We start from the raw sequence: 57,671 nt of genomic DNA, 5'->3' as shown, positions 1-57,671 counted from the left end.
ACCTTTCACCCGCCCGGTTACGGACGGTACATCAAACCAGTTGAATACGCTGATCGCGGAGCCGTCAGCGGTGGAAATGAGGTAGCCGCTGACCATGGCGACGAACAGCAGCACATACAAAAGCCCGTGGGTAACGTGCGCCGCGAGCACTTCCCAACGCTGGTGGCTCGGCAACGGGCGGGGCGTCGGATTCATCAGGCGCCAGACCACCCGCAACACCACAGCGATGAACAGCAGGATCCCGATGCTTCGGTGAACGTCCGGACCAAGCCGGTACCACTCGTCGTAATACGAAAGACCCACCATGTAATAGCCAAGGCCGAACAGACCAAATACGGCGATCGCCACCAGCCAGTGCGCCACGATACTGACCACGCCAAACTGGCTGGACGAATTGCGGATTTGCATGAAGAGAAAAACCTCGCTCCCTGATTGATTTACATTCTCGATGATCAAGTCTAGAAAGGCAGGCGGCCAAAACCAACCAAAATGTTTTGGATACCAACATCAGAATTTCTGACCGAACCCCACCCGGAAAGTTCAGATTTCCCATTATGGGCGCTTCCACCGGACCAGCCCTGCCGACCTTCACTTCGGTTAACCGCTATATCAAAGGTCTGATACGGGTAATACGGATTGTTGGAAATGATCAATGCGATAGACTTTACCCATACTTGAAACCCGGTTGGGTGACTCATTGACCGAGAGGCTTGAAGATGGAAATTGAATTCGACGAAAGCGTTGTCGTACCCAGCAACAACTGATGCTCTGGCGGCCTGAACAGGGCCGCTGCATTGTCCGCCCCGGCGGCATCGATCACACTCACCTCACTCTTTTCCCGGTTTTTTACATTAACGGGTGGCAATACCGCGTAGTTTTTGGCAATCTTTCGCAACTGCATTGCTGACACCTCGTCCCTGAACAGGCATCTGCAATATTTATCTACAGTTCGACCGGCCCGCGCTGATGTCGATGTCTTCGTCTTTAGACCCTGAAGAGCCTATGTCGCGAACCCTTCCTGATACGATGGCAGCACCGGATATTGATCTGCTGTCCCCCATGCTCAACAAGGAAGGTGATTCATGGACAGCAGACTACCAGGGCCTGACCCTTCGAACGGCACTGCAACCGATTTACAGCATCTCCCATAAACGGGTGGTGGGGTATGAGGCACTGATTCGCGCCTTCGACACGGATAATTCGGCGGTATTGCCGATCCACCTTTTCGGACTGCCAGCCTCCAACGCAGAGAACCTGCTGCTCGACCGGCTGTGCCGATACCTGCACATTCGCAATTACTCCGGCTTCCACGATCAACTCAACTGGCTGTTCCTGAACGTATCGCCGCAAGTGGTCACCAGCGGCAGCCGGGCAGACGCGTTTTTCGGCCAATTGCTGGAGAAAACCGGGCTGCCCCCACATCGAATCGTCATGGAAATCGTGGAACAGCCCACGGACGATGCCGACCGGCTGCGGGAAACGGTTGCCTATTACCAGAAACTGGGCTGCCTGACAGCGATCGATGATTTCGGCGCGGGCCACTCCAATTTCGAGCGTATCTGGAACCTGTCTCCGGACATCGTAAAGCTGGATCGCAAATTGCTGACCCGGGCCACTGACGACCACAAGGCCAGACAGATACTCAACGGGATCGTGTCCCTGCTCCACCAGTCCGGCTGCCTGGTGTTGCTGGAGGGTGTGGAGACACGGGACCAGGCGCTGATAGCGATCGACGCCGGTGTGGACTTTGTCCAGGGTTTTTATTTCAGAAAGCCCAGTATCCTGTTGGCCGACATACCAACCGAAGCCGCCGACTTCGATCATCTGCTCAACGAGTACAAAAGCCAGAGTTTGGTCACCCGGGACCCGACCCAGCAACTGATCCGTTTTTTCTCGGGGTATTTCCAGAACACCGTGGAAAAACTCAATAGCGGCGCCAGTCTGTCACAGGCGTGCGCCCTCCTGCTGGGGCACCCGGCGGTGTCGCGGTGTTATCTGGTGGATGATCGGGGAGTTCAGATCGGCGACACACTGGTGTCGGACGCCATGGCAGGCAGCCTGGACCCCCGCTTCCGACCACTGGAGAGCACCACCGAGGCGGATTGGTACCGGCAGCAATACCTGAGGCAGGCGCTGGCTCAGCCCGAACGGCTGCAGGTGACAGCGCCCTACCTGTGCATCACCGGCGCCTACATGTGCGTGACGCTATCACTGGGCTATTATCACCAGAACCCGCGGCAGGACGAGCTGAGGATATTGTGCTGTGACATTCTCGCCAATCCCACGGACGGCATCAGGCGACTGGACTGATACCGTAGACCACGCTGATGACCGCCACGGTCAGCAGGCCGATGAACAGATTCATCGGCACCCCTACCTTGACGAAATCCGAGAACCGGTAACCGCCGGGGCCAAACACCATCATGTTGGTCTGGTACCCCAATGGCGTGGCGAAACTGGCCGATGCCGCCATCATGACCGCAATCACGAACGGCTCCGCCGGCACACCAAGAGATGTGGTCATGGACAGCACCACCGGGATTACCAGCACAGCGGCGGCATTGTTGGTGATCACTTCCGTGAGCACCGACACCGCGAAATAAACCAGCAGAATGGTCAGTAACGGATGGCCGCTACTGATCCCGAGGATGCCTTCCGCCACGTACCCGGCCGCTCCGGTTTGCTCGAGCGCGGCGCCAAGGGCGAAGGCGGCGGCTATGGTCAGCATCACGGGCACGTCAACGGCCTTCTGGGCCTGTCCCACCGAGCAGCAACCACTGAGAATCATCAGCGCAGCGCCCATCAGTGCAGCGTTCAGCATGCTCAGCAGACCACCGGCGGCGGCTCCCACCAGTACCAGCAGGATCGCCCATGACAACCAGGCACGGTCATGCCGGGGCGTCTCGGTTTCCAGATCGTTGATCAGCAGGAAATCCTTGTTGTAGCGCTGGCGCGTCACGAACGCCGGGCGGGCTTCCAGCAGCAGCACGTCGCCCGGCTTCAGGCGGATGTTGCCGAGATTGCCGGAGACCCGCTCACCGCCCCTGGCTACGGCCAACACAACGGCACCGTAGCGGTCACGGAAACGGGCATCGCGGATGGTCAGCCCCAGCACTTCCGACTGCGGCGACAGCGCCGCCTCAACCAGCCGGCGCTCCGCCCGGTCTTTGCTCAGGCTGGGCTCATCATCGTGTACCGACGGCACGATGCCGTTAATGCGCAGCAGATCGGAAATGGCCTGGGTATCGCCGGCAAACACCAGCCGATCGCCGCCTTGCAGCCGCTCCTCGGAGGGCACCGCGGTGACCACGCTGCCGTCCCGCTCGATCTCCACCAGGTACAGTCGTTCGAGCTCTCGCAGGCCGGCCTCACCCACGCTCTTGCCCACCAGTGGGCCATCAAAGGCAACTGCCACCTCCAGAGTGAACTCCCGCATGGAGCCGAATCTCTGCTGATCCTTACGGTCCGGCAGAAAGCGGGGCAACAGCAGCAGCATCACCGCCAGGCCGATGACCGCCACCGGCAAACCCACGGCGGTAATTGAGAAAATGGAAAACCCCGCTTCCCCCGTCAGCTGCTGATACTGGCCGTTGACCACCAGGTTGGTGCTGGTTCCGATGAGCGTCAGGGTGCCGCCGAGGATGGCGGAGTAGCTCAGGGGGATCATCAGTTTGGACGGGGCAATGCCGATTTTCCGGGACCAGGCGTGAATCGCGGGGATCATCGTGGCCACAACAGGGGTGTTGTTCAGAAAGCCGCTCAGCAGGGCCACCGGCAACGCGATACGGGCCTGGGCCGAGCGCACCGAGCGGGGGGAACGCAGCAAGTGGTTAACGATCAGGTCTACGCCACCGGAATGGTGGATGCCCGCCGCCACCACGAACATGGCCACCACGGTGATCAGCCCACTGTTACTGAAGCCCGCCAGGGCCTGATCGGCGGTGATGATACCACTGGCGCTGAGCACCACCAGCACGCCCATCATAACTAGATGGGGGCCGAATCGCCCAACGCTCATCAGTAACAACGCAACGCCCGCCAGGCTCAGCGCAAACCAGCCCTGCCAGTCCATAGATCCTGCATCCTGAGAATAAAGGACGCAGGATAACGGCTTTGACGAATACTTAGAAAGAATAAAGGATGCTTTTTAAAGCACTTTCAGCAATATCAGACTTCGATGTCCGCCATATTGCCGTAAGTTTCCAGCCACACCCGCCGATCAGACGCCCGCTTCTTGCCCAGTAGCATGTCCATGCGGCTGTCGGTGTCGTCGCCGTCCTCGATGGTAAGCATCACCAGCCGGCGGGTATCCGGGGCCATGGTGGTCTCACGGAGCTGAAGCGGATTCATCTCACCCAAGCCCTTGAAGCGGGTGGTCTGGATCTTGCCACGGCGATTTTCCGCCGCCAGGCGGTCGAGAATGCCCTGCTTCTCATGCTCGTCCAGCGCGTAAAAAGTTTCCTTGCCCAGATCCACCCGATACAAAGGAGGCATCGCCACGAACACGTGCCCGGCGGCCACCAGCGGGCGGAAATGTTTGAGGAACAGCGCACACAGCAAGGTGGCGATGTGCAAGCCATCGGAATCCGCATCCGCCAGGATGCAGATCTTGTTGTAGCGCAACCCGGCAAGATCGTCAGAGCCGGGGTCGACGCCGATGGCCACGGCAATGTCATGCACCTCCTGGGAGGCCAGGATCTCACCGGAATCCACTTCCCAGGTGTTGAGGATTTTGCCGCGCAGCGGCATCACCGCCTGGAATTCGCGATCCCGCGCCTGCTTGGCAGAACCCCCAGCGGAATCCCCCTCCACCAGAAATAGCTCGGAGCGGTTGGTATCACTGCCCGAACAATCGGCCAGCTTACCGGGCAGCGCTGGACCGGAGGTGACTTTCTTGCGGGCAACCTTCTTGGATGCCCGCAGCCGGCGTTGCGCGTTGTTGATAAACAGCTCCGCCAGAATCTCCGCCACATCGGTGTGCTGATTCAGCCACAGGCTGAAGGCGTCCTTGACCACACCGGAAATAAAGGCTGCGGCCTCGCGTGAGGACAACCGCTCCTTGGTCTGGCCGGAGAACTGTGGTTCCTGCATTTTGAACGACAACACGTAAGCACAGCGTTCCCAGATATCCTCCGGAGACAACTTGACGCCGCGGGGCATCAGATTACGGAACTCGCAGAATTCCCGCATGGCTTCCAGCAGACCGGTCCGCAATCCGTTCACGTGAGTCCCGCCCTGGGCGGTGGGAATCAGGTTCACGTAGCTTTCCATGACCGCTTCGCCCCCTTCCGGAAGCCACTGGATCGCCCAGTCCACCGCTTCCTTGTTGCCGGAGAAGCTGCCGGTAAATGGGTCCAGTGGCACCGCCTCGATATCCGCCAGCGCCGTGCGCAGATAATCCCGCAGTCCGTCCTCGTAGCACCATTCGTCCTTCTCGCCGGTTTTCTCCTGCAGAAAGGTGACCGTCAACCCTGGGCACAGCACCGCTTTGGCCCGCAGGTTATGACGCAGACGGCTGACCGAGAAATTGGGGCTGTCAAAGTAGGACGCATCCGGGGTGAACTTCAGCCGGGTACCGGTGTTGCGCTTGCCCACCGTATCGATCACCGCCAGCTCGGAGGCCTTGTCGCCGTTGGCGAAAGTCATGCGATGCAGCTGACCGTCCCGTTTGATGGTCACCTCAAGGTGGGTCGACAGTGCGTTGACCACCGACACCCCCACCCCGTGCAAACCACCGGAAAAGTTGTAGTTGCCCTGAGAGAACTTGCCGCCGGCGTGCAGCCGGGTCAGGATCAGCTCGACGCCCGGCAGACCTTCCTCTTTGTGAAGATCCACGGGCATACCGCGGCCGTCATCCTCAACGCTCAGGGATCCATCACTGTACAACACCACATCGATCCGGCGGGCGTGGCCGGCAAGCGCTTCGTCGACACTGTTATCGATGACTTCCTGCGCCAGGTGGTTGGGGCGGCTGGTGTCGGTGTACATGCCGGGGCGTTTGCGAACCGGGTCCAGGCCGCTCAGGACTTCAATGGCGTCGGCGTTATAGTCTTGCTGGCTCATAGGAAGGGACAGACTCCGCGGATTTGTTATAAAACTGGCCCATAGCTTAGGGATTCGCGGAGAAAGATCAACGGTTGTTTTCGCGTCAACGCTCGCGGGTCAGGGTATCCATGCCGGCACCGGACACTTTCAGGCGATCCCAACCCTCAGGTGTTATCGCAAGCACCGCGCAGGGGGTGGTCAGTACCTGAGCCACCAGGGTGTCTGCTGCGGGCTGCCGGACCGTCATGGTCACCTCCAGCGTACCGTCGCGGATCTCGGACTGCTCCAGCGTGACACCATAGCCCCCGGTGGGTTTCTGGCCAAGACTGACCAGAACCAGATGCTCACGCTCGAAATCCACGGCCCTCAAGGTATCCAGCGGCAGATTGCGGGTCGGCAGGCCAGACAGCCGTTCGATCTGACCGGCGCTGTCCAGATACACCAGCCCTGGAGCGGCGAGACCGCAGTGGTTTGACTGGGTTAGCTGGCGCGCCAGCGGAGCTCCTTCTGCGGTCTCCCCGCGGTTAACAGCGCACCCCACCAGCAATCCTGCGGTCACCAGCAAACTGACGTATCGGGTAGCGGGGCGGCCCTGCAATGGGTTCAACGGTTGGTCTCCACAGCTCTCACCGGCTCGTTTGGTGCCGTTTCAACAGATTTCAGACGATACCCCTCGAATCCATAGCGGGGCATGCCCATGGACGTGATGGTCGGGCGCCTGAAGCTGGTACTCAGTGTGACATCCGCCAGCGGTGACTCGCCAATGACAATTTTTTCAGGCAGTCCGTTTACCGGGTACTCGGCGCAGGCTTCGCCGTTTTCACAGATCAGCCCGTTGTTGTCCATGTCTGTGCCGGCCACCAGGAAATACTCACCGGGTGGCACATCGTCAAAGCCATAGCGATACTGCCCATCGGCCGCCTCGACCACGCTCTGGGCCATGGTGTCGCGGTCATCATCGGTGCTGACCAGCAACACATAATGACGGCCGGCGTTCAGGTCCTCCGAAGAGCCACCGAACTGCAGCGTGACCGGCACGGTTAAGGTCCTTTCAGTAGAACTGTCCGTGCTGGTGTACCTGGCTTCCAGAGTGAACCTGTAGGATTCCGTCTGATCGAGACCTTCAGTGTTCACAGATACGCTCACGGGCTCTTCCAAATTGAGAACACCGGTCTGGAGACTTGTACTAAGCCACGCTGGTGGCTCTGAAACGCTCAGAATATTGATAGCGATACCCGGATCAGAGGGGTACTTCAACAATTCCAGGCTCTGCGAGTTAACGACTCCGTTGAATTGCAGCGTCGACGGACTTGAGGCAAGCACCGTGGAAAAGTCTCCATCCAAAGCCGCATCTACCGATTTGAGCGCATCAATCATACCCGCGCCATATTCCGTAGAGTTGGGCGGAGAATTGGTCAACTCACCATTAACCAACAGGGTGAAAAACATGTCCGGTGTCATGCCGGGCTGGGCGGATTTCATTAACGCATATATTCCCGATACATGAGGCGCGGCCATGGAAGTACCCTGCAATCCCGCGTATCCCGGCACGAACACGCCGCCGTCATCACTTCCCCAGGCACTGGGGATGACATCAGCAACCCCATCCTGATTGGCGTCACGACTGGCATCGCCGCCCGGCGCCACCAGATTCACCGAAGCGCCAACATTGGAATAGGAGGCTCGGACACCTGCCCCGTCAACCGCTCCGACGCCGACTACATTGGAGAAGGCAGCCGGGAATGTGGGTTCGTCGGTGCTCTGGTTGCCCGCTGCCGCAACCACAAGCTTGCCGTTGCCGCCGGCCCAGGCCCGGTCAATGGCGTCCTGCAGGCTCTGGCTGGGCCCCAACCCGCCGAGACTGAGGTTAATCACGTCAATTTCGCTACGGGTGGCGGCCCAATTAATGGCCGCTATGAGGTCGGCCGAGTTGCCCACCCCATCCTCGCCCAACACCCGCACAGGGAGAATGTCTGCCTCCGGCGCCACACCAATCACACCCTGAGTGTTATCGACCGCACCGGCAATACCGGCCACATGAGTACCATGGAAATTACTGCTCTGGGCCTTACCATCACCGGGATCGGCCGGGTTGGTATCGCGCCCCAGGGGATCACGGAAACGGTTGTCAATGTCCAGCTCTGCGGATACATAGTCCATAATCTGGCCCGGCAGTGTCACCACGTTCGCCACCAGGTCCGGGTGCCAGGCGCCCCCGGCAGCCGGCGTGTTGCGGAACAGCCCGGTGTCCATAACAGCGATACCTACCCCGACGCCGACATCCGGGGCCACCTGCCAGGCCAGCGGCAGATTAATCAACGGATAGTTCCACTGGCGGCTGTAGAGGGGATCGTTATCCGGCTCGACCACCTGAGCGCTGTACAGGTAGTTCGGTTCCGCATGAGCAATGTCCGGGCGCTGCTGCAAATCCCGGATCCAGGCCACGGTGTCCTCGCGGGCCTGTTTCGATGCCTGTGCCGACAGGGCCGACAAGGGTTGCGCGGTGGTCCGGCGGAAATGCCAGGAATTGCCGCCCAGCCGGCGGGCATTGTTGGCCGACATAGCCTGCGCCACCGCGCCGGCATCTTCGGCTGACATCAGTGCCGGCCGCAAAGTAACAACCGCTTCATCGAGCAGGAAATCCGGCTCAACGTATCGTGTGCTCATCACACTTTGGGCGCCTTCAGTCGCAAGCGTCAGCACATAACGAAATGGCGACCCTCCAGAGGTGCTGACCTCAATCAGGTACTCACCCGCTTCAAAGTCTGACGGCAGAACGGCCGAAATCGAGCCAAATCCCGAAGAATCGGGAGGGCTAAACGGAGACTCTTGACCGGTGTCCGCATCAATAATTCTGACCTTATATCGAGGACTCAATAAAGAACTCAGGAAAAACGCATCGGGCGAGCCGAAAACCTGAAGACTGATGCGATCACCGTCAGACAGATTGGCCGCGTAGGTATCCACCCGGTCCTCGGGGTATTGGAAGGTATCGGACGTTTCCGTGTTGTAACGCCCCGAAGTCGCGCTCAGATAACCACCGATCACGGCCGTGTTCGGTAAAACCTGCGCAGATCCGCGGTCGTTGTTGGTGCCGCTGACACCCAGGCGAATATCATCAGCCGTATCCACATCCACACGGGTGCGGCTCTCCATGGCAATGACACCGGATAGATCAGGCACAGGTTGAGCGTCGGACGATGATCCGCCACCGCCTCCGCCGCACCCGGACACCACGGTGCCCGCGATCAAGAGAATACCTGCACACCATCCTGCTCTTATTGTTTGCATTTACCCGATTCCAGTCGCGGTTGCTTGGCCAGTGCTCAAGGATACAACACTGCATGACTTAGTAGTTGACGCTTTCTGTTGTGCTTACGTTCCCGAACTTTTTCCGGATGCAAAAAACCGCCGACAGGTTACCCCATCGGCGGTTTCAGATGCTTTACGCCCTTCTGATTACAGAGCGTAGAACAACATTGGCACGAACGCTGTCAGCAACAGGGTCGGACCCATCACGGCCAGCGGCAGCAGCAGGCGCTCATAGCGATGCCAGAAGGTACCGGTACGCTCCGCAGCCAACACTTCGGTTTCGCCAACAACCTGCCGGGTAAGCAGGTGGTTCAGTGCCACCGGCGGGCTCAGATAGCCCAGCTCGAAGGCCACCAGACACACGATCCAGAAGTGCAGCGGGTCGATGCCAAGCTGAATCGCCGGTTGCGCGATGGTGGCAGACACCAGGATGACCGCGCCGAACGGATCCATCACCATGCCGATCACTGTCAGCATCACTACGATCACCATCATGGCGATCCATGGGCTGGTCAGGCTCTCGGGGAACAGGGCATGGACAATGTCCGATCGCTCGAGAATACCGCCGAGACAGATCGAGAAGCCGATCAATGCCAGCAGGGCACCGATGTGAACCGCAGAATCACTGGCGGCCGCTGTGCTTCGCACCCAGAAGGCCTTTGCACGGCTTTGGCCCTCGTCCCGGCTGTCTCTGCCGGCATCCAGATAAACCAGACCCAACATCACCAGCGGCAGAATCATCGGCGCACTGTACTCGTTGAAGCCCAGCCCCAGAATAATCCAGATACCGAGAATCACGGCCAGGGCAACGGCTGCGTAAGGAGCCAGCGGCTTGAACTGTTGCAGGGATTCACGGAACGCACCCGGAGCCGGGCGCGGACGCCAGTTACCCTGGGTCTTGCAGACAATGATCGAGAACAGCGTGGCCGAGAACATGAAGACCCAGAAACCCCAGCCATACAGCTCGGTCGTGGTCACCTCCTTGTTCAGTGCCGCCACAACCACGATCAGCAGACACGGATTGAGCACCACACCCAAACTGCCTGACATGGCGGTGGTTGCCAGAGACAACTGCCGCCCGGCGCCGGCACGACGCAACTCATCGTAGACCACGCCGCCCACGGCAAGAATGAAGATACCGGAAGCCCCGGTAAATGCCGTGGGGAAGGCGGTGGCAAAGATCATCACCGACGCCAGCATGGGTGCCGGCAGCTGGTAGGGCTTGATGATATTAAGCAGCAACTCCGGAATGCGCGTCTGCTTGAGCGCCATACCCACCAGCACGTAAAGCCCGATGTTGATGAACATGGACGACAGGTTCGCCATCATTCCGAAGTAGATCGCCAGCCCCGAGGTGTACCCGTCCACGAAGAAGAAGTAACTCATGGCGATCAGGCCCATGCCGCAATACAGCGGAACCACCAGACCAGAGGAGGCGTTGAGGCTACCGGGCTTCATGCGTTCAGGGATACTGAAGAGCCGCACCAGGTTGATCACAATGAACAACCCGAATACCGCTGCCCAGGCATACTGCAACGTCATCGTGCCTTCCGATCCCGGCGACGTCGATAGCCTCCCGGCGTAGGACATCAGCGAAAACACCATCAAACCGTTCACTGCCAGTTGCGTGCCCTGGCTCAGGCGCCACTCCGCGCGGTTGCGCGGCAACCGCAACGCGATGTGGTCCGCGTCCAGTGCGGAAATCGCCGCAGCCATCGCAAACATGGCAATAAACAGGAACTTGGTCAGCTCAATGTTATCCAGCAGGAACGAGGCGAAGCCCTGCTCTACTGTTTTGAAAACGCCCAGTGCCGCCGTTGCGTGCTTCTGATTCTCCTCATACAGGCGGTGCCGCTGCTCGCAAAGCTGGACGTTGCGTTGCAGTGACTCACGGACAGCATCCGGGTTCGGAGGAGAGCTGAACAAGTCGTCGGGGTCGGGCTGGTAAGCATCCATCTGTTGCTGGACCCGCGCTTCGATATCAATCGACAAATCGCAGGTAGGCTCGGTCGCGTCCGGATCAAGCAGATAGTAGTTAGGCCAGGTCTGTTCCCCCACCCAGAGCATTCTGGAGTGGAGGGAGTTGCCCATGCCAAGCAGGAGTGTAAACAGTAGAAGCAGCAGGAGGATCACCCCGTGCGAACGATGCACGGGGTAAAGGGTTTTGGAGCCTGCCGCTGAAAGGGCTCGCCAGTTCATGAAGGATCAGCCTTGAAGTTATTATTCGCGATCGCTTGCGGTGCACTCAGACGCAGACGGGTTGCTGGTGCAGCGGATCTTGCTGAGCAGGCTCATCATCTTGGGATGGTAAACCTTGTCTGCACCGCCACTGCCATCACGAAGCTGCAGGCGGTTCTCGCGGAACATCTCCTGGTAACCTTCAATATCACTCTCTGAAATTTGGATCCATTGCTTCTCAGGAATCGCTTCCTCCTGACCACGAATCAGGTTCATTGCCTGACCGTACATGCCCCATGCCACTTCCCGGGATTTCTGTGCGGTCTCGGCGTCGACAACGCCTTCACGGGCAATCACCTGAATGGTCAATTGTGCCAGTGGGTAGTCAACGATACCGCCCTTGTCGCCCACGCCCTTGTAAAGTTCCAGGGCCTCATACGCGAAGGCCGGAGCATAAGCGGTATCCACCGAGCCGTTGTTGAACTTGCCGGCAAAGTTGGTGATGTCGGAGGGCACAACCGTGGCCTTGACGTGGTTAACCATGTGAATGGCGTCTTTCTGGTAATCCAGGGTTGCCATGCGCTTACCGGCCAACTCACCCGCCGTGTCGATGCTGCGGTCATTTACAAACAGGTATCCTGCGCCGATGGGCACGATTCCCAGCACTTCGTAGCCGCCCTGCTGCATCAGCGGCGCGGCCTTGGGCTGCGCCAAGGTGGCCAGCACGGTCTTCAGGTCGTCATAGCTCGGAATCGCCCCAACCGCGCTGATACTGCCCGCGAACTTGTTAAACGGACGGGTGCGCAAATCAGTGGCCGCAACGGCGTCACACTGGCCGGAGTTGAAGTCACCCACTGCGACGCCTTCGTCGGTATAGGGGCGCAGATCGAAATCCACGCCGTGAGCCTTCATCTCAAGGGCATAGTCCTTGACCATATTGAACATGTCACCGTTGGCACCGATGACGTCGAACACGCACATCTTGACCGATTCAGCCGCAGCAAAAGGGGCCACAGCAACCAGGGACAAGGCAGCAAGGGATTTACGGATCATAATTGACCTCCGGGTCATTCTTGTGTTTGTAAGGGTTTTCTTTCAACGCCTGTGGACGCCTGCTTACAGCAGGTCGTCCAGGTTCATGGTTTCCACATCTTCTGCCCGCTCGGGGCTCATCTTGCCGAAAAAGCTCCGCGGCGTGCGGTAACCGTAATTCGCAGTCCAGTGTTTGTCAGAAGAGAACTGGATAACGTCGCGAGCGATTTCATCAAGCAACCGATAATCGTCGCTGACGACTATGGTGTTCTCGGCCTCTGCGAACCGCGCAATAACATCTTCCAGAACGTCTGGTCGGCCAAAGGTTTCCGCGGCTACGGCCTCAAGCGCCATGGATACACGGAGGCCAGAAGCGATCCCGAGTTTGGAGCTGTTTTCAAGAACCGCCCAGGGATCGGGAGCCAGTGCCGGCCGGGTGTCTGGCAATAACAGCCACACCAGGCTCCGAACCGCATTAGGCAGCCCGCCCCACTTTTCGTTATCAATACAGGTAGCCGCCCGCTCGGCCTGTGGCGCGATGTTGCGGGGAATGCCCGCCATTGCGCCGGAGTTGGCGTCGTTGACGATCGCCTGCATGCCGGTCAGCAGGCTCACCAGGAACGTCAGTTCGTCCTGATCCGAAAACAGGAATGGGCACTCAAGCTTTTCAGCACCGGGATCAAAGTCGTACGCGGCCATGCCACGCTGGAAAGCAATATATCGACGCTGTGCGGTCTCCGCATTCAGGCGCTTTGCACGCTCCCGGGCGTCTTTGGCTGCTGGCACGTTGCCTGCGTAATCTTCACGCAGATACTCCAGCTCCGCCTCCCATGCGCGCAGCTCAGAACAGTTGCCCGCCAGCAACATGATCAACGAACCAGGGATATCAGGTGGCGCGGTCACGCGTGAGAATGAATAAATAAGCGGATCAAGACTTTCACCGAGGGCACAGGCCATTTCCGTGTCAGACATCTGCAGCACATAGGGTGTTGCCTCTCCCTCGGCGTAGTTGGAGAGTACAATGCCTGTTGTGGTGTATATGGGATTTGCCGAGCAACCAGCCAGGAGGGCCAGTGCAGCGAGGGCAAACAGCTTGTTGCGCATGGCAACCATGCACCCGACGGTTTTATCCAGTGAAGAGATCATAATTCGCCTTGTGTTCTAAGTTGTTTTTATAAGTTCGGAGTGTCGGTACACACCCCTTGCACCTTCGACACCTGAAAGAATGCGGCGATTCTTCTCTCACAAAAATGGCTCGAATGCCGACCGGGTCATGCCGATCAGGCCAATGGCCCGGCAAGATAGGAAACTTCTGGAATTATTTTGATTAAAATCAATAACTTCAGAAAGGGCGCATTCGCAGTACATTTGTACCATTAATGAAACATTTTGCCACTGTGTTCCGGGTCGACTACTCCGCCAGCCCCATCATCGCGACCACCTGGTCCGTCAGGCCATCCAGACTCAACCCGCCATCCGGGCGATACCAGGTCACGGTCCAGCTCAGGGCACCGGTCAACAACCGGCGCACCACAAACGGTTCGGCCCGAAGATAGCCTGCGGCTTTTACCGCCTCCAGTACATCCAGCCACAACTGTTCATAGATGTCCCGCAACTCCAGCACCGCGGCCTGAGCGTCCTCCGACAGGCTGCGCCACTCAAACACCAGCACCGCCATGGCCTCTCCGGTCTGCCCGTTGATCGATTCGAGCTCGGCACGAATCAGTGCCCGGAGCTTGTCCCGGGGAGCATCCACGGCGTCCATCGCGGCCTGCATCAACGCGGTGTTGAGACGGATGGTTTCCACCATCACCGCCTTGAGAATGTCTTCCTTGGTGCGGAAATGGTGAAACAGGCTGCCGGACTGAATGCCTACGGCTGCGGCCAGATCCCGCACCGTGGTGCGCTCATAGCCTTTATCCCGGAACAACCGGGCCGCTTCCTTTAACAGACGCCCGCGGGCGCCCGCAGGATCGGAGACCAGATTTTCTGCAATCAGGGAACGGAGAATGGCGTCTTGAGTCACGGGCTAATCCAGGCGGCGAAACGATTTTGTAATTCTACCCGCAATTTGACTGTTTACAAACCAAGCGCTTGCTTGGTATTGTCGTTTTTATCCTAAGCCAACCTCCGTCAGTGACGCTTGCTCTGCTCCTGAACGGCCACCGGTCACAAGGCAACAACCATGGCAGATTCTCAAAAAACCGTTCGTATCGGCTGCTCCGCAGCCTTCTGGGGCGACACCGAAACCGCAGCGGCCCAGCTCGTTCACAAAGGCAATATCGACTACCTGGTGGCCGACTACCTGGCGGAAATCACCATGTCGATCATGGCCGGCCAGAAGATGAAAGACCCCACTCAGGGCTATGCGCGGGATTTTGTTCAGACCGTGATGGCGCCGCTGCTGGGTGATATCAAGGAAAAAGGCATTCGGGTACTGGCCAATGCTGGCGGTGTGAATCCGGTGGCCTGCCGCGATGCCCTGCAGGCATTGTGTGAGAAGGCCGGCGTGGAACTGAATATCGCACTGGTGCTGGGCGATGACCTGCTGATGAAAAAGAAACCGCTGGCAGAATCGGGCATCACCGAGATGACCACCGGCCAGCGGATGCCGCCGATGATGGTCAGCCTCAACGCTTACCTGGGCGCACCCGGTCTTGTAGCCGCTCTGGAACAGGGCGCGGACATAGTCATTACGGGCCGCGTGGCAGATAGCGCATTGGTACTGGCGCCCCTGGTTCACGAATTCGGCTGGAGCTGGAGCGATTACGACAAACTCGCCCAGGGCAGTCTGGCTGGCCATCTTCTGGAATGCGGCGCGCAATCCACCGGCGGCAACTTCACCGACTGGCAGCAGGTCGCCGACGGCTACGCTGACATGGGCTTTCCCATTGCGGAAATCAGCGCCAATGGCGACTTTCTGATGACCAAAGCCGACGGCACTGGCGGAATGGTCAGCCGCGGCACAGTGGCCGAGCAGCTGGTCTATGAAATCGGTGACCCCCGCGCCTATCTGCTGCCGGACGTCACCTGCGATTTCACCGGTGTGGAACTGACCGAGACCGGCGAGAATCAGGTCACCGTACGCGGTGCCCGCGGCCTGCCGCCCACCGACAGCTACAAGGTGTCCGGCACCTGGCCCGACGGCTTCAAATGCACCGTTACTTTCCTGCTTGCCGGCCTCGACGCCAAAGCCAAGGCGCAAGCCGTCGCCGACGCCATTCTGGCCAAAACCTCCCGTATGTTCAGTGAGCGCGGCCTGCCGGATTACACCGAAACCAGCGTTGAGTTACTGGGCACAGAAGCCACCTATGGCGCCCACGGCCAGCGCCAGGATTGCCGGGAGGTGGTGGTAAAAATCAGCACCGCCCACCCCAAGAAAGAGGCCCTGGTGTTGTTCTCCCGCGAGATCGCCCAGGCCGCTACTGGCATGGCACCGGGCATTACCGGCATTGTCGGCGGCCGCCCCACGGTGTGGCCAAAAATACGCCTCTACTCCTGCCTGGTGCCGAAACCCGAGGTCACCGTGGCGGTTGATCTGGGCGGCGAGAAACAGACGGTCACCGTGGACACCGCCGGTGGCTTCGATGCCGCCGCTGTGGCCGAACCGGCGCCCACCGGGGCATCACCGGCAACGGACACCACCGTTCGCCTGGTGGATCTGGCCTGGGCCCGCAGTGGCGACAAGGGCGACCACAGCAATATCGGCGTGATTGCCCGCCACCCGGATTTTGTCCCCTTTATAGCGGCGGCACTGACGGAGTCGGCCGTGGCCGAGTGGATGGCCCACACACTGAACCCTGAAACCGGCCGAGTCACCCGGTGGGCCCTGCCCGGTTTCCACGCCTTCAATTTCCTGCTGGAGCACAGCCTTGGCGGCGGTGGCGTCGCCAGCCTGCGCATTGATCCGCAAGGTAAGGCCTTCGCCCAGCAATTACTGGAATTCCCTGTGCCCGTTACCCGGGCCGCTCTGGAAAAAGGACAACGTTCATGAGCTATCAATCCATTTTTCACCCTGACCTGTTCAAGGGCCAGACCTTTATCGTCACCGGCGGTGGTTCCGGCATCGGTCGCTGCACCGCCCACGAGCTGGCCGCGCTGGGTGCCCGGGTGGCACTGGTCGGCCGCAAGGCGGAAAAGGTCGAAGCGGTGAAAGCGGAAATCATCGAAGACGGCGGCATTGCCTCTGCCCACGCCTGCGATATCCGTGAGGAAGAGTCGGTCAAAGCCACGGTCAAGGCCATCATTGCCGAGCACGGCGGGTTGCACGGCGTGGTGAATAACGCCGGCGGCCAGTTCCAGGCGCCGCTGACCGGAATCAGCCAGAAAGGCTGGGAAACCGTGGTGCGCACCAACCTGACCGGCGGCTTCCTGATGGCGCGGGAGGCTTACACCCAGGCGTTGTCCAAAACCGGCGGCTCCATCGTCAACATTGTCGCTGACATGTGGGGCGGCATGCCCGGCATGGGCCACTCCGGCGCAGCACGGGCGGGCATGGTCAACTTTACCCAGACCGCGGCGGTTGAGTGGGGCGCATCCGGCGTGCGTGTTAACGCCGTGGCCCCGGGCTGGATTGCCTCCAGTGGCATGGACAACTACCCCGAGCACATGCGTCAGTGGATTCGCAGCCTGGGCGACAACGTGCCCATCAAGCGTATGGGCACCGAATCGGAAGTCAGCTCCGCTATCTGCTTTCTGCTAAGCCCGGGCGCAGCCTTCATCAGTGGCGACTGCCTGCGAATCGACGGCGGCGCCTCCCAGGGCGGCCGGGTGTGGCCACTGCCGAAAGCAAAGAACAACGAACCCTACAACGGCTTCCACCGCGCCATCACCCCGAAAGTGCTGAGCGAAGACTGAGGAGCACATAATGCAGGTCATCGAATCCACCGTGAGCCCCCAGTCGGACGACTTCCGTGCCAACGCTGAGGCCATGGAAGCCCACATCACCACCTTCCGCGGGGTGGAGCAGAAAGTTCTGGATCTGGCCGAGGCGGCCCGGGAAAAGTTCACCAAGCGGCGCAAACTGCTGCCGCGGGACCGGATCAACCGACTGCTGGACCGGGGAGCGCCATTCCTGGAACTCTGCTCACTGGCCGGCTACAAGATGCACGATGACAAGGACGGCAGCATGGCCGGTGGCGGCATTATCGCCGGCATCGGCTATGTCAGTGGCATTCGCTGCCTGGTGGTCGCCAGCAACAGCGCCATCAAGGGCGGCACCATCACCCCGGCTGGCCTGGACAAGACCCTGCGCCTGCAGCAGATCGCCATGGAGAACAAACTCCCGGTGGTGTCGCTATCCGAGAGCGGCGGCGCCAACCTGAATTACGCCACGGATATTTTCGTGCTCGGCGCCCGCGGCTTTGCCAACCAGGCCCGCATGTCGGCCGCCGGCATTCCCCAGGTGACGGTGGTGCACGGCAACGCCACCGCCGGCGGTGCTTATCAGCCGGGCCTGTCGGATTACGTCATCGCCGTGCGCGACCAGGCCAAGATGTTTCTGGCCGGCCCACCGCTTTTGAAAGCCGCCACCGGTGAAGTGGCCACAGACGAGGAACTTGGCGGCGCCGAAATGCACGCCCAGGTTGCCGGCACCGCCGAATACCTGGCGGAAGACGACGCCGACGGCATCCGCCAGGCCCGCAACATTCTTGAGGCCCTGCCCTGGAACGAACAGCTGCCACCGAAACGGGAACTGCAGTGGGAAGAGCCACTGCATCCGGCGGAGGAGCTGCTGGGCGCGATCCCGGCAGATTCCAAAAAGCCCTATGACGTGCGCGAGATTCTGGCGCGCATCGCCGACGGTTCGAAGTTCATGGACTTCAAGAACGAATTCGACGACCAGACTGTGTGCGGCACCATCCGCATCGAGGGTCATTCCGTTGGCATTATCGGCAACAACGGCCCGATCACCCCGGCCGGCTCCGCCAAAGCGGCGCAGTTCATCCAGCTATGTGACCAGGCTGGAACCCCTCTGCTGTTCCTGCACAACACCACCGGTTTCATGGTGGGCACGCACTCGGAACAGAACGGCATCATCAAACACGGCTCGAAAATGATTCAGGCCGTGGCCAATTGCAGGGTGCCAAAGGTCGCAATTGTGATCGGCGGTTCCTATGGTGCAGGTAACTACGCGATGTGTGGTCGCGGTCTGGATCCGCGATTCATCTTCGCCTGGCCCAACAGCCGCACCGCCGTCATGGGTCCGGCCCAGGCCGGCAAAGTGATGCGCATCGTGGCGGAGGACAAACAGCGCCGCAGCGGCATGGAGCCGGATCCGAAGACCCTCGATTTTCTGGAGCAGGCCACGGCCAAGAAACTGGAGGACGGCTCCACGGCCCTGTTCGGCACTGCCCGGCTCTGGGACGACGGCCTGATCGACCCGCGGGACACGCGGCGGGTCGTAGCTTTGGTTCTGGACGTGTGCCGGGAAGCCGAGACGCGGCAGTTGCGGCCTAATACATTTGGGGTGGCTCGGCTTTGATTCTGGCTTTCTGGAATCGGTCCTCCACACCCGCCACCCAAGCTTGAGGACCTGCATCGACACAAGCAGGCACGAACTCGATCATCAGTAGGAGAACAAGAACATGAAATTCACAGCCGAACACGAAGCCCTGAGAAAAACCGTCCGCGACTTCGTGGAGAAGGAAATTAACCCCCATTGCGACGCCTGGGAAGAAGCCGGCGAGTTCCCGATTCATGACCTGTTCAAGAAACTCGGCAACCTCGGCCTGCTCGGTGTACAGAAGCCGGAAGAGTATGGCGGCATGGGGCTGGATTACAGCTACAACCTGGTCGTTGCGGAAGAACTGGGCATGGCCCACTGCGGCGGTGTACCGCTGGCGGTGGGCGTGCAGACCGACATGTGCACTCCTGCCATCGCCCGTTTCGGATCCCATGAACTCAAACGGGACTTCCTGGCACCCGCCATCGCCGGCGACATGGTCGGCTGTATCGGTGTGAGCGAAGTGGGGGCAGGCTCCGACGTTGCCGGCATGAAAACCACCGCCAAAAAAGACGGCGACGACTACATCATCAACGGCTCCAAGATGTGGATCACCAACAGCCCGAAGGCCGACTTCATCTGCCTGCTGGCCAACACGTCCGACGACAAGCCCCATAAGAACAAATCGCTGATCATCGTGCCCATGAAAACTCCGGGCATTTCCTTCAGCCCGCACCTGAACAAGTTGGGCATGCGCTCATCCGAAACCGCCCAGATTTTCTTTGACGACGTGCGCGTGCCCCAGAGCAACCGCATCGGCGCCGAAGGCACCGGCTTCATGATGCAGATGCTGCAGTTCCAGGAGGAGCGCCTGTGGGGTGCCGCCAACGTGATCAAGGCGCTGGAGAACTGCATCAACATGACCATCGATTACTGCCGCGAGCGCAAGACTTTCGGCCAGCCGCTGATCAACAACCAGGTAATTCACTTCCGCCTGGCCGAGCTGCAAACCGAAGTCGAGGCCCTGCGCGCCCTCACCTATCAGGCCTGTGAATTGCACATTGAGGGCAAAGACGTAACCCGCCTGGCGTCCATGGCCAAGCTCAAAGCCGGACGCCTCGGTCGCGAAGTAACCGACAGCTGCCTGCAGTATTGGGGCGGTATGGGCTACATGTGGGACAACCCGCTGTCACGCGCGTTCCGGGATGTGCGGCTGGTGTCCATCGGCGGCGGCGCCGACGAAATCATGTTGGGCATCATCTGCAAGATGATGGGAACCCTGCCGGGCAAGCGCAAGGACTGATCAGGTGGAGTCTTGATATGAGCCAGCTACCACACTGCGAAACACTGCGTCTGGAAAAGCAGGGCCCCGCCCTGCACGTCACCATCAACCGCCCGGACGCACGCAACGCCATGAGCCTGGAAATGGTGGCGGAACTGTCCGCACTGTTCACGCAAGTTGAAACCGACCTCAGCATCCGCGCCGTGGTCATCCGCGGCGCCGGGGGCCATTTTTGCGCCGGCGGTGACATCAAAGATATGGCCGGAGCGCGGGGGCAGAAAGCCGCCAGTGGCGAGGCCGATCCGTTCTACCGCCTGAACCGGGCGTTCGGCCAGATGATCCAGCAGGTCAACGAATCCTCCAAGGTCGTCATCGCCATCACCGAAGGTGCAGTCATGGGCGGGGGTTTCGGACTGGCCTGCGTATCGGACGTCGCCATCGCTGGCCCCACCGCCAAATTCGGCATGCCTGAAACCTCCCTCGGGGTTATCCCGGCGCAGATCGCGCCGTTTGTGGTTGAACGCATCGGCCTGACCCAAGCCCGCCGGCTGGCGTTGCTCGGTCTGAGGATCGGTGCCGACGAGGCCTGTGCTCTGGGCATTGTTCACCAGGTTGCCCCGTCGGAGGAGCAGATCGAAGACATGCTGGGCCAGGCTCTTGAGCGTGTCCGCCTGTGCGCACCAAAGGCCACCGCGGAAACCAAGGCGTTGCTCCACCGCGTCGGTCATGAATCCATGGATGGCCTGCTGGACAGCGCTGCCGAAAAATTCGCCGCCGCGATCCGGAGTGATGAAGGCTCTGAGGGCACCATGGCGTTCATGCAAAAACGTCCGCCAAAGTGGGCCGGCGACGCTGATTGATAGCGGGAGCGCGTGTGTGCGGGAGGCTTTCCAGAAAATTTCGGAGGCCATGGATGGCCGGAGAGAAGCGCACACGGATGTGCTTGTAGCGGTTTTCTGGAAAGCCTCCCACACACAGGCGCGGACAGGCACCAAAACAAAGAGAAGAGCACCATGCTAAAGAAGCTCCTGATAGCCAACAGAGGCGAAATAGCCGTCCGGGTCATCCGCACTGCCAAAGCCCTGGGATACCGCACCGTAGCGATCTACTCCGAAGCTGACGCCCGTGCACTGCACGTGCACGTGGCCGACGAGGCCGTTTGTGTCGGCCCGGCTCAGGTGGGCGCTTCCTACCTGAATGTGGACGCCATCCTCGAGGCCGCCACCAAAACCGGCGCCGACTGCATCCATCCCGGCTACGGCTTCCTCTCCGAGAACGCGGGCTTCGCCAACGCCTGCAAAAACGCGGGCCTGGTCTTCGTCGGGCCACCGGCCAGCGCCATCGAACTGATGGGTAGCAAACGCCGCTCCAAGATCGCCATGCAGCAGGCCGGCGTTCCCGTGGTTCCCGGCTACGAAGGCCCTGTCGAAGGTAACACCGCCAGCGATAATGAACTCATCAGCGCCGCGGCTGACATCGGCTACCCGTTGATGATCAAGGCGTCCGCCGGTGGCGGTGGCCGCGGCATGCGTCTGGTGCAGGAAGAAGGCGAACTGGCAGACAACATCAAACGTGCCCGTTCCGAAGCCAAACAGGCCTTCGGTGACGGCGAACTGATCCTCGAAAAAGCCGTAATCGAACCCCGCCACGTGGAAATCCAGGTCTTTGCCGACCGCCACGGCAACGCCGTCTACCTCGGCGAACGGGACTGCTCGGTGCAGCGGCGCCACCAGAAAGTGGTGGAAGAAGCACCCTCCCCGTTTGTCACGCCGGAACTGCGCCAGGCCATGGGCGAAGCGGCCGTGAAAGCCGCGCTGGCCTGCTCCTACGAGGGCGCCGGCACCGTCGAGTTCCTGGTGGGCAAGGATCGCAACTTCTACTTCCTGGAAATGAACACCCGCCTGCAGGTAGAACATCCGGTCACCGAATTGATCACCGGACAGGATCTGGTGGCGTGGCAATTGGCCGTCGCGGAAGGACAGCCTCTGCCTCTGCAACAGCAGGATATCCAGCTCAATGGCCACGCCATCGAGGTGCGCCTGTACGCGGAGGATCCGGCACACGAGTTCACCCCGCAGACCGGCCCACTGTACTCCTTCCAGCCGGCACTGGGCGAAGGCCTTCGGTACGACACCGGCGTGCGCTCCGGCGACACCATCACGCCGCATTATGATCCCATGCTGGCCAAAGTCATTGCCTGGGGCCAGAACCGTGACGAGGCCCGCCGCCGGCTGATCAGGGCGCTGGAAGACACCACCGTGTTCGGGGTGACCACCAACCGTTATTTCCTCAGCCGCATCATCGCCAACGACACCTTCGGCGCGGGCGGAGCTACCACGGCATTCCTGCAGCAGGCCTTCCGTGACGATCCATCATTGGCGCCCTTTTCCCCCGGCACCCGCGAACTGGCTCTGGCCGCCTGCGTGCTCGATCATGGCATTTCGGGCCAGAGCGGCTGGAGCAATGCCCCGTCCACTATGACCCCGATGAAGCTGGACACCGGCGACGGAACTGCGGAACTTCTGGTTCGCAAGACCGGCCATACCGTGTCTGTCAGCCAAGGCGACAGTCACCACCAACTCGTCCTGGAAAGCCTTGGCGATGGCCTGTTATGCATCATCGACAACGGCGTACGTCACCGTTGCCAATATCACCGCGAAGGCGATTCCCTATATTTGCAGGCGTTCGGGCAAGCCTGGGCGGTGCGGGATGTGACCCACCAGCCGGCGGCAGGCGCTAATGGCGCCGGCAGCGGCAAGATTCAGGCCTCCATGGATGGCGCCATTATCGATGTGCTGGTGGCGCCCGGAGAAACCGTCCAGCAAGGCCAGACACTGGTTATACTGGAGGCCATGAAAATGGAGCATCCGGTCAAGGCTGATCGCGACGGTGTGGTCGGCGAGGTGCTGGTCAGCAATGGTGATCAGGTCAAACGCAGCCAGTTGCTGGTGAACATCGCCGCAGGCGAGGCGGCCGAACAGGAGGCCAGCGCATGAGCAGCCTGAACAGACGAACCGTGTTCATCACCGGCGGCAGCCGGGGCATTGGCCGCGCCATTGCCCTCGCCTGCGCACGACAGGGGGCAAACGTGGTGATCGGAGCCAAATCCGACACCCCGCACCCGAAACTGCCCGGCACTATTCACAGTGTGGCTGAGGAAATTCGTGCCGCCGGCGGGCAGGCGCTGCCGCTGGTGCTGGACGTTCGCGATGAGGAACTGGTGCGGCAGCGGGTGAACGAGGCGGCCGAGCATTTTGGCGGCATCGACGTACTGGTCAATAACGCTGGCGCGATTCGTCTGACCGGCGTGGAGAACCTCAAGGCCAGCCGTTATGACCTGATGCACCAGGTCAACGCCCGTGCGGTATTTCTTTGCAGTCAGGCAGCACTGCCCTGGCTGAAGGCGTCGAACAACGCTCACATTCTGAGCCTTTCACCGCCGTTGAATCTGGACACCAAATGGTTCGCCCAGTACGGACCTTACACGACGACCAAGTACGCCATGACTATGCTCAGCATGGGGATGGCAGAGGAATTCAGGCGTTACGACATTGCCGTTAACTGTCTGTGGCCGAAAACCCTGATTGCCACGGCCGCCATTGAGTTTGAAGTGGGTGGCCCGCAGATGATGGCCCAGGGTCGCAAGCCCGAGATCATGGCCGATGCCGCCGTCAGTATTCTCAACCGGCCCGGCACCAGCCTGACCGGACAGGCGCTGATCGACGAAGACGTCCTGAGAGAAGGCGGCGTGACCGATTTCGAACAGTACCGTTACGCAGACGGCGACAAGCCGCTGCTACCGGATCTGTTCCTGGATTAGCCCCGGCGGCGGATGGTGTCCCGGGGCGATAACAAGACCACAATTCAACACCCTTACGGAAAGCACCATGAGTCAAGACAACGTTTCAGCCCGTGACATCGTCCGCAGCATTCCCGGCATCGTTCGCCGCTTCCCGGCCATCGCCAAGGGCTACTATTACTACTCGGTCAAGAACGAGAAGAAGGAGCTGACCCTCGGCGTTCTGGTGGAGCGTAACGCCGAGAAATACCCGTCCCGCCCGGCCATCGCCTACGAAGACCGTAGCATTAGCTGGTCCGAATTCAATAACTGGGCCAACCGAATCGCCAATTTTCTGTTGGCCCAGGGGCTGGTCAAGGGTGATGCCATTGCCGTCTTCCTGGAAAACCGACCGGAGTTGCTGGCCGTGGTCGCCGGCGCTGCCAAGATTGGCGTTTCCTGCGCCATGCTCAACACCTCCCAGAAAGGCAAGGTGCTGGAACACAGCGTCAACCTGATCAAACCGCGCATGGTGGTGGTCGGCGAGGAACTGATCGAGCCGTTTGATGCGGTGAGAGACGACCTGCAGACCCGCCATGGCACCCCCTTTCTGTACCTGGCGGACGCCAATACCCAGAGCATGTTCGGCGACGCGCCGGAAGGCTACGTCAACATGGCGGAAAAAGTGAGCGCCTACAGTGGCACCAACCCGGTGCTGAGCAACCCGCCCAGAATGGGTGACACCGCCATCTACCTGTTCACCTCCGGCACCACCGGCTTGCCCAAGGCCGCGCCCGGCAGCCATCGCAAGTTCGTGAAAGCGTACGGCGGCTTCGGGTTGATGTCGCTGGCCATGGAGCCGGAAGATGTACTGTACTGCACGCTGCCGTTGTACCACGGTACCGCCCTGCTGGTGTGCTGGGGCTCAGTGCTGGCCGGAGGTTCGTCCATCGCACTGCGCCGCAAGTTCTCCGCCAGCGCCTTCTGGGACGATGTACGCCGCTACAAGGCCACCACCTTCGGCTACGTGGGCGAACTCTGCCGTTACCTGCTGAACCAGCCGGCGAGCGAGCAAGACCGTAACCACAACCTGACCAAGATGATCGGCAACGGCTTGCGGCCGTCCATCTGGAAGGAGTTCAAGCAACGTTTCGGCATCGAAACCGTGGCGGAGCTCTATGCCTCCAGTGAGGGCAACATCGGCTTCTCCAACTTCTTCAACATGGACAACACGGTCGGCTTCTCTACCGCCCCCTACAAGCTGGTCAAATTCCACGAAGGCACCCGCGATCCGATCCGCAACAAGAAGGGCTACATGGAAACCGTCCGCAAGGGCGAGCCCGGCCTGCTGATCGGCGAGATCACCAAGAAATGGTCGTTCGAGGGTTATACCCAGAAAGACGCCACCGAGAAATCCATCCTCCGCGACGCCTTCAAGAAAGGCGATGCCTGGTTCAACACCGGCGACGTGCTCAAGGAGATTGGCTGCGGCCACCTGCAGTTCGTGGACCGCATGGGGGATACCTTCCGCTGGAAAGGCGAGAACGTCTCAACCACCGAGGTGGAAAACATTCTCGACGGCTCCGGCATGGTGGAAGAGGCCATCGTCTACGGCGTGGAAATCCCAAAAACCAACGGCAAGGCCGGCATGGTGACGCTGGTGCCCCAGAGCAACGGCAGCGAATTCGACATCAACAAGCTGTTCGCCTACCTGAAGGAGAACCTGCCGGCTTACGCCATTCCAGTGTTTGTCCGCGTGACCAAGGCCATCGAGAAAACCGGTACGTTCAAGTACCGTAAAGTGGATATCCAGAAAGCCGGCTATTCCCTCGGCAAAACCGGTGAGGAGGTGTATGCCCGGCTGCCACGCACCGATGGATACACCAAGCTCGATAAGAAGCTGGTATCGGAGATTGACGACGGGAAGGTTAGTTTCTGACTTTGAATGAACCCATGCCTCTGAGCTTTGGATCTATCTGAGAGGCTGATGAGCCGTGTCGGGCAGGCCTGCCCGACATGGCGTCACCACCACATCAAGCAGGCTACGATAACCGAACTCCCAAGCTTTGACCCTAGCCGACCTTGAGCACCACCTTCCCGGTAGCACGGCGTTCGGTCAGTGCACCCAGAGCCTTGGCATAGTCCTCGAATTCGAACACTTCGCTGATCTTCGGATCGATTTTGCCCTCGGCGTAAAGCTTCATCAGCTCCATCATGTTCTGGGCGCTGGCCTGCGGCTCGCGCTGGGTAAAGCTGCCCCAGAACACGCCGACCACGGAACAGCCCTTGAGCAGCGTCAGGTTGGCGGGAATCTTGGGGATGTCGCCGGCAGCGAAACCGATGATCAGGTGGCGGCCGTTCCAGGCCATGGCGCGCAGGGCCTGCTCGGTGAATTCGCCGCCAACCGGATCGTAGATCACATCTACGCCCTTGCTCTTGGTCAGCTTCTTCACCGCCTCTTTCAGGGGGTCTTCGGTGTAGTTGATCAGGTCGTCAGCGCCCGCGGCTTTCGCGACCGCCAGCTTTTCCGCGGAACTGGCCGCGGCAATCACATGGGCGCCCATGGCCTTGCCCAGCTCGACCGTGGCCAGACCCACACCGCCGCTGGCACCAAGCACCAGCAGAGTTTCTCCGGGCTGGATGTTGGCGCGCTGTTTCAGGGCATAGTAGGAGGTGCCGTAGACCATGGAGAACGCGGCGGCCTTTTCATCCGGCATGGCGTCGGGTATCGGCAGCAGGTTCTGCTCCGGCGCGACGATTTCTTCGGCGAAGGCGCCGTAGCCGGTGAGTCCAGCCACCCTGTCACCAGGCTTGAAGCGAGTCACCTTCTCACCCACTTCAAGGACTTCACCGGCCATTTCACCGCCGGGTGAAAACGGCAGTGCCGGCTTGAGCTGGTATTTGTTCTCGATGATCAGGGTGTCGGGGAAGTTAAGGCCCGCAGCTTTGACGCGGATTTTGACACCATAGCCCTTGACCACAGGGCTCTCGATGTCTTCGATCACCAGCTTGTCAGCCGGACCGTACTCCTTGCAGAGGATGGCTTTCATTCAATGACTCCATGGTTGTAGGCATAGGGGAATACCTTGTCTTATGCCCATCAAGCTAAACAGAGTCACTGCATGAAGCAAATAAAGATCTCTTATCTCACCGCATTAGCAACGCTTATAGGGAAGCACCGTCACAGCAGCGTGGCGGTGAATGCCAAAGCACCGATCAGGCAGACGGCCGCAACAATCAGTCCGGTACGAATGACCGGCGAGAGTGCCCCGGGTGTCGCCTCTGTCCGGACCGGCCCATCGTGGTTGACCAGCTTCTGATCCTGGCTCGACCGGCGGATCAGCCCGATCATCTCTTCGCACTGCTCCCGTGAGAAGTCGGTCGGGTTGAAACGCTGCATGCCATGCTTTCCCAGGAGGCGTCGGACATCGGCCGACGTGGGCACGTATTTCATCGACCAGTTGGTGAAGGTGTGTTCGGCCAGAGGCTCCTCGAGAAGCGTGCGCACGTTGCGGTGCCGGTCATCGCAAGCGATACGCTCGTAGGTCCGCCGGAGCGCTTCTTCTTCACCCTCCAGATACTGAAAGAAATGATCGTCGCCGTAATAAAGACCGCCCACCAACTGACTTTTACCGTTGTTACGCCGGGAGGCCATCAGGATTCGCGCAACGTGGGGCTCAACCCCTTTTTCCACAGGTTGGGCTTCGAATGTGGCTTCACTGGCGTAGGCCAAGCGCATCAATGCCATGTAGGACTCCGTACTGCTGGCAATCGGTAAGGTGAACCTGAAATACGTTTGCAACCGGCTCGGGGATCACCCCGGACCGAGAGCCGGGGGTGAATCCACCGGCGATTTAAGCTATCCTTCGCGCACTCAAACCGGCCGGTCCGCCACTGTTTCCCGCCTTTCAGGGTCTGCTATGTTCGACATAATCTATCTTCTTGAAATGATTGGCATCGTTGCATTTGCTGTTTCAGGAATGATTGTTGCCCGCTCCAAGAATATGGATCCTGTGGGCGTGTTTACCATCGGGTTCATTACCGCACTGGGTGGCGGTACCCTGCGGGACCTGATGATGGACAATCACCCACTGTACTGGATCAAGCACCAGGAGCAGCCGATCCTGATTCTCGCCATCGCAATCGTGTTCAGCTATTGGCGCCGGGCGGAGCGGATTCGTGAGTCCGGGATTGTGTTCCCCGATGCCATCGGGCTGGGCATTTTCTCGATACTGGGCGCGCAGCTGGCTCTGGATCTCGGGCACTCCTGGTTCATCGCCTCCCTCCTCGGGGTGATGACCGGCACCTTCGGTGGCTTATTACGGGACACCCTGTGTAACGAGGTGCCCTACATTTTCCGCAAGGACCAGATCTACGCCTCGATTTCCTTTGCCGGTTGCTGGCTCTATTTCGTGTGTCAGTGGTTGTTGGAAAGTGAAACCATCGCCCTGACGGTTGGCCTGCTGTTTATCGTGTTTGTCCGGATGCTTGCCGTCCGTTTTGATATCCGCCTGCAGCGGGACGCCCATCAACAGCATTGAGCACGAACCGACAGGATGAACCGGAAATCATCCCTTGGCCTGAGCCGTTTCAGCCGGTAACATTGCCGTTTTTTCACCCAATTCAGTTTCACCGATCCAGTTCCGAACCGTAACCCTACCCAGCACGCAGTGAGGCAGACACCCGTCATGCTTGAGCGACTATTTCAGTTAAAAGCCCATGGCACCAACGTTCAAAGAGAAGTGGTGGCTGGCATAACCACCTTCCTGACCATGGCCTACATCATCGTGGTCAACCCGGGCATGCTTCAGGCAGCGGGCATGGATTACGGTGCGGTGTTTGTGGCCACCTGTCTCGCGGCCGTCATTGGCACCCTGATCATGGGCCTGTGGGCCAACTACCCGATTGCCCTGGCCCCGGGCATGGGCCTTAACGCGTTTTTCTCATTCACCGTGGTCGGCAGCATGGGCTACAGCTGGCAGGTGGCCCTCGGTGCGGTGTTCATCTCCGGTTTCCTGTTTTTCCTGCTGAGCATTTTCAAGGTCCGGGAGTGGATCATCAACAGCATTCCACTGTCCCTGCGTTTCGGCATTTCCGCCGGTATCGGCTTCTTTCTGGCGCTGATCGCCTTCAAGAATGCCGGCGTGGTGGTGGATAACCCCGCCACACTGGTCGGCATGGGGGACGTCAGAGTTCCCGAGGCACTGCTGTTCTTCGGTGGATTTGCGCTGATCTGTGCCCTGGCGTTTCGCCAGGTCACCGGCGCCGTGATGATCGGCATCATTGCCGTTACCGTGATCGCAATGATGCTGGGCCTGGTGGAGTACAACGGCTTTGTGTCCGCCCCACCCAGCATGGCACCGACCTTCATGCAGCTGGATCTGGCCGGCGCCTTCAACGTGGGCATGATCAGCGTGATCTTCGCGTTCCTGTTCGTGGACCTGTTCGACACGTCCGGCACCCTGATCGGCGCCGCCCAGCGCGGCGGGCTGCTGGACAAGGACGGCAAACTGCCCCGACTTGGCCGCGCGCTAATGTCTGATTCCGTGGCCACCATGTCCGGTGCAGCCATGGGCACGTCCACCACCACCAGCTACATTGAATCCACCGCCGGCATTTCTGCCGGTGGTCGCACCGGGCTGACCGCGGTGGTGGTTGCCGCGCTGTTCCTGGCGTGCCTGTTCCTGTCGCCCATCGCCAGCGTGATTCCCCCCTACGCCACCGCACCGGCATTGCTGTTTGTCGCCGTGCTGATGACCTCCGGGCTCAAGCTGATCGACTGGGACGATGTTACCGATGCCGCCCCGGCCGTGGTGACCGCGCTGATGATGCCGCTGACCTTTTCCATCGCCAACGGCATTGCCCTGGGCTTCATTACCTACGCCGTACTGAAGGCACTCGCCGGCCGCTGGTCTCAATTGAACATCAGCGTGGTGATTATTGCTGTCATATTCGTGTTGAAATTCATGTTCCTGGACGCGGCGTAAGCTGCCTCCAGCGCATATCGGACGACTTATGGATTACTTCTCAGAGAGCATCAAGAAAGCCATCCGCACCGTGCCCGACTGGCCCAAGCCCGGCGTAGCGTTTCGTGACATCACGACGGTTCTGCAGGACCGCACGGCGTTTCGCAAACTGATCGATGCCTTTGTGCACCGTTACCACGGCCAGGCCATCGACGCTGTGGCCGCCGTGGACGCCCGCGGCTTCATCATCGGCTCGGCGCTGGCCTATGAGCTCAACGCCTCGCTGGTGCTGGTGCGCAAGAAAGGCAAGCTGCCGTTTGACACGCTGGTGGAAGATTACGAGCTGGAGTACGGCACCGCGTCCGTCGAGCTCCACAAAGACGCCTTCAAGCCCGGCGACAAGATCGTGCTGGTGGACGATCTGATTGCCACCGGTGGCACCATGCTGGCCGCCTCGCGGCTGATCCGCCGTATTGGCGCGGAGATTGTGGAAGTAGCCGCGATGATCGATCTGCCGGATCTGGGCGGTTCCCGCAAGCTGCAGGACGAAGGGCTGGCGGTCTATATTGTGTGTTCGTTCGAGGGCGAGTAACACCAAGCGCAATCAGGAGGCGGTCATGCCCGACTATCAACACCACTGGAAGGACGGCACCCCCGTTCATCTGCCCCTTGGCAAGATTGTCTGTATTGGCCGCAATTACGCGGAACACGCCCGGGAACTGAACAATCCGGTTCCGGACGAGCCGTTGTTGTTTATCAAACCGTCCACCGCGGCGGTGCACATCACTCGGCCGCTGGATTTCCCCCGGGATCGAGGCGACGTTCACTTCGAGACCGAACTGGCGGTATTGATTGGCCGGCCACTGGCCAATGCCTCGGCCACCGAGGCGGAGGCGGCCATTCTCGGCTATGGTCTGGCGCTGGATCTGACGCTGAGGGACGTCCAGAGCAAGCTGAAAGAAAAAGGCCATCCCTGGGAACGGGCCAAAGCTTTTGACGGCGCCTGCCCACTGTCGCCGTTTGTCAGTGTCGACAAGCTCCGCAGGGATCACCTCACCTTTACCCTGGACATCGATGGCCAGCGCCAGCAGACCGGCGATACCCGCGAGATGCTGAACGCCATTGTGCCGTTGATTGCTCACATGAGCAGCCAGTTCACGCTGTTACCGGGCGATGTGGTGCTCACCGGCACGCCAAAAGGCGTAGGCCCACTGGTCTCAGGCCAGACGCTCTCGCTGGAACTGGACGACGTGCTGTTTGTCGAGACCACTGTGCTCTGACGCCGGTTCCTGTACTCTGGTCCAACCGCCCGTCAGGACGTATATCAGGCATGGCAAAGAAACCGGTTACTTCACGCAGTGGACGATTCTTCAAGCTCGCAGGCATGACCGCCTCCGTGGCCGGGCAGTACGCCGGGCAACGGGCGCGCAGGCTGTTTCGCAGTGAGGAGGACAACGAGGGTGCCCGCACCGAGAGTTATACCCGTATGGCGGACCAGATTGCCGATACCCTGGGTGAACTCAAAGGCGCCGTGATGAAAGTGGGGCAGATCGCCTCGCAGACCCAGGATTTCCTGCCCAAGGAATTCTCTGACGCCCTGCAGAGACTGCAGAAAGAAGCGCCGCCGATGCCGTTCGAGGTCATTGTCGCGCAGGTGGAGTCTGAGCTGGGCCAACCGGTCTCCGACCTGTTCGAGTACCTCCAGGAAACGCCCTACGCCGCCGCATCCATCGGCCAGGTTCACCGGGCCCGACTGCGTGATGGCACCGATGTGATCGTCAAGGTTCAGTACCCGGGGGTCGATGAATCCTGTGACAGCGACCTGAAGCAGCTTCGCCTGGCGCTCAAGCTTGGCGGTTTGCTGAAGATGCCGAAAGAACATGTGGACCAGCTGTTTGGCGAAATCCGCGTGCGTCTGAAAGAGGAGCTGGACTACGAAAACGAGGCCCGCAACCTGGAGGCGTTCCGCCGGTTCCACGCCAAGGACGACTGGATCATCATCCCGCAGGTGTTCGACAGCCACTCATCACGGCGGGTACTGACCATGGAACTGGTCGAGGGCGATCACATCAGCGCCATCACACCCAGCAAGTACAGCCAGGACACGATCAACCTGATCGGCCACCGGATTTTCACCATGATGGCGGACCAGCTGTTCGGGTTTCAGTGCATCCACGGCGATCCCCATGCCGGTAATTTTGCCTATCGCCCGGACGGCTCCGTAATTCTGTATGACTTCGGCTGCGTGAAGAAACTCAAACCGGAAATTGTCGAGGCCTACCGCAAGACACTGGTATCGGCACTGGCAGAAGATTACGCAGCGCTGGATCGACACCTGATCGACCTGGGCGCGCGGGTCGAATCGCAGCCAGCGGTGGATGAGGCGTACTACGCCATGTGGCGGGACATCCTCATCGTGCCGTTCGATCAGGACGAGCCCTACGATTTTGCCGAATCGGACATCCACCAACGGGTAGCCGCCAAAACAACCACGGTGTTCAAGTACCTGGACTATTTCAAGCCGCCGGTGGAAAGTATCTTTATTGACCGGATGATCGCCGGGCACTACTGGATGCTGAAACGTCTCGGTGTGCAGGCGGCCTTCCGCAACGAGTTGGAGAAATACCTGCAGCAAACTTCCAAAGGCTAACGCTGCGATTGCTAACGGTCAGCCCAGTGCGGCCATCCATTCGGCGACGCCCTCGCAGGCGCCTTCGCGGATAATCCGGGCACGGGACACAGAGGCGGGTTCGCCTGGATCAATCACAGTGATAGGTACGTCGAAATCGGTTTCGTATACCAGGCCAGCAGCGGGATACACCTGTAGCGAGGTCCCCACGATCAGCAGGTGGTCGGCGGTACGGACGACCTCCGCCGCCTTTTCCAGCATCGGAACTTCCTCGCCGAACCAGACAATGTGAGGGCGAAGCTGGGCGCCCTGATCGCAGGTGTCCCCCATGCTGATATCGCGATAGCCGATGTCATACACCAGCTCAGGAAAGCGGGAACTGCGGGCCTTGGTGAGCTCACCGTGCAGATGGATCACGCTGGAGGAGCCGCCGCGCTCATGCAGATCATCTACGTTCTGGGTGACCACGGTAACGCGATAGCGCTGTTCCAGCTCGGCCAGCAGCCGGTGGGCCCGGTTCGGCAGTGCAGATTGAAGCTGGCGGCGGCGTTCATTGTAGAAACGCAGCACCAGCTCCTGATTGCGGGCAAAGGCTTCCGGCGTGGCCACGTCGTACACACTGTGCTGCTCCCACAGCCCCCCGTTATCACGGAAGGTAGAGAGCCCGCTTTCGGCACTGATACCAGCGCCGGTCAGTACCACGATGTGATCCTGCATCAGTCGAAGATCTTGCCCGGGTTCATCACACTGTTGGGGTCGAACACCTGCTTGATACCGCGCAGATAGGCAATCTCGGCCTCACTGCGGGTGTATTGCAGGTAGGGCTTCTTGGTCATGCCCACGCCGTGCTCGGCGGACACACTGCCCTGGTAGCGCTCGACGATCTCGAATACCCACTTGTTGACCTGCTGGCACTTCTCGAAGAAGTCTTCTTTTGCCATGTCTTCCGGTTTGAGGATATTCAGGTGCAGGTTGCCATCGCCGATATGACCGAACCAGATGATCTCGAAATCCGGATAATGCTCGGTCACTACCGCGTCGATTTCCTGCAGGAAACCGGGCACTTTGGACACCACCACAGAGATGTCGTTCTTGTAGGGCGTGCGCGGCGCGATGGATTCGGAAATCCGCTCACGCAGCTGCCACAGATTCTGGGCCTGAGTCTCGCTCTGGCTGATCACGCCATCCAGCACCCAGCCGTTCTCCACACACTGCTCAAACAGGCTCATGGCGTCGTCCATCACTTGGTCGGACACCGCCTCGAATTCCAGCAAGGCGTAATACGGCGCTTCGGTTTCGAACGGCGCCTGCACCTGACCGTGGGCCAGCACATGGCCCATGGCCTGATGGGAGAAGAACTCGTAGGCGGTCAGATCAATCTGCTTCTGGAAGGTCTGCAACACATCCATGGTGTTGGTCAGATCGTTCAGGCCCAGCACCAGTACGGTCAGGTTGTCCGGCTTGCGGGCAAGCTTCATGGTGGCTTCGGTGATGAAGCCCAGGGTGCCCTCGGCCCCGATAAACAGGTGCCGCAGATCGTAACCGGTGTTGTTCTTCTCCAGATCTTTGTTGAGATCCAGCGCGTCGCCCTTGCCGGTCACCACTTTCAGGCCGGCCACCCAGTCCCGGCTCATACCGTAGCGGATAACCTTGATACCACCGGCGTTGGTGGACAAATTGCCACCCAGCTGGCTGGAGCCGGCGGAGGCAAAGTCTACCGGGTAATAGAGACCGTTCTCTTCCGCGAAGGTTTGCAGCTGCTCCGTCACCACGCCGGCCTGGCATTTGACTGTGCGGTCGCTGGCGCTGAAATCCAGAATCTGGTTCATGTTATCGAACGCCACCACCACTTCGCCGTTGGCGGCCACCGCGCCGGCACTCAGGCCTGTGCGACCGCCAGACGGCACCAGGGCGACCTGATTGTCGTTGGCAAACCGAACCAGCGCCTGCACCTGCTCGGTGGTTTTCGGCAACACAATGGCCAGCGGCTTCGGCGGATAGATTTTAGTCCAGTCCTTGCCGTAGTTTTCCAGGTCCGCGGGGTCGGTCAGCACCTTGCCCTGGGCATCGCCGGTGGCAATCAGATCTCTGAGAGAGTCGATAATCTGTTCAGAATTCATGAGGCTAAAGGTCTCGTAAGGGTTCGACGGCCGGTCATTTCGAGCCTGATCGCTGGGCAATCGCCAAACAGTTAATTCAGGCAATCCGACGCGCTGTGAAAATCTGCGTTTATGGTATCATACCGCCCCTGTTCTGTGAGCCAGCCTGACGATCACTGGTTCCAGGTCATTTCACGTGACGAAAGGTTCGGAAGCAAGCCCATGTCAAATACGTCTCTCGAAAAGAGCAAAATCCGGATCCTGCTGCTGGAAGGCGTGCATCAATCTGCTATTGATACCCTGAATGCCGCAGGCTATACCAACATCGAGTATCTGACTCACTCGCTGGCCGAGGAAGACCTGATTGAGAAGATTGCCGATGCGCACTTCGTCGGGATCCGCTCGCGCACCCAGCTGACCGAGAAAGTATTTGATGCCGCCAGGAAACTGGTGGCCGTGGGCTGTTTCTGTATCGGCACCAACCAGGTGGATCTGCAGGCCGCGACCCGCCGTGGCGTTGCGGTGTTCAATGCGCCCTTCTCAAACACCCGCAGTGTGGCAGAACTGGTGCTGGCACAAGCGATTCTCCTGCTGCGTGGCGTGCCGGAGAAAAACGCCATGGCGCACCGTGGTGAGTGGCTGAAGTCCGCCAAGAACAGCTACGAAATCCGTGGCAAAAAGCTGGGCATCATCGGCTACGGCAACATCGGCACCCAGTTCAGCGTGCTGGCCGAGGGGCTGGGCATGGATGTCTACTTTTATGATGTGGTTTCGAAGCTGTCGATCGGCAACGCGACCCAGGTGGGCACCCTGCAGGAGCTGCTGAACATCTCTGACGTGGTCAGCCTGCACGTTCCGGAAACACCGGCCACCAAATACATGTTCAAGGCGGAGCAGTTCGCCCAGATGAAGCCCGGCTCCATCCTGATGAACGCCTCCCGCGGCACCGTGGTGGACATTGATGCCCTGGCCGATGCCCTCAAGAGCGGCAAGCTGTTGGGCGCAGCCATCGACGTATTCCCGGTGGAGCCAAAGTCCAACGACGAGGAGTTCATCTCTCCGTTGCGCGAGTTCGACAATGTCATTCTGACGCCCCACGTGGGCGGGTCCACCATTGAGGCCCAGGAAAACATCGGCCGCGAAGTGGCAGAAAAGCTGGCCATGTACAGCGACAACGGCACCTCCGTGTCGTCGGTGAACTTCCCCGAGGTGGCTCTGCCCTCCCACCCGAACCAGCACCGCTTGCTGCACATTCACGAGAACGTGCCGGGCGTGATGACCGAGATCAACCAGGTGTTTTCCGAGAACGGCATCAACATCTGTGGTCAGTACCTGCAGACCAAGGAAGACATCGGATATGTGGTGGTCGACGTGGACAAGGCCTATGGCGAGCTGGCGCTGAAGAAGCTGCTTGGAGTGAAAGGCACGATCCGCTGCCGCGTACTGTTCTGATACAACGAACAGGACGGACCTAAAAAAACGGGAGCCATTGGCTCCCGTTTTTTTGTTCCGGCTACATCACAATCTGATGCTTACTGCGGCACCCGCATCAGCAAGTTCGGGGAGCCTGCACCGAGACCACTAAGGACGTTGCTGGTGGACAAATCCAGGACAGTCGCCGCGACCTGATCCGGCGAAAGATTTGCCTGCTCGCCGAGAATCAGCGCAGCCATGCCCGCAACGTGCGGGGAGGCCATCGAGGTGCCACTGATGGTATTGGTTTCCGTGTCTGACTGGAACCAGGCGGCTGTGATGTTGGAGCCAGGCGCGAAGACATCGACGCAGGAGCCAAAGTTGGAGAAAGACGAGCGCTGATCGTTACGGGTGGTGCTGCCCACCGTGATCGCGCGTTCGACGCGGTTAGGCGATCCGGAGCAAGCATCGGTGTTATTGTTACCGGCGGCAACAACAAAAGTCACGCCCGCCGCAATCGCACCACGCACCGCATTATCCAGTGCCACGGAATTGCCGCCACCGAGAGACATATTGGCAATGGCGGGGGCCTGATGGTTCGCGGCTACCCAGTCTACGCCCGCAATCACATCCGCGTTAGCACCGGCACCAGAGCAGTCCAGCACCCGCACCGCCGCCACCGACGCCGACTTGGCGACACCGTATTGCGTACCCACCGCGGTGCTGGCCACGTGAGTGCCGTGGCCATTGCAATCGGTCACATCGGTGGGGTCGGCTTCGCCACCCAGGTTCAGCAGGGGCCCGAGCAGAGGCAAGCTACCGAAGCTCAGGAGCCCGGCTTGGTTGGCGGCGAAGTTCCGTCCTTCAATGACCCGGCCGGAGAATTCGGCGTGACTGGGCCGTATGCCGGTGTCGATAATGTAGACATTGCTGCCCGCACCACCAACGACGGGATAACGATACAGGCTGTCGAGCGGCAGGAAACTCTGATCAACCCGATCCAGCCCCCAGGTGGCGTTTTGCTGCTCCTGCAGGCTGACGGTCACGACACGGTCAGGTTCTACCGCCAACACGCCCGGCAGTGCCGACAGCAGGCTGGCCTGCCCCTCGGTCAGGGTGACCGCAGCTCCGGTGAGCGCTGTGCCGTACAGGTGGAGTACTTCGCCGCCCCCCACCGCACTCAGCAGTGACTCGACACTGGCTTGCAGAGAGGGTAGCCCCAGCAACTCCGGAATCCGGCTGTCGAGCGTGATGATGTACCGGCCCGGCAACAGGTCTCCGGGCTTCAGCGACTCATCGACACTGGGCTCGGGCTCGCCAATCCCTAGAAGGCCCAGTCCGCCCAGCAAACTGCCGTGAAGCATGGGGGCGGAGGCGGCCAGAGCGAGGCCTAGGCACATTGAAGGTATGAGTCTGCGGGTCATGGAGGCGATCCTTGGTTGTCGTTGTTAACTTTTGTTAGTTGAGCCGTAATCTGGCACAGAGCCGGTAGCAGACCCATGTCAACGAGGGCCAAATCCCGGTATCCGAACCGCTTTTAAGACGCCGCTCTAACGCCTTGACTTGAGAATCCCCGGAAAACGACCATGCTTATGGCAGTACAGGCGTTTTATCAACACACACGTTCACCAACAGGAGCAGTGATATGTCGATGAAGGAGTCCCTGTTACGCAAGCTGGAAACCCAGACAGAGCGCTGGAGTAAGCAAATCGACAGCCTGAGGGCTGACGCTGAACACAGAATGGCCAAGGCGAAAGATGACCAGGCCGAGGCCGAAATTCAGCGACAATTCTCTGAGAAGGTGCAGCAACTGGAGGACCGGATTGAGGGTGCCCGCCAAAAACTCGGAGAGATCCGTGATTCCGGCGAGGACCAACTCAAGAATCTGAAAGACCGAATCGAGGAGTGGCTCCCCAGCAACACCAACTGAGGGCATGAAAAAACCCCGGCGCACCAAAGCGGCGGGGTTTTTTTGGCTGGACGCGCTTACTGCATCGGCACCAATGTCAGTTCAACCCGACGGTTCTGTTCCCGGCCGGACGCTGAATCGTTGGAGGCAATGGGGTAACGCGGACCGTAACCCACAGCGCGGGTGCGCTTCGGTTCAATGCCCTGGTTCAGCAGAAAATCCCGGACAGAACCGGCACGCCGCTCGCTGAGCAACTGGTTGTAACTCTGGGAACCGGTGCTGTCCGTGTGGCCTTCGATCTGAATGATGGTCTTGTCAAATTCCTGCAGCACCAGGCCGACCGACTCCAGCGTATTGCTGAAGGTCGGCTTAATGGTCGACTCGCTGGTATCGAACGTGATGTTGCCCGGCATGATCAGCTCGATCTCGTCACCGTTACGCACCACTCGAACACCGGAACCTTCCAGCTGGCGACGCAGCTGGGCTTCCTGCTTATCCATGTAGTAGCCGATGCCACCGCCAATGGCCGCTCCGCCAGCGGCACCGATCAGCGCGCCCTTACCCCGATCACTCTTGCTGGAGGTCGCCGCACCTACGGCTGCACCCCCGATGGCACCAATGATGCTGCCCTTGGTGGCGCTGGAGGTTTTCTCTTCGCCGGTGTAGGGGTCATACGTCATACAGCCGCCCAGACCAACTGTGGCAACCGCGAAAGCGAGAATAGTTTTCTTCACAGCATTCTCCTGAGATTGTTTTACTAGCAGGCCTCGGAAAGGGGCCTTGCGTGGTCGTTCAGAAAGGTATCAATGATGGTATTGAATACCGTTGCTTGCAAGTCTTGTGCTTCATTCACCAGATGATGACGACCGTCCGGTATTCGCAGTTCCTCAACCGAGGAAAATTTGTTTCTGATAATCCGCAGATTGTGTTGCCAGTCTACGGTCAGGTCTTTTTCACCCTGAACCACAGTAATCGGGTATTTGACCGGTCTGGCGGATTCGATATGCGGCACCCACTGCCTCAGGGCACTGACCCAATCCACGTGAACCGCCCGTGCCTGAAGCGGATCGTGCTCCCGAAGGAACTGCAGAAAGCGGGTGTTGCCGCTGTTCTGCGAGAATACCCGTCGCCAGCGTGTCAAAAACGGCTTGGCGATACTGTGCAACATCTTGGCGCCCAGCCAGCCTGCGGGTCTGACCAGGGGTGCCAGTAAAACAACGCGGCGGAAATCAGAGCTCTGCTGGTCATGGTGATTGGACAGCAGATAATCAATCAGAATTGCTCCGCCGGTGCTCTGGCCCACGGCGTACCAGGGCTCTCTCACCTTACCTTTTACCCCCGCGATCACTTCCGACAGCACCGCCTGATACTCGAGGAAGCTGCCAATGGCTGCAGGCGTCCCGCTGGACAGGCCGTGGCCCGGCTGATCATAAGCCAGCACATCGAATCCGGCACCCAGACAACGATCTATCAGCTGGCTGTAAAGCCCCACGTGGTCAAAGTAGCCATGCAGAATAAACACGGTCCCTTTGCTCACAGCACCATCCGGTGAACGAAAGTAATGCACCATCACTTGATGACGCCCTGCGCTGACATACCCCTGATGGTACTGCACATCGGGGTGCTCCACCCAGAGATCCAGCCCATAAAACCGGCAGTAGGCGACCATCTCATCGCTCAGTTCCCGGTTTCCTGCAGGGTCGAACGGCTCCAGGCGCGCCAGTAGCGAGCTACGGTGCCAGTCCGGGATTTCTATGGTATCTGTTTTCCAGTACACGTAGAGTTACACGCTTGTCATGAATGTGTCGTATTGATGGCCCTGAAGCCCCTTGCTCACATGAGCATTCGGCACTAGGTTAGCACACCACCGTCTCATCACGGGCAGAACCTGATCATTCTCACGGAGAAATCCATGCTGCAAAATGTGCTTGAAGCCAGCTTGCGCCAGACCATGTGCCGAATCATCCGCCCATGGCTTCACCCGGCATTGCCAGTCTCCCTGCAACGTTCCCTGATTGCCCAGGCTTACCGCAGTTCGGTTCCACCCCGGGCCAGCAGGTTCACCAGCGTCAGTATCGGCGGGATACCGGCCACTCGTACCGAGCACGGGCAGCCCGGAACAGGCATCGTGCTTTACCTGCACGGCGGCGGCTACATCATCGGTTCGTCTTCGACCCATCGCGGCCTGACCGGCCATCTCGCCAAAGCGAGCGGACGCGCCGTCATTACGCCCGATTACCGACTGGCTCCGGAGCACCCGTTTCCCGCCGCACTGGAGGATGCCGAGGCAGCCTATGAAGCTCTTCTGACGGAGGGTCATGAGCCCGCGTCCATCGCCATCGCCGGCGATTCAGCCGGTGGCGGCCTGACTATTGCGCTGGCCATGAGGCTGCGAGACAAGGGCAGGCCACTGCCGGGTTCACTCGCGGTGCTGTCGCCCTGGGTCGACCTCACGCACGAACAGCTGTATTCACCGGAACGCGAACCGGTGCTGCAGACCCGCTGGATTGACAAGGCCGCGCGCCTGTATTGCGGCCAGGAAGCCCGCACCCATCCGTTCATTTCACCGATTTTTGGCGATCTCAACGGACTGCCGCCGCTGCTGATCCAGGCGGGAAGCGAAGAGATTCTGCTCAACGATGCCCGGCGTCTCGCGGATCGCGCCGCGCAACAGGGTGTCGACACAAATCTCGAGATCTACAACAGCCTCTGGCACGTGTTCCAGGTGCACGCCGGACAGCTCGACCGGGCAACCGACGCCATCAAGGCCATCGCCAGCCATATCAGCCAACATCAGGCAACGTAACCTCCCCTCGCACCAACGCCTCCTTGCGGGTACGTGGCCACTGCTTGAGTTGCCACTCCAGCCGGGAGGCAACGCTGCGATCGCTTACCGCAACCGAAAACACCAGTTCAAGCGGTCCCTTGCCCCTCAGGCTGCGGGCGCCCCTCGGCGCTCCGGCCTGATGCTCGGCAAACCGTCGCGCCACATCGGTGGTAATACCGGTGTACAACGCACCCCGTGCGGTCCGCACCATGTAAAGATGCCAGCGGCTCATGAACCGCTCACTCCGGCCAGCTTTGCCCGGGTTTTGTGCTGCTGGACCCAAAGCCCGGCGACAATGAGCACCAGCCCCACGTAAGTTGATGGCAGGATCACCTCACCCAGAATCATCGAAATAAACACCAGAGACAGAAACGGCGAGATGAAAATCAGATTGCTCACACGGGACGTGTTCTCGGCTTTTTTCATGGCGTAGGACCACAGCACAAAGGCGATGCCCATCTCGAACACCCCGACATAAACCGCCGCCGCCATCGCGGTGCCCGGCGCAACATCAAAGCCGTCGGTCAGCGCACAGACAGCGACGATCACCGGCAGCCCGCAGAGAAAGTTGAGAAACAGCCCCACCACCGGATCCCGGGTATCCCGGGTGGCGATGATCCAGTAAGACGCCCAGATCACCGTGCTGCCGATGGCCAGCCCGACGCCGAGCGGATCGGAAAACGTCAGCGACAGCACATCACCACGGGTGGCAATGACCACCACCCCGGCATAACAGACCAGGCCCGCCACCACGTCCAGTCGTTGCAGGCGCTGACCGAGAAAGGGCACCGACAGGTAAGCCAGCACCAGTGCCCAGGTGTAGTTCAGTGGCTGCGCCTCCTGGGCGGGCAGGCGGTCAAAGGCGCCGAACAACACAAAATAGTAGAGGCAGGGATTGATCAGCCCCATTCCCATGGACTGCAGATACTGCTTGCCGGACAGCTCGAACACCCGATGCCATCGCCTCTGCGCCACCAGAATCAGCGCCATCACCAGCACCGATGCCGAACAGGCGATCACCAGCATCTGCACCGGCGACAGGTCACGCAGGGACAGCTTGAACGCGGTGGCCACCGTTGACCACAACAACACCGTGGCCAACCCGTAAAGCATGGCCTGTTTTTGATCAGGCATTGCTCTCTCCCGACTCCGCGTCAAGCCAGCGGTAGAGCGTGCGGCGATTGACCCCCAGTATCTGCGCAGCCCTGCGTTTGTTGCCATCCACCGCTTTGATGACCTTGCTGACGTAATTCTGTTGCACCGTCTCCAGCGTTGGCCAATCGGCCAGATTAGCAGAACGGGTATCGGTTTCTCCGGATGGCGGTTCCGCCTGGCGCTCTCGAATCCGCGCCGGCAGGTGCTCGGGCTGGATGATATCACCATCACAGAAGGTCACAGCCCGCTCGATGGCACTGCCCAATTCGCGCACATTACCGGGAAACGGGTAATCGACCAGGGTTTGCGATGTCACCTCACTCAGGCGCATGAAACCGCGGTTATGACGGCGGGCCGCCTCACGGAGAAAGTGCATCGACAGCAGGTCGACATCGTCGCCCCGGTTTCTTAAAGGCGGCACCAGCAAGGCCAGCGTTTCCAGCCGGTAATACAGATCCTCCCGGAACGAGCCCTCCTCCACGGCCTTGAGCAGATTCACGTGGGTCGCCGCGATGATGCGCACATCCACTGACTCCTCGTGATCAGCACCCACCGGTTTGATCGTGCCTTCTTGTAGAACGCGCAACAGCTTTGCCTGCAGGGCCAGCGGCATTTCACCAATTTCGTCCAGCAACAGCGTCCCTCCATCGGCTTCCGCAAACAGCCCCTTACGCGCCTGCTTGGCACCGGTAAACGCGCCCGCCTCGTGACCAAAAAACTCGCTTTCCATCAATTCCTGGGGAATGCCTGCACAGTTTACCGGCAGAAAGGGCTTGGCTTTCCGATCGCTCTCATCATGAATGGCCCGGGCCACCAGCTCCTTGCCGGTGCCACTCTCGCCATTGATCAAAACCGCGGCACCGCTTCGTGCCACCTGGCGGATTTCCGTGCGCAAGCGGCGCATGGCCGCGCTGTTACCCACCAACCCCATTGACGCGTCGTCGTCGCTGCGGGATTTGTATCGGGCGAGCTCACTGGTGATTGCCGCCTGGGACAACAAACGTCTGATTTTCAGCCGCAGGTGATCGGTCGACAGCGGTTTGGTAAGGAAATCATCTGCACCGGCCTTCAGGGCATCCACCGCCTGATCGACCGTACCGAACGCGGTGATGATAATGAAGGGCACCGAACGTCCCGCCGCCTGGAGCTCCCGCAGCACCGACAGACCGTCGTCATCGGGAAGTCGCAGATCCGATACGATCAGATCCGGCATGCTGGCCCGCGCCTTGGTTTGAGCCTCCTCTGCCGTGGCCGCGACTTCCACCCGGTAGCCATCCAGTTCCAGCTCTTCCGCCAGCAGCGAGCGCAGGCTGGCATCGTCCTCCACCAGCAGAATGGTGGGTTGATGGACCGAAGACAGGTCAGAGTTCATCGGCATTTACCTCCGTCCAGAGCAGACTCATGCAGCAACCACCGTATTGGCTTTCGCCAACCTCCGCGTAGCCACCGTGTTCTTTCAGAACGCTGCCCACGACTGCCAGACCCAGGCCGGTGCCCTCACCGGCAGGGCGGGTGCTGTAGAAAGGTTCGAAAACACGCGCCCGTACCTCCGGGGCGATGCCCGGACCGTCATCTTCCACTCGCACTTCCCACTGCTTGTCCCTGCGCAGCAGCGACACCTCGACGAGGGTTTGACTCGCCTGGCAGGCATTGCGAATGACATTCAGACAGGCCAGCTCCAGCCGAGTGGGCTCTGCCTTGATCTCTGCCAGCTGGTCCAGCCCATGGGTCTTCACGCAGGTGGCGCTGCATTTGGCGTCATCCCCGAGTCGCCGTGTGACGTCCCGTAGTACCGCCGCCAGGTCCGTGGTGCGCCTTGAATCCGGCACATGGCGAAAACAGTCCAGCAACTGCTGGATGATCAGCGTCATCCGCTCCACCTGATGTTCGATATCACCCAAGTGGCGATCCTGACCCGCCTGCAGGCCTTCGCGTCGCAGGATATTGGCGCGCCCCTGCACAACACTCAGAGGGGCACCCAGTTCGTGGGCCACACCGCCGGCCACCCGGCCGATCATTGCGACCTTTTCCTGGTACTCCAGCCGCTCCGCCAGTTCCCGCTCGCGAATGACCCGCTCACTGATTTCCTGCTCTGCCGAGGTCATACGCTCGCCCATATCCTGCAAGCCTTCGTGTATCTGTCGCAGCTCGCGGGGACCGCCGGCCGGTTCATCCACACGCCAGTTGCCCGGCTCCATGCCATACATGATTTCCAGCAAGCGACTGACGTGACGACCCACCGCGCCGTAATGGCCAAGCACGACCACCAGAATCACCGACAGCGACAGGGCGGACCAGATGATAACGGCCCACAGCCGGCTCGAAGCCACCCGTTTGTGGAAATCACTGCGCTTGCGGGTAATCTGCAACAGGCCCTGAATGCGGCCATCCTCAGCCACCAACGGGGTGAACTGGGAAAATACGGATTCACCATCCACCCGGCGGAATGCCCCGCCCAGTTCACCGCTGGCAATCACCCGCTCTGCACTCTCGCTGCTACGGACGTCACTGTCGGCAACGCCCAGGCTGGCCACCTGGTTGCCCGCGTCATCAAAAACCGAGGCACCGTACACACGACCGATCCGGAAGATGGACTCCAGTGATTCACCCATCACGATCTCGTCACCTTCCGACATAGCTCTGGAGAGCGGACCACTGACCGCTCTGGACACCAGCTCAAGATCCTCACGGAGACGCTCATTCAGGTTCCGCTCAACCGCAGTCAGGCCGAAGTATATCGCCAGGCCACTGAACAGCATGAGCGGCACCACGATACTGAGAACCAGCGTCAGGCGCAGAGAACGGAACATTCTCCCCGCCTTGAGTACCGGGCGTTGCATAGCGGTCACTCCGACAAAATGTCACACATTTTTGCCACATGTGGCATTTAGCCACAACCTCCTTTACACAAAATTAACCACTGAAAATCCTATAAATTATTGGTTTAAATAAGGTTTTATATTTTAAAAGAGATTGGCACGCCACGTGAAGAGACTCAGACCACGAAGAGCCATTCACTGAAACGGCAACGATGAATACCAGTGGCTGAGCCCGGCACGGATCGGGTAGACAGCCCTCAACCAAAGGAAAGGAGTATCGCTATGAACAAACTACTCACATCACTGACGGTTTCCATGGCACTGCTCGCAGCCGGTCCTGCGCTGGCACAGCAAAGCCAGCAACAGGAGCCGGCCCAGACCGGCCAGGAAGGCTACAGCGATCCGGCCGCGGCGGGCAGCCAGAGCACCAACTATAACGACGCGGAGCTGAAGAAATTTGTTGAGGCACAAGCCGGCATCAACAGCATCCGTGACGAGTATATGGCGAAAATCGAGGATTCAGAGTCTCAGGAGCAGGCTCAGGAACTGCAGATGGAAGCCAACGATGAGATGGTTAGTGTGATCGAGGATTCCGGCCTCGACATTCCGACCTACAACGCGATCGCCACGGCTTACAACAGCGAGCCGAGAGTGCGTAACCGCGTAGACGCACTGATGTAAGCCGTCGACCTGCCATCAGCGTCAGCCCAGAGCCCCGCTCCGGCGGGGATTTTTTTGTGCCCGGTCAGACCGTTGCAACGGGTACCGATACCAGCCGCACCCCTTCCGCAGCGAGCGCTTCCGACCCGCGCATGGTGAGGTCCGTCTTGAAACGGAACTGATCCCGGGGGTCGAGCGGGTAGGCCTTGATCTTGTACTGCATCCCGTAAGGCTTGTTCTGCACCGACACCCTGACCGGCTGCTGCGTTTTGACAAGGGGGCTGGTGAAGGCAACGTCTCGCAGCGTATCCAGAATCGCGCGGACGTCATGATGGGGTTCAGCGTGGAACTCGGTGACGCACATCAGGTTATCGGAGCCGTCGTTTCCGTTGGCAATCAACGCCGTCCACAACGTGCTGTGGGGGATGATCACCACGTCGTCGTCGGGCGTCACGATCTCCGCAGAGCGGGTACCGATGGACTTTACCTCGCCATATTTGCCATTTACGTCGATCCAGTCTCCGGGACGATAAGGCATCTCATACAGTGTCACAATGCCGGCAATCAGGCTGTTGGCGTAGTCCTTGAAGGCAAACCCGAGGGCCAGCGCCAGGGCGCCGAAAATCGCAATCATGTTTTCGAACGACGGCTCCACCAGAACCGGAACCACCAGCACGATGGTGACAATGATCACCAGCAGCCGAACCAGTGGCACCGACGCCAGCAGATACAATCGTGCCTTGCCACCGAGCTGATGAGCCACCCGCGGCACAAGGTTCTGCACCACCATGATCACGGCGGACGCCAGCACCACCAGAAACAGGGCCTCCAGTAGTGCATCGACAGTTATATCGGAAAAGGCCGCGCTCAGACCAAGGTCACCCATGCTGTACTCCTGTCAAAACGGATCGACGGGGAAACCGTCGCTCTGCAATTGCCGCCGAATAGCCGGGTAACCGAGCGGGGTGATCCGCCACCTGGCCCCCTCCTCCTGGAAAGCCACCAGATCGGCCCGCCGCAACCGATTCAACACCAGAGCCACTTCATGCCCGGTCAACCCGGTGACCAGCTCAAGGCGGTCTTCATTGAGCGCGTCGTGCAGCAGCAACGCGTGCAGGGTCAGCGCCGCCCCCCGCCCCACCGTGACCGGCATCGAAGGCAGGCTGAGTTTTTCCAGCGGCGCGACCCAGCACGCCGGCCGGGTCGCCGGATGATGATCATCCTGCCTGTCGCGTGCCTGCTGCTCCTCGTCCGGGCGAGCCCGCAAGGCCTTTTGCCAGATTGCCAGGGCCACACCGGGAATACCCCGGGAAAGTGCGGCCAGATCACGAAGGAAACTGGCAGACTTCTGACCTTCATCCAGCTGATCCGCGGCAGCGGGCAGAACCCACAGCCCGCTGTCCGACATACGCGCCACCACGCCCTGCCGATTGCGCCGGGATGCCAGGTCATTGAGCCAGTGCCCAAGCAGCTCCCCGTGCATGGGAGCCGGTGTCAGTGCCTGAAAACGGGCGTCCGGCAGGCAATGACTCCAGAACTGCCAACACCAGCTGGTACAGCCCACTAAACCCTCGCCGGCACGGCCGGCGGCGACACGCTTCAGCAGCTCCCGGATCAGTTCGAGGCCCGAGCGATGGCGGAGCCAGAATGCCGAGAGTTCCGGAATCACCCAGGGCTGCGTCAGATCGCAGGCGTCCCACCAGGACCGGGCGTCTCCCGCAGACAAAAGCAGGTTATCCGGGGGCGTAATGAGTCGACGGGAGGCGCCATGCGTATCGTCCGCCAGCACCTGCAACGCCTTGTGTATGCCCGAGAACGGCGGCGCCACCAGAAACGTCACCGGGTTGTCCGCCGCATTTTCCTCGACAGACGCCAGTAACAGCATGGCCATCCGCGCGTAATCCCGATCCGGCGCAAACCGCTCTAACTGAAGTTGCGACAGCACGGGCAGGTCATCAAGGCTGTCGAAGGCCTCGTTATCCGGCGCGATACCGGCGCGAAGCTGGCCCCAGACGTTCCGAACAGCGCCCTTGATGGACCGGTGCACGGAGGTTTCAGGGAGCCGCCACTCTTCAATGGGCATCAACCCACCGGGCAACTCCGGAAGGATCGTTTGGTGTAAGGCATCATTCGCCAAGCGGAGCACTCCCATACAGCAAAACGGGTTTTATTCCGGCACCAGCCAGTTCATCGAGGTCGATACGTCGAGCGCTTCCTCACCCGACACCTCGGCCAACATCGCCGCCAGGCGCTCTTCAAAACCCCATGGCGCATTCACCACCAACATCCCGGAGCCGACCATCCCTCTGGTGGGTGGGCGTTTAAGGTGCACTTCACTGCACAGCACCGGCTTTACCGGACCGTCCACCACCGCACGTTTCAGCACCTGCTCATGGCCTGTCGTCAATATCGGATACCAGACAAGATAGACGCCATGGCGGCATTTGCGCCAGGCCCTCTCCAGAGTATCGGCCACCTGCTGATAGTCGGATTTGATTTCGTAGGACGGGTCCATCAACACCAACAGCCGCGGCGCCGGCGGTGGCAACTGCCGCAACAACCCCCGCAGACCATCCTCACGGAAGACGCGGACCTGACCACGCCCGGCCCAGTCCGACAGCTGCTCGCCCTCAGTGGGATGAAGTTCGAAGGCGGTGAACGCGTCCTGGGCACGCTGGAAACGCCGGAACCACTCCGGTGAACCCGGATACTTACGCAAGGGCAAGCCGGGCGGGTTCATCTCCGTCAACACGGCCAGCAGCGGCTGCCAGTCATCACCCAGAGACAATCCAGCCGCCCAGAGCTTCTGCACGCCCTGGTCCGCCTCGGCGGTCTTACGGGAGCGTTCACTGCTCAGATCGTAAAGGGCACTGCCGGCGTGGGTATCAAAACATGCAATCCCGCCCGGCTTGGCCTGCATCATGCGCAACGCCAGCACCTGGGCGGCGTGCTTCTGGACATCCGCAAAATTGCCGGCGTGAAAGCCGTGTAGGTAACTGAGCATGGAGCATCCTGTGGCCGTTCATCATCGTTAGCACGCATTAGGCCCGAACATCCTCAGGGGGGCAAGCCAACTGGGGCCCAGGCGTTGGCCCTGTTATGATGCCAGCAACCCCGCATTCATTGGAGACAACCTTGTCCGCGAAAGCTACGTCAGCCAGATCCGGCAATGCCACAGAGCAGCTCTACGCACTGATCGCCAACGAGGAAGACGCAAGAGTCTGCAAAGACATTCCCGAGGAAGCGTGTCGGGAAGTGCCCCGTAATTTCTTTCTTATTCTGGCCAGCAACGTACTGACCAAACTCGGTGATCTGCTGATCAGCCCAAAGACCGTGCTGGCCTGGTTGCTGAGCGCAGTGGGCGCGCCGGCGCTGGTGGCCTGGCTGGTTCCGATCCGGGAGTCCGGATCCATGGTGCCACAGATGGTCATCGCGGCATGGGTGCGACGCAAGCCCGTACGCAAATGGTTCTGGACCCTTGGCAGTGTCGGCCAGGCCATCAGCGTTGTGGCTATGGCCGGCAGCATCTGGTTTTTCGAGGGTTATGTGGCCGGCGGGGGCCTGATCGCCGCGCTGGTCGCGTTTTCCCTCGCCCGGGGCTTTTGCTCCGTCTCCATGAAAGATATCCAGGGCAAATGCATTCCGAAAACCCGCCGCGGACGGTTGTCCGGGCTGGCCACAACCATCGGCGGCACCGCAACAGTGGTACTGACAGCGCTGCTGTTCTGGGACCGGGGCGATCCTGGCGTCGGATTCTATACCGTGCTGCTGTTGCTCGCCGCCGGCCTCTGGATCATCGCCGGCATACTGTTTGCCAATATTCAGGAACATGAAGGCGAAACCGACGGCGGTGACAACGCCATCCGTGAGGCCTTCAGCAGTCTGTCCTTGCTGAGAGACGACGCGCCCTTCCGGCATTTCGTTATCACCCGGGCCCTGCTGCTGTGTTCGGCCCTGGCCGCCCCTTATTTCGTGGTACTGGCGCAGAAAGAGGCCGACAACGATTGGTTGTTGGGTGTTTTCCTGTTGGCAAGCAGCCTGGCCAGTTCCGTGAGTGCCAGCTTCTGGGGCTGGATGGCGGACACTTCCAGCCGACGGGTGATGATCCGCGGTGCCTCGATGGCCAGCGCTGTGTGCCTTCTGGTGGGCGTGATTGCCCTGTTTGCAGGCGAACGAACCGGCACGACCTGGTTCTATCCAGCGGCTTTTTTTGTTCTGAGCATAGCCCATGCCGGCGTTCGCCTGGGCCGCAAAACCTATCTGATTGACATGGCCGGGGGCAACAAACGCACCGACTACACCGCGGTGAGCAACACGGTCATCGGTGTTCTGCTGCTCGTCATCGGCGGCTTCACGGCACTTGTTTCACTGGCTTCAGACATTGCCGTCGTTGTGACCCTGGGACTGATGGGCCTGGCGGGGGCAATCAGTGCCATGCGCCTGCGGGAAGTCACCAACGATTGACCAAGAAAACCATGAACTGAATCACCAGGATCAATGTTTTGCTCCCCCGGTCCAGTAACATTCGACCACGAGCAAAACTCCATGCCCGGTGTGGTGAACGTAGACAACGTTGTCTCTGTAAGGATTGAACATGCGAAATGACACAGCAATTCCGGCAAACCACACCAACAGGCTGATTCATACGGCCTTTGGCTGGTACGCGATGACGCGCGAACAGTCTGACCTGGGCCCCTTTGCGAGCCAGCAGGAGGCGTCCCTGGCTCTGAGCCGCCACATCCGCGTGTATAAAGGCGTGAACATCCGCTGCGACGGCGACGCACGACACGCTGGAATGTCACTTCATGACACCGCCCATTGCAATAAATCCAACTGTGCCCTGTGTGCCGAAGCTTACATTCTAAACCAGAGCCGGATTGCCTGATGGCGCCGGAGGGTTTTCAGCGCCCTGTAAAAAACCCGCATCCTGATGCGGGTTTTTCAGTTTTTACTCTGACTGCAAACGCGCCGTACCTGCGCGCCTACAGCGCGGTGGTACTGGCACAGGCACCGATCACATTCAGCTCGCCAACGACATTGAGCAATCCGCCATACTGAATATCCACAGCGTTGAACGCCAGCGTGGTTTCCGCCAGCGTAAAGGCAGCCGCCGCGTCTCCCAACAAGCCCAGCAAGTCCAGAGTCAACGCCTCCGTTCCGGAGAAGGTCTCCTGCACGACGCCATTAAGCCTGGTGCGGATGGTGACGTCCTCCAGCAAAGCCAGACTCACCAAACTTCCCCCCGAACCGCTAAGGGCAATGCCGAGCCGGTTCGGCGCCGGGTAGGTAAACGAATCCTCGATATTCAACGTAACGCTGCCACCCACGTTCGCCGTCAGAATCAACGACGTTGAGTTTGTCAGAATCTGGTCAACTGCGTTATCAGGATTCTGAACGGCACAGGCCAAACAGAGGCCGCCGATCGTTCCATTGGCGACAACGACGTTGTCCGGCCCATTCACCAAAGGCTTGAAGGGGTCATCAACGCCCAATCCGCAGGCGTACGCGTCTTCGCCGTCTGCCAGGGTACAGGCGTCGCCGACGCCATCGGTGTTGGTATCTTCCTGACCCGGATTGGCAACGGTAGGGCAGTTGTCCGTCGAATCGGGAACACCGTCCTCGTCAGTGTCACGGGGATCGTCAGCGGGATCGCACAGGTCGTCCGGGTCCTGCGGACAAGGGTCAAACGGATTGTCTGTGCCGTCGCCATCAATATCCACATCACAGGCATCGCCCACGCCGTCACCGTCCTGGTCTGCCTGATTGGCGTTCGGCACCAGTGGGCAGTTGTCCGTCACGTCCGGGATGCCATCGCCATCGCTGTCTGCCGCACTCAGATCTCCGCCGACGGCACCGTCCGAGCCACCAGTACTGTCCGACTTGCAGCCGCCCAGCGCCAGAGTTGCGGCGAACAACAAAGCCAAATACCACTTGAATCCGTTCATGTTCATTGTGTCGCTCCTGTGCCAGCTCCGCGGGAAATCACGTTGAATTCGACGCGACGATTCCGTTCGCGTCCTTCTTCGGTATCGTTGCCGCGCACCGGCTGTGACTCACCATAACCGTTGGCACGCATCTGGTCCGGAGAGACACCAAGATCGATCAGATAATCGCGCACCGAATCGGCGCGGCGCTGGGAGAGCTCACGGTTGTATTCCTCGGCGCCCACACTGTCGGTATGACCAGCCAGCTCCACCCGGAGATCGGCCTGCCCTTTGAGCGCATCCGCCGTGCGAACCAGCAAATCCCGGGCATTGGCGGTCAAGCGGTCGGAATTGAAATCGAAGGTCACACCCAGCAGGACCACGGATTGCGCCCTGTCGGTCTTAACGCAACCCACGGAGTCCACTTCCAGTCCTTGCAGGGTATTCGGACATTGATCCACGCCATCAACAACGCCGTCGGAATCGGAATCGGCGAAGTCCTTCTCGACCAACACCTCGCGCTCGACAATGGTGGTTTTCTCAATGATCTGCCGGCGAACCGCGCCAATTGGCACAGTCAGCCCCAGACTGAAGTGAATATCAGATTGCCCACTGTCAAAGGAGTCGTAAAAGTAGCGGGCATCACCGCGGATACGGAGCCCGGACTGAGTCAGCGGGGATGTCAGCAAGCCAAGGCCGGCATTGGCAAACCCACCAAACTCACTGGAAGAATTATTGGCCACGTCATTGCGGGAAACGCCCCCACCGATCAGGGCATAAGGCGAGAACTCGTTGTCGCCGAAAAAGCGATAGCTGATGTCTGCGCCCAATCCCTGTTGGTAATAGTCGGTAAACCCGGATTCACCGGTTTCAATCACGCCGCCAAAAACCTGGGGCTCGAACCACCAGTGCTTATCCAGACGGACGCCGTAGATGGCTCTGACCGCAGAGCCGTATTCATCGGTTCGGTCGCTGTCGGGATCGATGTAGACGCCCATCACGGATAGCTCACGGGTGTGCTGGATGCTGTCTGCAGCCAGACCCATACCGGGGACAAGGGTTATACATAGGCCAGTAGCCCATAGGGCAGGGATTTTCGTTGGATTCCGCATTCCTGATGTTCTCCATCTCACGATACCGTGGAAGCTGACATGTCGTCACTTTGAACAAAACCTTTAAAAGTATAGGAGAGAAATTAGTAAAGGCTTGGTCCGGACGCCGAAAAATGGCGTCAACAAAGCAATGACACTTTTGAGTGACGGATTCCGGAGTGAGCGTTGATCAAAAGGATGACTGAAAGGAAAAAAGAGTGATCTTCCCATGCAATTGAATTACATGAATTTTAAAAAACGCGACGCTCTTTCGTGGACAGAGGCAAACGAGGACGGAGGACAAACGTCATTATTTCGTCACTGAATCATTCATCTCAGCGACTGCTTAATTATCAAAACTAATTCTGGAATGTTATCAAAAATTGACCTGGATCAACGGAGCTGGCCCATAAAGACACCCCTGACACCCTCACAACGACTTGCCATCGTTGAGCGCCAGGGCCCCCTTGACGATCCGGTAAATGAACCAGATGGCGATGCCGAGCAGAAAGAACCAGCCAATGATCAGCGGTGCGGTCAGCGTGCCGATGACCAGCCACAACAGCCCGATCCAGAAACTGCGGATCTGCCAGCGAAAGTGGGACTCAATCCAGGTGCCGGCGACGTCGTCCATCTTGACGTAATTGATGATCACCCCGATCAACGCGGTGATCCCGATGAAAAAGAACAAGCCCTGGAGAATATAAACCAGCACGGCCAGGTTGCGAGCAGGATCGGTGCGGCGTGCAACGGGGTCGGAATCGGCGGGAATGAAGTCGTGGTCAGCCACTGGGTGCTCCTATCGGGTCGTTACCGCGAGTCTACCACCGGGCTGGCAGCCACGGAACGTCTAAACCTCAGTGATTGTCTGGTCGGTAGCCGACCCGGAACCCACCCCAGTGGCGGCCGTTCACGAACACTGGTACGGAAAGGTCGTGCATGATTTCGCCGGTGTCGCGGCGGTAGGTCTGCAGCAGCATGTCCTGGGTGTGGTTGCCGCAACGGGCTCCGGTGCGATCGTTGAACATACGCTTGCTGCGGCTCTTCACCAGATCCGCCTCCGGGTTACCTGTTGGGGCGTGGGCAAAATCCCGATTATGAGTGGGCACATAACCGTCTGGTGCCGTGGCGATGGCGAATACCACCGAATCATGTGAGTCCTTGACCTGCTCCTGTACAGGTGGCAATTGCTGGTCGGTAAACTGGTCGAACGCGCTGGAAAACTTTGGTGGCCAGGTGTCTGGAATCGGCGTGCGAGTTCTGTCGAACAACGCACCTTCTCGGATCTTTCCCTCGCCAATGGCCGCTTCAAGGAGTTTTCCGATCCGGTCTGCCCCGGCCCGCGCCTGCTCGTAAAAGTAACGGTGGTAACTGGCGTCACTGTTCAGGGCAAAGGCCGCGTTTGCCTGCTCCGCCAGTTCCATCAGCGTTGCGGCCTGCTCCGCCAGCGAGACGACACTCTGATCACTCTCGGAAATCTGGTCGCGCACGGTCTCGATCGCGCCGTACACGCGCTCCAGACTTTGCTCGTTGTGCTGATCGCTTTCCGCGATGCTGACAACCCGCTGCCGCAACTGGTCGGACTGGTCGCGGATCTGATCCAGTTGCTCACCAACACTCTCAACAGACGTGAGCCCCACCTCAACACTGCGCGCCAGATCTTCGATTCGGGATACGATGAGGGTGGTGTCCGTGCGGATTTCCTGCAGGGTTTCTGCCACTTCGCTGGTCGCCTGCGCGGTGCGCCCCGCCAGTTGTCGCACCTCATCTGCGACGACCGCAAATCCCCGCCCCTGATCACCGGCCCGAGCAGCCTCTATGGCTGCATTCAGTGCCAGCAGGTTGGTCTGTTCAGCAATGCCTTGGATAGTGGAGGTCACGCCCTGAATGCGATTGGATTTCTCATTCAGCTCCTGAATCAGCGTGAGATTCTCACCGGATTGCTGATGCACCATACGCACGCTTTCGATGGCATCGGTCAGTGACTGCCGGCCCTCTGCGCTGATCTCGCTGGCCTGCCGCGCCATAGCGGCAGCATCGGTTGCCTGGCGCGCCGACTCCCGCACGGTCTCGGTGATCTGGCCCGTGTAATCGGCCATCTGTGCGGTTTCTTCGACCTGTCTGTCCAGGCGCAGCTTGAGCTGATCGGCCGCAAACGACACCTGGGCGGCGGAAATGGCGTTCTTGTCTGCGCTGCCTGAGAGCGTGCTCACCAGCGCCCTCCCCGCCCGCGCATCTGCAAGCAGGCGCTCACAGTGGCCATGCAGCGGGCTCTTGGCCGGCAGCTCTTCGGAATCCAGTGCTTTCAGCCCGAGCTCAACCGGTTCCAGCACCCGCAACACTAGGTAAACCGAAGCGGCGACCAGCCCCACGATCACACCCACCAGCATTGACACGAACTCCAGTCCCATCAACGGCGATATCAATGCGGCGCCAACGGCAACACACAAGCCGATAGCCAGCCCAACCAACAGCACAGGACGCGCAAGTAATCCCATGGCAACCTCGTTTTTATCGTTATCAATGAATACTGCATGCCACTGAAGGCCCCTCTCGAGAGTAACCAATCGAACCGTTTTAATAACTGAGACTTTAGTTGATTTTACCGCCGGCCAGGCAGCACGAAAGGGCAGCCACGACCCGGCAGAATCCTGTCAAAAATCTTTTACCGTTCTGTCACCGGCCTGAACCCCGGGTGTCACAAAACTCACGGATGCTCTCCGATGAGCCCCCTCATATCCATATAAATCGGCCAGAGGGGCGAACTCTTTTACCGCATCATTTTTTAATCAGAGACCAAGGAGAGAGAGATGGGGCACCATCCGGTTGAGGACAGCAACAACAGCAATAACCGTCCGTTTGAGGAGATCATCAACGCCAGGCTTTCCCGCCGCAGAATGCTGACCGGAACGGCATCGGCGGCCACCGTCAGCGTTCTCGGCGCCTTTGGCCTGGCCGCCTGTGGCGGCAGCGGCAGCAGCAACAGTGGCAGTGCCGGTACGCCGGCAGATACGGGCGGTCTCACCGTCGCCCCGGACAAGCTCGGGTTCCGCGCCGTGCCCACCAGCCTCGAGGACAGGGTGATTGTGCCCGAGGGTTACCGTGCTGACGTGCTCTACGCCAAGGGTGATCCGCTGATCAGCGGGCTGGCCCCGTTCCGCAATGACGGCACAGACGTGGACTATGACAATCGCTCTGGCGATGAACACGACGGCATGCACTTCTTCGGACTGAACAGCAACGGCCAGTACGACGCCACTGTTTCGGACCGCGGCATTCTGGTACTGAATCATGAAAACCTTGAGGACACGACGCTCCACGAGACCACCACTGCAAAACAGGACGCTATCGACGCCAGTGAAGCGGCTACCCTGAAGAAAATCGTCGACCGCGAAATGGGCGGGCATGGCGTGTCCTGCGTCGAGGTCAGAAAAACCGACGGTAAATGGTCTGTGGTGCTCGACTCCCCCTACAACCGCCGGCTCACCATTTTTACAGAAATGGACATGAAGGGCCCTGTCGCCGGTGCCGATTTCGTCAGAACCCGGCTGTCTCCAGACGGCAGCAAGCGCTTCGGCACGATGAACAACTGTGCCAATGGCTACACCCCCTGGGGCACCTACCTGGCGGCCGAGGAAAACTGGTACGCGTATTTTGCTACGCTGGAGACGGCCGAACTCGACGCCCTGTCCGACAAGGAAAAGGCCTGGGTGGCGCGCTACGGGATCGGCGCCGCCTGGGCCTACCGCCAGTGGGACCTGGTCTCTGGCGACCAGTACGCCCGCTTCGACATTTCCGCCATGGGCGCCTCTGCCACTGATGACTTCCGCAACGAAGCCAATGCTCACGGCTATATCACCGAGGTTGATCCTTTCCGGCCAGCCCAGAAGCCACGGGTGCGTACCGCGTTCGGCCGCTTCTCTCACGAAGGTGCCTGGGTCGCACCGGTAAAAGCTGGCCAGCCGGTGGTGATCTATTCTGGCGACGATTCCCGCCGCGAATACATGTACAAGTATGTTTCTGCGGTGGCCTGGGATCCGGCCGACGCCAATGCGGGGCTGGTCGCTGGCGACAAGTATCTCGATGAGGGCACGCTCTACGTGGCAGTCTTCAATGAGGATGGCTCCGGATCCTGGAAGGCGCTGAGCATCGACAACCCGGAACTGGCCGGTACCCAGACTTATCAACTGGATGACACCACCAGTCTGGATTTTGACTTCCAGAATCAGGCCGAGGTTCTGGCCAGCGCCCGCCTCGCTGCCGACGTGCTCGGCGCCACTCCAATGGATCGACCAGAATGGGCCGCCGTCAACCCGCTCAATGGCGATGTCTATCTCACCCTCACCAACGGCAACGCAAGCAACCGGCCGGCAGACCAGCTGGATGGCGCCAACCCACGCGCGATCAATGCCAACGGGCACATTATTCGCTGGAAAGAGGACAACGCCAATCATGCCGCCACGGCGTTCGAATGGGATATCTTCCTGTTCGGAGCGTCAGCCGACGCAAGCACCGACTTCAATGTGTCCGGCCTGACCGCAGACAACGAATTCTCCAGTCCGGATGGCCTGTTCATTGATCCTCGAGGCGTGCTCTGGATTCAGACAGACGACGGCTCCAGCGGTATCCGCAGCACCACCAACAACCAGATGCTGGTGGCCATTCCCGGCACGGTCGGTGACGGTGAGAGCGTCACGGTGACCACCTCCGACAGCAGTGATCAGGCTTCCACCCCCACCTTTGTGGGACAGAGTGCCGAAGCGGTGCAGTTGAAGCGGTTCCTGGTAGGCCCCCGGGGCTGTGAAATCACCGGCATTACGATGACCGCCGATGCCCGTTCGCTGTTCATCAATATCCAGCACCCGGGCGAAGGCGGATCGGCGGCGGAGTTCAACCGCGACGTCAGCACCTGGCCGGCAACCTCCGGCGACGCAACAGCGGTCGGTGAAGCCGACAATCGCCCACGCTCAGCAACCATTGTGATCTATCGGGAAGACGGCGGCGAAATCGCTATCTGACCTGGCAGGCATAAAAAAGGTTCATCGCGCTTTACCGGGAAATGCTGCTTTTATCTTCAGAAAGAAGTAGTCGTTATCCCGGTAGCCGT

At 59.8% G+C, this 57,671-nt stretch carries 49 protein-coding genes (1 of these 49 running past the window's edge); 21 read left to right on the top strand and 28 right to left on the bottom strand.

Going from position 1 to position 57,671, the window contains the following annotated elements; translation table 11 throughout:
* Nucleotides 1–408, bottom strand: partial view of a cytochrome b gene (locus MLC70_RS07940; protein ID WP_248182836.1) — the 5' portion only. Its footprint begins 144 nt before the window's first position; 408 of the gene's 552 nt are visible here — the first part of the coding sequence; it begins with the start codon at nucleotides 406–408; its stop codon lies off the left edge, out of view.
* 286 nt (nucleotides 409–694) lie between these two features.
* Nucleotides 695–901 (bottom strand): hypothetical protein, encoded by a 207-nt coding sequence (locus MLC70_RS07935; RefSeq protein WP_248182835.1) that lies wholly within the window; start codon nucleotides 899–901, stop codon nucleotides 695–697.
* Nucleotides 902–1,002: 101 nt separating this feature from the next.
* Between MLC70_RS07935 and MLC70_RS07930 the strand changes: the two genes are divergently transcribed.
* A complete protein-coding gene (locus MLC70_RS07930; protein ID WP_248182834.1) occupies nucleotides 1,003–2,310 on the top strand; it encodes an EAL domain-containing protein in 1,308 nt (435 codons plus the stop codon).
* On the opposite strand, the gene MLC70_RS07925 is transcribed toward MLC70_RS07930, so the two are convergent.
* From MLC70_RS07925 to MLC70_RS07890, 8 genes are all read right to left on the bottom strand, one after another.
* Nucleotides 2,294–4,072 (bottom strand): SLC13 family permease, encoded by a 1,779-nt coding sequence (locus tag MLC70_RS07925; protein WP_248182832.1) that lies wholly within the window; start codon nucleotides 4,070–4,072, stop codon nucleotides 2,294–2,296. The two genes, MLC70_RS07930 and MLC70_RS07925, sit on opposite strands and share 17 nt — an antisense overlap.
* 95 nt (nucleotides 4,073–4,167) lie before the next feature.
* A complete protein-coding gene (gene parE, locus MLC70_RS07920; protein WP_248182829.1) occupies nucleotides 4,168–6,063 on the bottom strand; it encodes a DNA topoisomerase IV subunit B in 1,896 nt (631 codons plus the stop codon).
* A gap of 85 nt (nucleotides 6,064–6,148) precedes the next feature.
* Nucleotides 6,149–6,652, bottom strand: coding sequence for a protease complex subunit PrcB family protein (locus MLC70_RS07915; protein ID WP_248182826.1), 504 nt, complete (start codon nucleotides 6,650–6,652; stop codon nucleotides 6,149–6,151).
* Complete coding sequence (locus tag MLC70_RS07910) at nucleotides 6,649–9,297, bottom strand: S8 family serine peptidase (protein ID WP_248182824.1); 2,649 nt, start codon at nucleotides 9,295–9,297, stop codon at nucleotides 6,649–6,651. The genes MLC70_RS07915 and MLC70_RS07910 overlap by 4 nt, the downstream gene beginning before the upstream one ends.
* A gap of 207 nt (nucleotides 9,298–9,504) precedes the next feature.
* Complete coding sequence (locus MLC70_RS07905) at nucleotides 9,505–11,556, bottom strand: TRAP transporter large permease subunit (RefSeq protein WP_248182821.1); 2,052 nt, start codon at nucleotides 11,554–11,556, stop codon at nucleotides 9,505–9,507.
* A gap of 21 nt (nucleotides 11,557–11,577) precedes the next feature.
* On the bottom strand, nucleotides 11,578–12,588 hold the full coding sequence (locus MLC70_RS07900; RefSeq protein ID WP_248182820.1) for a putative solute-binding protein: 1,011 nt from the start codon (nucleotides 12,586–12,588) through the stop codon (nucleotides 11,578–11,580).
* Nucleotides 12,589–12,651: 63 nt separating this feature from the next.
* Nucleotides 12,652–13,713 carry a hypothetical protein gene (locus tag MLC70_RS07895; RefSeq protein WP_248182818.1) on the bottom strand — a complete coding sequence of 354 codons (1,062 nt, stop codon included), beginning with the start codon at nucleotides 13,711–13,713 and terminating at the stop codon, nucleotides 12,652–12,654.
* Between the two features lie 265 nt (nucleotides 13,714–13,978).
* A complete protein-coding gene (locus MLC70_RS07890; RefSeq protein ID WP_248182816.1) occupies nucleotides 13,979–14,593 on the bottom strand; it encodes a TetR/AcrR family transcriptional regulator in 615 nt (204 codons plus the stop codon).
* Between the two features lie 159 nt (nucleotides 14,594–14,752).
* Between MLC70_RS07890 and MLC70_RS07885 the strand changes: the two genes are divergently transcribed.
* The 8 genes from MLC70_RS07885 (at nucleotide 14,753) to MLC70_RS07850 (ending at nucleotide 26,011) form a co-directional block, all read left to right on the top strand.
* Nucleotides 14,753–16,561, top strand: a complete 1,809-nt coding sequence (locus tag MLC70_RS07885; protein ID WP_248182815.1) for an acyclic terpene utilization AtuA family protein — start codon at nucleotides 14,753–14,755, stop codon at nucleotides 16,559–16,561.
* A complete protein-coding gene (locus MLC70_RS07880; RefSeq protein ID WP_248182812.1) occupies nucleotides 16,558–17,424 on the top strand; it encodes an SDR family oxidoreductase in 867 nt (288 codons plus the stop codon). Before MLC70_RS07885 ends, MLC70_RS07880 begins: the two co-directional genes overlap by 4 nt.
* 10 nt (nucleotides 17,425–17,434) lie before the next feature.
* On the top strand, nucleotides 17,435–19,051 hold the full coding sequence (locus MLC70_RS07875) for an acyl-CoA carboxylase subunit beta (RefSeq protein ID WP_248182810.1): 1,617 nt from the start codon (nucleotides 17,435–17,437) through the stop codon (nucleotides 19,049–19,051).
* A 103-nt stretch (nucleotides 19,052–19,154) separates the two neighbouring features.
* Nucleotides 19,155–20,315 carry an acyl-CoA dehydrogenase family protein gene (locus MLC70_RS07870; RefSeq protein ID WP_248182808.1) on the top strand — a complete coding sequence of 387 codons (1,161 nt, stop codon included), beginning with the start codon at nucleotides 19,155–19,157 and terminating at the stop codon, nucleotides 20,313–20,315.
* A 17-nt stretch (nucleotides 20,316–20,332) separates the two neighbouring features.
* Nucleotides 20,333–21,154, top strand: a complete 822-nt coding sequence (locus tag MLC70_RS07865) for an enoyl-CoA hydratase/isomerase family protein (RefSeq protein WP_248182806.1) — start codon at nucleotides 20,333–20,335, stop codon at nucleotides 21,152–21,154.
* Between the two features lie 153 nt (nucleotides 21,155–21,307).
* On the top strand, nucleotides 21,308–23,290 hold the full coding sequence (locus MLC70_RS07860) for an acetyl/propionyl/methylcrotonyl-CoA carboxylase subunit alpha (protein WP_248182804.1): 1,983 nt from the start codon (nucleotides 21,308–21,310) through the stop codon (nucleotides 23,288–23,290).
* Complete coding sequence (locus MLC70_RS07855) at nucleotides 23,287–24,114, top strand: SDR family oxidoreductase (protein WP_248182802.1); 828 nt, start codon at nucleotides 23,287–23,289, stop codon at nucleotides 24,112–24,114. Before MLC70_RS07860 ends, MLC70_RS07855 begins: the two co-directional genes overlap by 4 nt.
* Nucleotides 24,115–24,181: 67 nt before the next feature.
* Nucleotides 24,182–26,011, top strand: coding sequence for a long-chain-acyl-CoA synthetase (locus MLC70_RS07850; protein WP_248182800.1), 1,830 nt, complete (start codon nucleotides 24,182–24,184; stop codon nucleotides 26,009–26,011).
* 133 nt (nucleotides 26,012–26,144) lie between these two features.
* Here the strand turns inward: MLC70_RS07850 and MLC70_RS07845 are convergent, their stop codons facing one another.
* The gene (locus tag MLC70_RS07845) at nucleotides 26,145–27,122 is read right to left on the bottom strand and encodes an NADPH:quinone oxidoreductase family protein (protein ID WP_248182798.1); all 978 of its coding nucleotides are present in this window, start codon (nucleotides 27,120–27,122) and stop codon (nucleotides 26,145–26,147) included.
* Between the two features lie 131 nt (nucleotides 27,123–27,253).
* The gene (locus tag MLC70_RS07840) at nucleotides 27,254–27,820 is read right to left on the bottom strand and encodes a BLUF domain-containing protein (protein WP_248182796.1); all 567 of its coding nucleotides are present in this window, start codon (nucleotides 27,818–27,820) and stop codon (nucleotides 27,254–27,256) included.
* Nucleotides 27,821–27,992: 172 nt separating this feature from the next.
* On the opposite strand from MLC70_RS07840, the gene MLC70_RS07835 reads away from it, so the two are divergent.
* From MLC70_RS07835 to MLC70_RS07815, 5 genes are all read left to right on the top strand, one after another.
* The gene (locus tag MLC70_RS07835; RefSeq protein ID WP_248182795.1) at nucleotides 27,993–28,613 is read left to right on the top strand and encodes a trimeric intracellular cation channel family protein; all 621 of its coding nucleotides are present in this window, start codon (nucleotides 27,993–27,995) and stop codon (nucleotides 28,611–28,613) included.
* 147 nt (nucleotides 28,614–28,760) lie between these two features.
* Nucleotides 28,761–30,059 (top strand): NCS2 family permease, encoded by a 1,299-nt coding sequence (locus MLC70_RS07830; RefSeq protein WP_248182792.1) that lies wholly within the window; start codon nucleotides 28,761–28,763, stop codon nucleotides 30,057–30,059.
* A gap of 28 nt (nucleotides 30,060–30,087) precedes the next feature.
* The gene (locus MLC70_RS07825) at nucleotides 30,088–30,630 is read left to right on the top strand and encodes an adenine phosphoribosyltransferase (protein WP_248182791.1); all 543 of its coding nucleotides are present in this window, start codon (nucleotides 30,088–30,090) and stop codon (nucleotides 30,628–30,630) included.
* A 25-nt stretch (nucleotides 30,631–30,655) separates the two neighbouring features.
* Nucleotides 30,656–31,318, top strand: coding sequence for a fumarylacetoacetate hydrolase family protein (locus tag MLC70_RS07820; RefSeq protein WP_248182790.1), 663 nt, complete (start codon nucleotides 30,656–30,658; stop codon nucleotides 31,316–31,318).
* A gap of 50 nt (nucleotides 31,319–31,368) precedes the next feature.
* Nucleotides 31,369–32,688 (top strand): ABC1 kinase family protein, encoded by a 1,320-nt coding sequence (locus MLC70_RS07815; RefSeq protein ID WP_248182789.1) that lies wholly within the window; start codon nucleotides 31,369–31,371, stop codon nucleotides 32,686–32,688.
* A gap of 18 nt (nucleotides 32,689–32,706) precedes the next feature.
* On the opposite strand, the gene MLC70_RS07810 is transcribed toward MLC70_RS07815, so the two are convergent.
* Both MLC70_RS07810 and MLC70_RS07805 read right to left on the bottom strand, forming a co-directional pair.
* A complete protein-coding gene (locus MLC70_RS07810) occupies nucleotides 32,707–33,384 on the bottom strand; it encodes an SIR2 family NAD-dependent protein deacylase (protein ID WP_248182788.1) in 678 nt (225 codons plus the stop codon).
* A complete protein-coding gene (locus tag MLC70_RS07805) occupies nucleotides 33,384–34,787 on the bottom strand; it encodes an FAD-binding oxidoreductase (RefSeq protein WP_248182785.1) in 1,404 nt (467 codons plus the stop codon). Before MLC70_RS07805 ends, MLC70_RS07810 begins: the two co-directional genes overlap by 1 nt.
* 201 nt (nucleotides 34,788–34,988) lie before the next feature.
* On the opposite strand from MLC70_RS07805, the gene serA reads away from it, so the two are divergent.
* Complete coding sequence (gene serA / locus MLC70_RS07800) at nucleotides 34,989–36,218, top strand: phosphoglycerate dehydrogenase (protein WP_248182782.1); 1,230 nt, start codon at nucleotides 34,989–34,991, stop codon at nucleotides 36,216–36,218.
* Nucleotides 36,219–36,298: 80 nt separating this feature from the next.
* On the opposite strand, the gene MLC70_RS07795 is transcribed toward serA, so the two are convergent.
* Nucleotides 36,299–37,603 carry a S8 family peptidase gene (locus MLC70_RS07795; RefSeq protein ID WP_248182781.1) on the bottom strand — a complete coding sequence of 435 codons (1,305 nt, stop codon included), beginning with the start codon at nucleotides 37,601–37,603 and terminating at the stop codon, nucleotides 36,299–36,301.
* A gap of 221 nt (nucleotides 37,604–37,824) precedes the next feature.
* Between MLC70_RS07795 and MLC70_RS07790 the strand changes: the two genes are divergently transcribed.
* Entirely contained in the window at nucleotides 37,825–38,109 is a 285-nt protein-coding gene (locus MLC70_RS07790; RefSeq protein ID WP_248182779.1) for a hypothetical protein, read from the top strand.
* Nucleotides 38,110–38,165: 56 nt separating this feature from the next.
* On the opposite strand, the gene MLC70_RS07785 is transcribed toward MLC70_RS07790, so the two are convergent.
* Both MLC70_RS07785 and MLC70_RS07780 read right to left on the bottom strand, forming a co-directional pair.
* Nucleotides 38,166–38,822, bottom strand: a complete 657-nt coding sequence (locus MLC70_RS07785; RefSeq protein ID WP_248182777.1) for a YiaD family glycine zipper/OmpA-like lipoprotein — start codon at nucleotides 38,820–38,822, stop codon at nucleotides 38,166–38,168.
* A 23-nt stretch (nucleotides 38,823–38,845) separates the two neighbouring features.
* Entirely contained in the window at nucleotides 38,846–39,865 is a 1,020-nt protein-coding gene (locus MLC70_RS07780) for an alpha/beta hydrolase (RefSeq protein ID WP_248182775.1), read from the bottom strand.
* A gap of 135 nt (nucleotides 39,866–40,000) precedes the next feature.
* Here MLC70_RS07780 and MLC70_RS07775 point away from each other — a divergent pair, with 135 nt between their 5' ends.
* Entirely contained in the window at nucleotides 40,001–40,894 is an 894-nt protein-coding gene (locus MLC70_RS07775) for an alpha/beta hydrolase (RefSeq protein WP_248182772.1), read from the top strand.
* Here MLC70_RS07775 and MLC70_RS07770 read toward each other — a convergent pair.
* The 4 genes from MLC70_RS07770 to MLC70_RS07755 are packed head-to-tail and all read right to left on the bottom strand — an operon-like array spanning nucleotide 40,872 to nucleotide 44,880.
* Nucleotides 40,872–41,147, bottom strand: coding sequence for a GIY-YIG nuclease family protein (locus tag MLC70_RS07770; protein WP_248182771.1), 276 nt, complete (start codon nucleotides 41,145–41,147; stop codon nucleotides 40,872–40,874). The two genes, MLC70_RS07775 and MLC70_RS07770, sit on opposite strands and share 23 nt — an antisense overlap.
* Complete coding sequence (locus tag MLC70_RS07765; RefSeq protein ID WP_248182770.1) at nucleotides 41,144–42,049, bottom strand: DMT family transporter; 906 nt, start codon at nucleotides 42,047–42,049, stop codon at nucleotides 41,144–41,146. The genes MLC70_RS07770 and MLC70_RS07765 overlap by 4 nt, the downstream gene beginning before the upstream one ends.
* Complete coding sequence (locus tag MLC70_RS07760; RefSeq protein ID WP_248182769.1) at nucleotides 42,042–43,442, bottom strand: sigma-54-dependent transcriptional regulator; 1,401 nt, start codon at nucleotides 43,440–43,442, stop codon at nucleotides 42,042–42,044. The genes MLC70_RS07765 and MLC70_RS07760 overlap by 8 nt, the downstream gene beginning before the upstream one ends.
* Nucleotides 43,432–44,880, bottom strand: a complete 1,449-nt coding sequence (locus MLC70_RS07755) for a sensor histidine kinase (protein WP_248182768.1) — start codon at nucleotides 44,878–44,880, stop codon at nucleotides 43,432–43,434. The genes MLC70_RS07760 and MLC70_RS07755 overlap by 11 nt, the downstream gene beginning before the upstream one ends.
* Before the next feature lie 291 nt (nucleotides 44,881–45,171).
* Here MLC70_RS07755 and MLC70_RS07750 point away from each other — a divergent pair, with 291 nt between their 5' ends.
* Complete coding sequence (locus MLC70_RS07750; protein ID WP_248182766.1) at nucleotides 45,172–45,570, top strand: DUF4168 domain-containing protein; 399 nt, start codon at nucleotides 45,172–45,174, stop codon at nucleotides 45,568–45,570.
* Between the two features lie 64 nt (nucleotides 45,571–45,634).
* On the opposite strand, the gene MLC70_RS07745 is transcribed toward MLC70_RS07750, so the two are convergent.
* The 3 genes from MLC70_RS07745 to MLC70_RS07735 all read right to left on the bottom strand — a co-directional run bounded on the left by MLC70_RS07745 (nucleotide 45,635) and on the right by MLC70_RS07735 (nucleotide 48,553).
* Nucleotides 45,635–46,435, bottom strand: a complete 801-nt coding sequence (locus MLC70_RS07745) for a mechanosensitive ion channel family protein (protein ID WP_248182764.1) — start codon at nucleotides 46,433–46,435, stop codon at nucleotides 45,635–45,637.
* A 12-nt stretch (nucleotides 46,436–46,447) separates the two neighbouring features.
* Nucleotides 46,448–47,632 carry a hypothetical protein gene (locus MLC70_RS07740; RefSeq protein ID WP_248182762.1) on the bottom strand — a complete coding sequence of 395 codons (1,185 nt, stop codon included), beginning with the start codon at nucleotides 47,630–47,632 and terminating at the stop codon, nucleotides 46,448–46,450.
* A gap of 84 nt (nucleotides 47,633–47,716) precedes the next feature.
* On the bottom strand, nucleotides 47,717–48,553 hold the full coding sequence (locus MLC70_RS07735) for a 23S rRNA (adenine(2030)-N(6))-methyltransferase RlmJ (RefSeq protein ID WP_248182760.1): 837 nt from the start codon (nucleotides 48,551–48,553) through the stop codon (nucleotides 47,717–47,719).
* Nucleotides 48,554–48,684: 131 nt separating this feature from the next.
* Between MLC70_RS07735 and MLC70_RS07730 the strand changes: the two genes are divergently transcribed.
* A complete protein-coding gene (locus MLC70_RS07730) occupies nucleotides 48,685–50,013 on the top strand; it encodes an MFS transporter (RefSeq protein ID WP_248182758.1) in 1,329 nt (442 codons plus the stop codon).
* A 130-nt stretch (nucleotides 50,014–50,143) separates the two neighbouring features.
* Nucleotides 50,144–50,434: a DUF6316 family protein gene (locus tag MLC70_RS07725; protein ID WP_248182756.1), complete on the top strand. Its 291-nt coding sequence runs from the start codon at nucleotides 50,144–50,146 to the stop codon at nucleotides 50,432–50,434.
* 97 nt (nucleotides 50,435–50,531) lie between these two features.
* Here the strand turns inward: MLC70_RS07725 and MLC70_RS18745 are convergent, their stop codons facing one another.
* From MLC70_RS18745 to MLC70_RS07705, 4 genes are all read right to left on the bottom strand, one after another.
* Nucleotides 50,532–51,500: a thrombospondin type 3 repeat-containing protein gene (locus tag MLC70_RS18745; RefSeq protein WP_248182754.1), complete on the bottom strand. Its 969-nt coding sequence runs from the start codon at nucleotides 51,498–51,500 to the stop codon at nucleotides 50,532–50,534.
* Nucleotides 51,497–52,519 (bottom strand): OmpA family protein, encoded by a 1,023-nt coding sequence (locus MLC70_RS07715; protein ID WP_248182752.1) that lies wholly within the window; start codon nucleotides 52,517–52,519, stop codon nucleotides 51,497–51,499. Before MLC70_RS07715 ends, MLC70_RS18745 begins: the two co-directional genes overlap by 4 nt.
* A gap of 475 nt (nucleotides 52,520–52,994) precedes the next feature.
* Entirely contained in the window at nucleotides 52,995–53,354 is a 360-nt protein-coding gene (locus MLC70_RS07710) for a DUF4870 family protein (protein ID WP_248182749.1), read from the bottom strand.
* 67 nt (nucleotides 53,355–53,421) lie between these two features.
* Nucleotides 53,422–55,062, bottom strand: coding sequence for a methyl-accepting chemotaxis protein (locus MLC70_RS07705; protein WP_248182748.1), 1,641 nt, complete (start codon nucleotides 55,060–55,062; stop codon nucleotides 53,422–53,424).
* Nucleotides 55,063–55,374: 312 nt separating this feature from the next.
* On the opposite strand from MLC70_RS07705, the gene MLC70_RS07700 reads away from it, so the two are divergent.
* Nucleotides 55,375–57,582, top strand: a complete 2,208-nt coding sequence (locus tag MLC70_RS07700) for a PhoX family protein (protein WP_248182747.1) — start codon at nucleotides 55,375–55,377, stop codon at nucleotides 57,580–57,582.
* Nucleotides 57,583–57,671 lie beyond the last annotated feature (89 nt).

The organism is Marinobacter goseongensis (assembly GCF_023156235.1).
Classification (GTDB): domain Bacteria; phylum Pseudomonadota; class Gammaproteobacteria; order Pseudomonadales; family Oleiphilaceae; genus Marinobacter; species Marinobacter goseongensis.
This window is presented reverse-complemented; position numbering and strand designations above follow the sequence as displayed.

Coding starts and splice junctions, on each gene's coding strand:
- MLC70_RS07750 (WP_248182766.1), top strand. CDS start 45,172: ATGAACAAACTACTCACATCACTGACGGTTTCCATGGCACTGCTCGCA.
- MLC70_RS18745 (WP_248182754.1), bottom strand. CDS start 51,500: ATGAACATGAACGGATTCAAGTGGTATTTGGCTTTGTTGTTCGCCGCA.
- MLC70_RS07760 (WP_248182769.1), bottom strand. CDS start 43,442: ATGAACTCTGACCTGTCTTCGGTCCATCAACCCACCATTCTGCTGGTG.
- MLC70_RS07775 (WP_248182772.1), top strand. CDS start 40,001: ATGCTGCAAAATGTGCTTGAAGCCAGCTTGCGCCAGACCATGTGCCGA.
- MLC70_RS07700 (WP_248182747.1), top strand. CDS start 55,375: ATGGGGCACCATCCGGTTGAGGACAGCAACAACAGCAATAACCGTCCG.
- MLC70_RS07735 (WP_248182760.1), bottom strand. CDS start 48,553: ATGCTCAGTTACCTACACGGCTTTCACGCCGGCAATTTTGCGGATGTC.
- MLC70_RS07885 (WP_248182815.1), top strand. CDS start 14,753: ATGGCAGATTCTCAAAAAACCGTTCGTATCGGCTGCTCCGCAGCCTTC.
- MLC70_RS07765 (WP_248182770.1), bottom strand. CDS start 42,049: ATGCCTGATCAAAAACAGGCCATGCTTTACGGGTTGGCCACGGTGTTG.
- MLC70_RS07875 (WP_248182810.1), top strand. CDS start 17,435: ATGCAGGTCATCGAATCCACCGTGAGCCCCCAGTCGGACGACTTCCGT.
- MLC70_RS07725 (WP_248182756.1), top strand. CDS start 50,144: ATGCGAAATGACACAGCAATTCCGGCAAACCACACCAACAGGCTGATT.
- MLC70_RS07795 (WP_248182781.1), bottom strand. CDS start 37,603: ATGACCCGCAGACTCATACCTTCAATGTGCCTAGGCCTCGCTCTGGCC.
- MLC70_RS07835 (WP_248182795.1), top strand. CDS start 27,993: ATGTTCGACATAATCTATCTTCTTGAAATGATTGGCATCGTTGCATTT.
- MLC70_RS07815 (WP_248182789.1), top strand. CDS start 31,369: ATGGCAAAGAAACCGGTTACTTCACGCAGTGGACGATTCTTCAAGCTC.
- parE (WP_248182829.1), bottom strand. CDS start 6,063: ATGAGCCAGCAAGACTATAACGCCGACGCCATTGAAGTCCTGAGCGGC.
- MLC70_RS07820 (WP_248182790.1), top strand. CDS start 30,656: ATGCCCGACTATCAACACCACTGGAAGGACGGCACCCCCGTTCATCTG.
- MLC70_RS07930 (WP_248182834.1), top strand. CDS start 1,003: ATGTCGCGAACCCTTCCTGATACGATGGCAGCACCGGATATTGATCTG.
- MLC70_RS07840 (WP_248182796.1), bottom strand. CDS start 27,820: ATGGCATTGATGCGCTTGGCCTACGCCAGTGAAGCCACATTCGAAGCC.
- MLC70_RS07905 (WP_248182821.1), bottom strand. CDS start 11,556: ATGAACTGGCGAGCCCTTTCAGCGGCAGGCTCCAAAACCCTTTACCCC.
- MLC70_RS07845 (WP_248182798.1), bottom strand. CDS start 27,122: ATGAAAGCCATCCTCTGCAAGGAGTACGGTCCGGCTGACAAGCTGGTG.
- MLC70_RS07935 (WP_248182835.1), bottom strand. CDS start 901: ATGCAGTTGCGAAAGATTGCCAAAAACTACGCGGTATTGCCACCCGTT.
- MLC70_RS07770 (WP_248182771.1), bottom strand. CDS start 41,147: ATGAGCCGCTGGCATCTTTACATGGTGCGGACCGCACGGGGTGCGTTG.
- MLC70_RS07865 (WP_248182806.1), top strand. CDS start 20,333: ATGAGCCAGCTACCACACTGCGAAACACTGCGTCTGGAAAAGCAGGGC.
- MLC70_RS07825 (WP_248182791.1), top strand. CDS start 30,088: ATGGATTACTTCTCAGAGAGCATCAAGAAAGCCATCCGCACCGTGCCC.
- MLC70_RS07860 (WP_248182804.1), top strand. CDS start 21,308: ATGCTAAAGAAGCTCCTGATAGCCAACAGAGGCGAAATAGCCGTCCGG.
- MLC70_RS07805 (WP_248182785.1), bottom strand. CDS start 34,787: ATGAATTCTGAACAGATTATCGACTCTCTCAGAGATCTGATTGCCACC.
- MLC70_RS07925 (WP_248182832.1), bottom strand. CDS start 4,072: ATGGACTGGCAGGGCTGGTTTGCGCTGAGCCTGGCGGGCGTTGCGTTG.
- MLC70_RS07705 (WP_248182748.1), bottom strand. CDS start 55,062: ATGGGATTACTTGCGCGTCCTGTGCTGTTGGTTGGGCTGGCTATCGGC.
- MLC70_RS07850 (WP_248182800.1), top strand. CDS start 24,182: ATGAGTCAAGACAACGTTTCAGCCCGTGACATCGTCCGCAGCATTCCC.
- MLC70_RS07895 (WP_248182818.1), bottom strand. CDS start 13,713: ATGATCTCTTCACTGGATAAAACCGTCGGGTGCATGGTTGCCATGCGC.
- MLC70_RS07740 (WP_248182762.1), bottom strand. CDS start 47,632: ATGCCCATTGAAGAGTGGCGGCTCCCTGAAACCTCCGTGCACCGGTCC.
- MLC70_RS07855 (WP_248182802.1), top strand. CDS start 23,287: ATGAGCAGCCTGAACAGACGAACCGTGTTCATCACCGGCGGCAGCCGG.
- MLC70_RS07790 (WP_248182779.1), top strand. CDS start 37,825: ATGTCGATGAAGGAGTCCCTGTTACGCAAGCTGGAAACCCAGACAGAG.
- MLC70_RS07870 (WP_248182808.1), top strand. CDS start 19,155: ATGAAATTCACAGCCGAACACGAAGCCCTGAGAAAAACCGTCCGCGAC.
- MLC70_RS07830 (WP_248182792.1), top strand. CDS start 28,761: ATGCTTGAGCGACTATTTCAGTTAAAAGCCCATGGCACCAACGTTCAA.
- MLC70_RS07715 (WP_248182752.1), bottom strand. CDS start 52,519: ATGGGTCTGGCTGCAGACAGCATCCAGCACACCCGTGAGCTATCCGTG.
- MLC70_RS07900 (WP_248182820.1), bottom strand. CDS start 12,588: ATGATCCGTAAATCCCTTGCTGCCTTGTCCCTGGTTGCTGTGGCCCCT.
- MLC70_RS07755 (WP_248182768.1), bottom strand. CDS start 44,880: ATGTTCCGTTCTCTGCGCCTGACGCTGGTTCTCAGTATCGTGGTGCCG.
- serA (WP_248182782.1), top strand. CDS start 34,989: ATGTCAAATACGTCTCTCGAAAAGAGCAAAATCCGGATCCTGCTGCTG.
- MLC70_RS07810 (WP_248182788.1), bottom strand. CDS start 33,384: ATGCAGGATCACATCGTGGTACTGACCGGCGCTGGTATCAGTGCCGAA.
- MLC70_RS07880 (WP_248182812.1), top strand. CDS start 16,558: ATGAGCTATCAATCCATTTTTCACCCTGACCTGTTCAAGGGCCAGACC.
- MLC70_RS07745 (WP_248182764.1), bottom strand. CDS start 46,435: ATGGGTGACCTTGGTCTGAGCGCGGCCTTTTCCGATATAACTGTCGAT.